This window comes from Nocardia altamirensis NBRC 108246, assembly GCF_001612685.1.
Taxonomy (GTDB): domain Bacteria; phylum Actinomycetota; class Actinomycetes; order Mycobacteriales; family Mycobacteriaceae; genus Nocardia; species Nocardia altamirensis.
Window position 1 is genome coordinate 1 of sequence record NZ_BDAY01000100.1, and the last position, 41,876, is coordinate 41,876.

A 41,876-nucleotide genomic window follows, 5' to 3' on the forward strand; every position below is an offset into this window, starting at 1 on the left:
TGTCTGGAGCGTCGTGTTCGCGGTGTCGGTAGCACCACGCGCATCTTGAGAACGAGGGTCGGCTGGGTGCCGGGATGTCATGGACGATGTGGTTCCGGCTGGAGCCCGCCCTTGGGCATCGCCCCGATGTGTAACTCTGCGACTGTTTGTTTTCATTGCGTGCTGTCACCACCACCACCACGACGTCGGTGGCGTCGGGCGATTAGCTCGGTATCGGCAGAAATCAGCAGTTCATGGCGGCGAGAATGCGGTGTAGATGCTGTACGAGCCGCGCTGGGGGCACGAACTGACACATTCGTAGCCAGGTGTAGTCCGACGGTCTGTCGAAATTCGGCACCTCAGCCGGTGTTAGACGGTAGGAGTCCGTCGATACCGCAGGTGGTGAAGGAGTTGCTCTATGGCTGGTTTGCGCTGTTCGTCCGGCGCTGACGCGTCGGTCGCTAGTCCAGACGATCGGTCCTATCGCAGGATGCGTGGCGTTGGTGGCGGTTTTCGCTATGCGTATCGCCACGTTCGGGCATTTTTCATTGGTGGCCATGCCATCACCTTGGATGGGTGGCTGCCGGGCGGCAGGGGCCAAGCTGAAGATCGTATGCCCATGCGCGGCTTGACGACTCGATGTGTAGTGAGCGTTCATGGAACCGCGTTCCGTTACCAATCGCCCGCATCGGCAGAGGTCGGTCGATGAGTCACAGGCCCGAGGGCGGTGGTGCCGAAACGCCGCGATTACGGACGTTCGCCGAAGCCGAGATTCCCGAAGCGGAGATCGAGATCCGGATCGCTGAGGGATCCGATGGTGAGGTGCTTGCTGAACTGCAAGCCAAGGCGTTGTGGGAGGTGACCAGATGGCAGCTAGCCCAGAACAACTCAGAAGATGGTCGACGACGAGCCGGATAGGTGTCGACCGCGGCTCGCACACTGACCGTGCGAGTACAGGTTTCCGCGTTGCGTTCGTCGGTCGCACCTCCACCGCTGACCTGCAGGACCCCACGCTGTCTATTCCGCGGCAGCACTCCGCCTGCGAGTTCGCGCTGCCTGATAGCGCGACCATCGTCGCGTACTTCTACGACATCGAGTCCGGCCGGAAGGAACTCGCGGCTCGCGGTCGCAGTGCGGCACATGATCAGTTCGATATACCGGTTCCTCGTGACGGGGGCATCCAGGACTTGCTTGCCGAAGCTGAGACTCCTGATCGCCGCTTCGACTACGCCATCTGCGAATCGATCGAACGTATCTCGCGCCGCACCTACTCCGGCACCAGCATCGAGCATCGCCTCGAAGAGGCTGGAGTACGTCTCCTCGCCGCCGACGAGCCGTTCAAACTCACGCGCACTAGTCACCATCGCAAGGAGAAGGTCGCGACTCAAGTGCTGACGCGGCGAGTCAAACAAGGCGTCGCCGAGTTCTACGTGCTGGAGATGCTGGAGAAGTCCTGGGACGGGTTTGCCGTTCACACCGAGGCCGGATACAACGTCGGCAAACCGTGCTACGGCTACCAGGCGCTGTTGGTCCAGCATCCCGTTCCTGCAAAGCGGGCCAAGGGCCAGAAGAAAACTCGACTCGAGCCGCATCCTGTCCACGGCCCCGTAGTGAAGAAAATGTTTCGGTGGCGAGGCAGCGAGCGCCTCACATATCAGCAGATCGCGGATCGGCTCAACGAGGATCTGACGACCAACCCGGCCCCGATTCCAGTTGATCCGGAGACCGCCACCGGGCATTGGACGCACTCCAACGTGCGAGATGTCGTGACCAACCCCAAACACACTGGCCACATGGTGTGGAACCGGCGTGGCCGAAAGTCCAACAAGAACAGGATCAACCCGGTAGCAGAGTGGGTCTGGTCGGAAGCGCCGGTCCATGAACCACTGGTCAGCATGGAAGAGTTCCTCCTCGCTCAGGAGGTGTCCAGTGAGCGCGAACGCTCCCGTGCCGCCGCAGGCCCCAACTCGCATCCAGATACGAAACGCTCCTATCTGTTCCGCTCTCGCTTGGCGTGTGACCACTGCAACCGCCGGATGTTCGGCAAAACCCGCAAGGTGTCCGCCTACTACGTGTGCGCCCCAAAGAAGGGGTACATTCCCGAAGGGCATCCCACAGCCGGGCAGTTCTTCGTCCGGGAACAAGACCTGATCGAGCATCTCAACACATTCCTCAACCGCCACGTCTTCGGTGAGTACCGGCGAACACTGCTGGAGGACAGCGACGTTGATGCGAAGGCCGCGAGCGAGCGCGAAAAGCAGTCGGTCACCCTACGTCAGGGCATCGCGGAGGCTGAGACCAAGATGAAGCGTTTGGTCCGCAGCCTGGAACTGGTCGACGATCCCGACCGCGAGCTTGTCCGCGACATCAACGACCGCCGTGCCGAGCTCCGCACGCAGCAGACCCAGTTGCAGGCTCGGCTCGCCGAGATCGAAGCCGAGGTGTTGCGCGTGTCGAGTCCTGGGTTGATTAATTCTCTGCCGATTGGGTACTTGCGCGTGGAGGAGTTGCCGCACGGGTTGGCGCGGCAGCTGTTCGATGCCCTACGGCTGGAGGTTCGCTACAACAAGACCCACAACCGGCTCAGCTACCGGATCACTCTGGTAGTCGGCACCTTGGCCCTCGTTCATCGGGTGGCGCAGGAGGCGCTGATCGCAGCTACCAATGAAGACGCCGCCACTCCCGGCAGGAGTGACGGCGCGATGGTTGGCACCATCTGTGTGGCGCCCCCGGCAGGAATCGAACCTGCGACCTAGGGATTAGAAGGCCCTTGCTCTATCCAACTGAGCTACGGAGGCAGTGGGTTCCACCATGGCCGACATTGGTCGTGCTGTCCAGCGCGCCAATTATAGCGACCGACCAGATGGCTACGGGTCAAGCACGACGGCCAACACGAGCATTGCGGCCATGATCACTTCGAGCACCAGGAAGAACCAGACTGGATAGAAGGCGGAAGGTTCTTCTATGCAGGCCGACCAGACGCGCCCGACCGCCATCCCGCCGAGGGCGGCAGCGACCGCAACGCAGACGCCGAATCGCAGGTCACCGACATCGACGGCGGCCAAAACCAGCACCACCGCGATAGCGATCCCGAAGCCGCCGTAGACGGCCCGCACCTCGGCGCGCGAGTCGGGTCTGTCGGCGAGCACCCCGAGCGAGTCGACGAGTTGGCTGGGCCGCAAGAGCCCGAAAACTCCCATGGCGGCAAAGAACAACGCCACCATGGCAATCAACACGATCGAGACGATCGACATTGCACCTCCGTGATTCGCCGCCCACAATATCGGCCCAAACCCGACGCGGCCATGCGTTAACAATCGAACTACCCTCAGTCGTATGTCGTCAGCGCAGGATCCGTCCGCTTCACCTGATCTCGAGGTCACTCGGACGGCGGCGACATACGCGGTGTTGGTGGCGCTGGCCTGCGCGATCGCTGCGGTGGTCGCGGCGCCGGTTGTCGGTCTGTCTGCGGCGCAGGCGCTGAGCCTGCTCGGCATCCCCGACCCTGGTGCGCTGACCACCTACGGCCTGCCCGCGGTGCGTGCGCTCGCCGATCTGTCGGCGGCGTTGACGGTCGGTTCGCTCCTGTTCGCGGCGTTTCTGGTGCCGCCGCAGGCGAACGGACTGCTGGATGTCGGCGGCTATCGCGCGGTGCGAAGGGCTTCGAATTTCGCGCTCATCTGGGCGGCCTGCGCGGCGTTGCTTATCCCGTTGACCGTGTCCGACACCACAGGCCAGCCGGTCAGCGCCACCTTGCGGCCCGAGGCGTTGTGGCGCGCGATCGATCAGATCGAACTGGCAGGCGCCTGGCGCACCACGGTGTTGTTCGCGCTGATCGTCGCGATCGGTGCTCGGCTCGCGCTGCGCTGGGGATGGACGCCGGTGCTGTTCGGTGCGTCCATCGTGACGATGATGCCGCTCGCGTTGACCGGGCATTCGTCCTCCGGTGGTGCGCACGATGTCGCCACGAACAGCCTGATCCTGCACCTGGTTTCGGCCGCTGTGTGGGTGGGCGGTCTGTTCGCGCTGCTGGCGCACGCGCGTCGCGGCGGCGCGCATACCGATCTCGCGGCTCGGCGATTCTCGCTGACGGCCACTGTCGCGTACATCACCATCGGCGCCAGCGGGGTGATCAACTCGTGGGTTCGGGTGCCATGGGACGAACTGTTCACCACCACCTACGGCAGGCTGGTGCTGGCGAAGGCGGGCGCCCTGGTCGTCCTCGGCCTGATCGGTTTCGTGCAACGGCGTGCGGCGTTGCCCGCGCTCGTCGCGGATCCGAAGGACCGTGCCGCGCTGATCCGGTTCGCCGGTGTCGAGGTGCTGGTGTTCGCGGCGACCATGGGTCTTGCGGTCGGCCTCGGCCGGACACCGCCCCCGCCGCCTGGCTCGGAGCCGACACTGGCCGAGGTCGAACTCGGCTACAACCTCGCCGGACCGCCGACGGTCGCGCGGCTGCTGTTCGACTGGCGCTTCGATCTGATCTTCGGCACCCTCGCCATCGTCCTCGCGGTGCTGTATCTGTTTGGTGTGCGCCGACTTCGGGCCCGAGGTGACGAATGGCCGATCGGCCGGACCTTCGCCTGGCTGTCCGGCTGTGTGGTGCTGCTGATCGCGACCTCGTCCGGTGTCGGCCGGTATTCGCCCGCGATGTTCAGCGTGCACATGGGCGCCCATATGGCGTTGTCCATGCTCGCGCCGATCCTGTTCGCGCTCGGCGGTGCGGTGACGCTGGCGTTGCGAGCCCTGCCGCCCGCAGGCCGGACCGGTGCGCCGGGGCCGCGCGAGTGGCTGCTTGCGGCAGTGCACAATCCGGTCTCGCGATTCCTGACGCATCCGATTGTGGCGTCGGCCATCTTCGTCGGCGGGTTCTACGCGCTGTACCTCGGCGGAATCTTCGACGCGTACGCGGATTCCCATGCGGCACACCTGATGATGAACCTGCACTTCCTGCTGAGCGGCTACCTGTTCTACTGGGTGGTCATCGGCATCGATCCCAAACCGCGCCAAGTGGAACCGTTGACCAGGCTCGCCATGGTGTTCGGTTCGCTGCCGTTCCACGCCTTCTTCGGCATCGCGTTGATGAGCATGACCACGGTGCTCGGCGGCTGGTTCTATCGCGGACTCGGTCTCGGCTGGAACGGGGACCTGCTCGGCGATCAACGCACCGGCGGCAGCCTGGCCTGGGCGAGCGGTGAGGTGCCGTTGGTCGTGGTGATGCTGGCGTTGCTCATCCAATGGTCGCGCAGCGATCGGCGGTTGGCGCAGCGCACCGATCGGGCCGCCGACCGTGACCATGACGCGGCCCTCGCCGCGCACAACGCGATGTTCGCCGAGCTGGCCAAACGAGACCGTGAGGTACGTAAGTGAGTGATCGGTCCGCTGGCGCATCGTCGCCGCAGGCGAAAGCCGCCGCACATGCAGGCCGTTCTTCAGGTATGAAGGGCATGGCGCCCTCGGGCGCAACATCGGTGCGGATGGTGGAGTCGAGTGTGGTCGAGGTGTTGTTGTGCTAGCTGACAGCGCGCATTCGCGTACGGCGGAACCGGGCGCGAGCGAGGCGCCGTGGTGACCGAGCGATCCATCCTGTGCTCTGAACAGATCGAGCGCGTCTACCGATCCGATGTGCGGGCGGCGCGGCGCAGGCTGGCCGGGCGGATCCGCAAGACGCCGGTCTTCCACACCTCCGTCGCCGGGCCGAACGGGCCGGTTCCGGTCACGATGAAACTCGAATACCTTCAGTACGGCGGCACTTTCAAGGTTCGCGGCAGTCTCAACGCGCTGCTGGAATCCGCCGACTGCACCGATCAGGTGGTCATCGCCTCCGGCGGCAACGCGGGCATCGCCGCCGCCTTGGCTGCCGCGCAGCTCGGAAAGTCTTGCACCGTAGTGGTTCCGGAGTCAGCGCCGCACACCAAGGTCGCCGCGATGTGGTCGCACGGCGCTGAAGTGCTCTGGCACGGAACGACTTACGCCGAAGCGCTCGATCATGCGATCGAATTGGCCAAGGAACGCAAGGCTCTTCGACTACACGCCTACGATTTGCCCGCCATCGTTGCGGGCGCGGGCGTCGTCGGCCTGGAAATCGAGGAGCAGGTGCGCGGTCGTCCGCCGGTGCTCGCCGCCGTCGGCGGGGGAGGGCTGGTTGCGGGCATTGCCGCCGCGATCGGCAGGCGCCAGCAGGTGATCGGCATCGAACCCGAAGGTATCCCCACCCTGCACGCGGCACTCAACGCGAACCGACCGGTCGAGGTCGACGTCTCCAGCATCGCTGCGGAATCGTTGGGCGCCACCAGAATCGGCGATATCGCGATGGACATCGCGCGCCGCTACGAACTTCGCTCCCTCCTGGTCACCGACGACGCCATTGCCACTGCGCGCGATTACCTCTGGCGGGAATTCCGGATCGTCGTCGAACTGGCAGGCGCTGTGGCTCTTGCCGCTATCCAAAGCGGGGTCTACCTTCCTGCTCCCGACGAGCGTCCGGTAATCATCCTCTGCGGAGCCAACACCGATCTCGCTGTCCTGTAGGGCCACCGCTGCGACAGTCACGCCGGGCAGTCGGAACTGCGCTGGTGCTTCGACGAGATCGTGGAGACCACTACCTGCTGTGCGGTCGCCCGGCGGCAAGCTGCTCCGCTGCGGGTGCGTGAATGCGGTGCTTCGGCAGCACACTCGCTCGTTCACACCGCGGTTTGTGCGGCATCGCCGTTCGATCAGTGCGAAGCGAGAGATGTCCACAATTGAGAAAGTTGTGCACATTCTGCGATGTGGGGTCCCGGACGGCGCGGAGATCGATGAGGGTGGAGGAGTCTCCTTCGGGAGATTCTCGGGGACCGGCCTCGGGGTGAAAGGTGAAGGGGCGCAGCGATGTACGAGGCCAACGCGGCTGTGGTGGGGACGGTGGTGAACCATCCGGCGAAGCGAGAGCTGCCGAATGGCGATCAGGTACTGACCTTTCGGATGGCCAGCAACTCGCGGAGGTTGGATCAGGCGAGCGGGGAATGGGTCGACAACGGGACGTTGTTTCTGACGGTGAGCTGCTGGCGGAGGTTGGCCGCAGGCGTGGAAGCGTCGTTGCGGCGCGGCGACCCGGTCATCGTGTACGGCCAGCTGCGCTCGGTCGAGTATCGGACCAAAGACGGCGTGGACCGGCGGGATCTGGAGATGCGGGCCAGTGCGGTCGGCCCTGATCTGGGCCGATGCACCGCTCAGGTGACCCGATGGTCGGAGGTGCGGAATACTCAGGACCGATTCAGTGCTGAACCTCTGGGGCCAGGGGGCGAACCCCTGACATCCGGCGGCCAGGCTCCGACACTCGGGGCTGCGGTCCAGATGCCGAATGGCGATGGGCTGGGGGAGAATGTCGCAGCCCCTCCTGCGGCACCACCCCGAAGCATCCACCCCGAGCACGCTGACGCCTGACCACCGGCGCCGCGGACTTTTGGCTGAGCGTCGCGAGGGGTATCCGCCGGTTCAACTCACCGTTTCCGACACCGATAGGCTTCCTCCTTATGGCTGAGTTCATTTACACAATGAAGAAGGTTCGCAAGGCGCATGGCGACAAAGTCGTGCTCGACGATGTCACCTTGAACTTCCTTCCCGGCGCCAAGATCGGTGTCGTCGGCCCGAACGGCGCGGGTAAATCCAGCGTGCTCAAGATCATGGCCGGACTGGACCAGCCGAACAACGGCGACGCGTTCCTCGGGACCGGCGCGACAGTGGGCATCCTGATGCAGGAGCCGGCGCTGAACGAGGAGAAGACCGTTCGCGGCAATGTCGAGGAGGGCCTCGGCGAGGTGAAGGTGAAGCTGGATCGCTTCAACGAGATCGCCGAGCTGATGGCCACCGACTACTCCGACGAGCTCATGGACGAGATGGGCAAGCTGCAGGAGTACCTGGATCACGCGGACGCGTGGGACGTCGACTCCCAGTTGGAGCAGGCGATGGACGCGCTGCGCTGCCCGCCGCCGGACGAGCCGGTCACCAACCTCTCCGGTGGTGAGCGCCGCCGCGTCGCGCTGTGCAAGCTGCTGCTGAGCAAGCCCGACCTGCTGCTGCTCGACGAGCCGACCAACCACCTCGACGCCGAGAGCGTGCTCTGGCTCGAACAGCATCTCGCCGCGTACGCGGGCGCTGTCCTCGCCGTCACCCACGACCGGTACTTCCTGGACAACGTCGCCGAGTGGATCCTCGAACTCGACCGCGGCCGCGCCTACCCGTATGAGGGCAACTACTCCACCTATCTGGAGAAGAAGGCCCAGCGGCTCGAGGTCCAGGGCAAGAAGGATCAGAAGCTGCAGAAGCGGCTCAAGGACGAACTGGCCTGGGTGCGCTCGGGTGCGAAGGCGCGCCAGGCCAAGAACAAGGCCCGCCTCGACCGGTACGAGGAGATGGCCGCCGAGGCCGACAAGCACAGGAAGTTGGATTTCGAGGAGATCCAGATTCCGGCGGGCCCGCGCCTGGGCAGCGTGGTGGTCGAGGTCGAGCACCTGGACAAGGGTTTCGGCGATCGCCAGCTGATCAAGGATCTGTCGTTCACGTTGCCGCGCAACGGCATTGTCGGCGTGATCGGTCCGAACGGTGTCGGTAAGACGACGCTGTTCAAGACGATCGTCGGGCTGGAGTCGCCGGACAGCGGCACGGTGAAGGTCGGCGAGACGGTCAAGCTGAGCTATGTCGACCAGAACCGCGCAGGCATCGACCCGAAGAAGAACGTCTGGCAGGTGGTGTCCGAAGGCCTGGACTTCATCCAGGTCGGCAATCAGGAAATGCCGTCGCGTGCGTACGTGAGTGCGTTCGGCTTCAAGGGCCCGGACCAGCAGAAGCCTGCCGGCGTGCTCTCCGGTGGAGAGCGCAACCGGTTGAACCTGGCGTTGACGCTCAAGCAGGGTGGCAACCTGATCCTGCTCGACGAGCCGACCAACGACCTCGACGTGGAAACCCTCGGCTCGCTGGAGAACGCGCTGGAGCAGTTCCCCGGTTGTGCCGTGGTCATCTCGCACGACCGCTGGTTCCTCGACCGCACCTGCACCCACATCCTCGCGTGGGAAGGCGACGACGACAACGACGCCAAATGGTTCTGGTTCGAAGGCAACTTCGAGGCGTACGAGGCCAACAAGATCGAGCGGCTCGGCCTGGAAGCGGCCCGCCCGCACCGGGTTACCCACCGTAAGTTGACGCGCGACTGATTGGGGTTGCCAACGGGGCAGGTGGTTAAACCACCTGCCCCGTCCTTTTTGTCTCGTATCCGGCACAACCACGACCGGCCCGTGCCCACGGCCCGCGCGAAGCTCGCTAGGGTGGAACCCGTGAATGCGAAGGCGCAGTTCGATCAATCGGTGGTCCCTACCGCCGACCTGGTGGCCGAGCTGATCCGAGGTTCCGCTCGGGTGCCGCTGCCGCCGCGGAAAGTCCCTGTCGCACTCACCTGACGTTCGTGAGTCCGAACGATGGCTATGCCGAGCTCATTCCACCGAGGTCGGCAATCGCGTGGCGAACGCGGCGGTTGCGGTGAACAACCCAGGATTGGAAGGGATTTCACCCCCGCGTCTTCGACGCACAGCTACTCTCGGACCGGCGTCGCTTTGTTACGGAACCGAATCCGAGGGAGTAGGCGAAAAATGACGGTCTCGTCCGAATTGTCCAGTGCGGCGTGGGCCGCGAGTTTGCCGCAGGCACTGCGCGGCGAACTCGCGACGCTCGAGGAAGCGTATTTCCGCCACGTCGACGCGGGCGATGTGGACTGCGCGATCACCGGTATCACTCAGATCTTCCGGCGGCACATGGAGTTGGCCATGCACCGGCCCGCGGGTCGGGCGCTGGTCCGGGTGTACCACCCGGACGACGGCTCCGGCCTCGGCGCGGCGGTGCAGCTGGTAACCGACGATATGCCGCTACTTGTCGAATCAATTACTTCGTCGCTGAACAAGCTCGGCGTGAGCGTCAGCGAGGTCATTCACCCGATCTTCGAGGTCGAGCGGGACGAGGAAGGCGGGCTGCAGCACGCCGCCCCGCACGAGGTCGACGGCAACGGTGCGGGCGGCATCCGCGAATCGTGGATGCACCTGCAGCTGCACCCGGCCACGAGCCCCGCGGTGCTGAGCCGCATCGAATCGGGCATGCCGAATGTGGTCGCCGACGTCCGCCAGGTCATCGGCGACACCGAGGCCATCAAAGATGTGCAGAGCAGGCTGGCCGACGACCTGGAGCTGGCCGCGAAGTCGGGCAAGGCGCCGTTCTCGGAGACCGACCTGGTCGACACCGCGAACCTGCTGCGCTGGCTGGCCGGCGGCAACTTCACCGTGCTCGGATATGCCCGCTACCGGTTGAGTACCGATCAGGGTCAGCAGAGCTCCAACCCGCTGCCGGGCACCTGCCTCGGCGTGCTGCGCCCGGACGTCGGCACCGATTTCCGGGTGCCGATCAACGCCGCCGACCGGCCGCTGCTGATGCTCACCCAGGGCCTGGTGCCCGCCACCGTGCACCGCGCGGTGTACCCGTACTTCATCGGTGTCGCCGATTTCGACGAGGCGGGCACCATCGTCGGCGAGCACCTGTTCATCGGCGTCTTCACGGTCACCGCCGTACACGAGAACGTGCTGGACATCCCGGTGATCGAGCGCAGGGTGCGCTCGGTGATCGAGGAGAGCGGCTTCGACCTGGAGTCGTTCTCCGGGCAGGCGATGCTCGAGGTCATCCAGTCCTTCCCGCGCACCGAGCTGTTCTCCTCCGACGCCGAGACCATGCGCCGGACCGCCGTCGCGGTGCTCAACGTCGGACTGCGTCGTCAGGTGCGGCTGTTCCTTCGTGCCGACGGGTACGGCCGATTCGTCGCCTGCCTTGTCTACCTGCCCCGCGACCGCTACACCACGCGGGTGCGACTGGAGATGCAGGACATCCTGGTCCGTGAGCTCGGCGGCGTCGACATCGACTACTCCGCGCGGGTCAGCGAAAGCGACCTGGCCAGTGTGTATTTCACGGTGCGGATGCCGGAGGCCGAGTTCGGCGTGCCGCGCTATGCGGCGTCGACCACCGCGAACACCTCCGAGGCCAACCGGCTGCGCATCCAGGCCCTGCTCGCCGAGGCGAGCCGGACTTGGGAAGACCGGCTCAACGACGAGGTGAGCACCTCGACGATGCTCGACCCCGCCGTGGTGGAGCGGTACGCCCAGGCGTTCCCCGACGCCTACAAGGAGGACTTCGAGGCAGGTCGCGCGCTCGCCGACATCGTCCGCCTGGAAAACCTGAGCGATGGTGGCATCGACCAATATCTGTACCGCAACGCCGATTCCGATCCCGGCTCGTGGCGGTTCTCGCTCTACGTCGGCGGCACCGGCATCTCGCTGAGCCAGGTGCTTCCCGTGCTGCAGAGCCTCGGCGTCGAGGTGGTCGACGAGCGGCCCTACCAGCTCGAGCTCGACCCGCTGCCGGGTGCCGACTCGAGTATCAGCAGGGAACGGTGGATCTACGATTTCGGCCTGCTGGCCAGGCCCGAGTTGCTGCGCAGCGCGCTCGACCGGGACCTGGACGCGGAGCTGCTCGAATCATCGAAGCGTGCCGCCGTATTGGAGGCGGAGGTGCGCGGCCTGCGCGAACGGTTCACCGAGGCGTTCGAGGCGGCCTGGTACGGCCGCGCCGAAGCGGACCAGCTCAACGAACTGGTGTTGCGTGCCCGGCTGCCGTGGCGTGCGGTGTCGATCCTGCGCACCTACGCGAAATACCTGCAGCAGGCGCGTTTTCCGTACAGCCAGGCCAACATCTCCCGGGTGCTGCTCACCTATCCGGATGTGGCACGGCTGTTCGTCGACCTGTTCGCGGCCCGCTTCGACCCGGACACCGTCTCGGCCGAGCACGCCGCCGAGCTGGAAAACCAGGTGCGGACCAGGATCGACGAGGTGGTCAGCCTGGATGCGGACCGCATCCTGCGCGCCATCCTCACCCTGATCCGGGCGACGCTGCGCACCAACTACTACATCACCGATGTCGAGGGCATGTCCCGCGACTACGTGTCGATCAAGGTGGAGCCGCGCGAGATCAGCGAATTGCCCAAGCCGCGTCCGCAGTTCGAGATCTTCGTGTACTCGCCGCGAGTCGAGGGCGTGCATCTGCGGTTCGGTCCGGTGGCCCGTGGCGGGTTGCGCTGGTCGGACCGGCTGGAGGATTTCCGCACCGAGGTGCTCGGCCTGGTGAAGGCGCAGGCGGTGAAGAACGCGGTGATCGTGCCGGTCGGTGCCAAGGGTGGTTTCGTTGTGAAGCAGCCGCCCGCCGCGACCGGTGATCCCGTAGCAGACCGGCAAGCGCTCGGCTCCGAAGGTGTTTCGTGCTACCGGACCTTCATCTCCGGCCTGCTCGATATCACCGACAACGTGGATCGCGCGACCGGCAAGGTGCTGCCGCCCGCCAGGGTGGTGCGCCGCGACGGCGACGACACCTATCTGGTGGTTGCTGCGGACAAGGGCACCGCGACGTTCTCCGACATCGCCAACGATGTGGCGCAGCGCTACGGCTTCTGGCTCGGCGACGCCTTCGCCTCCGGCGGTTCGGCGGGCTACGACCACAAGGCCATGGGCATCACCGCCAAGGGTGCGTGGGAGAGCGTCAAACGCCACTTCCGGGAAATGGACATCGATACCCAGACCGAGGACTTCACCGTCGTCGGCATCGGTGACATGAGCGGCGACGTGTTCGGCAACGGCATGCTGCTGTCCGAGCACATCCGCCTGCTCGCGGCGTTCGATCACCGGCACATCTTCTTGGACCCGAACCCGGACACCGCGGTCTCGTACGCCGAGCGCCAGCGGATGTTCGAGCTGCCGCGTTCGTCGTGGGCCGACTACGATCCCGCGCTGATCAGCGCGGGTGGTGGCGTCTGGGATCGCACGGTGAAGTCCGTGCCGATCAGCCCGCAGGCCCGAAAGGCGTTGGGGCTGGCCGACAATGTCGAGTCGCTGTCGCCGCCGGAGCTGGTCCGCGCGATCCTGCTCGCGCCTGCCGAACTGCTGTGGAACGGCGGTATCGGCACCTACATCAAGGCGTCCACCGAGAGCAACGCCGACGTCGGCGACAAGTCCAACGACCCGGTCCGGGTCAACGGAAACCAGGTGCGGGCCAAGGTGATCGGCGAAGGCGGCAACCTCGGCGCGACGGCGCTCGGGCGCATCGAGTTCTGCCGCAGCGGCGGCAAGATGAACACCGACGCGTTGGACAACTCGGCGGGCGTCGACTGCTCCGACCACGAGGTCAACATCAAGGTGCTGCTCGACGGTGTGGTGAGCAGTGGCCAGCTGCCCGAGCTGGAACGCAACCCGCTGCTCGCCTCGATGACCGACGAGGTCGCGTACATGGTGCTGGAAGACAATGTGGCGCAGAACTTCCTGATGGGTATGTCGCGCACCGACGCACCGCAGATGCTGAACGTGCACATGCGGCTCATCGACGATCTCGAGCAGCGGCGCGGGCTCGACCGGGAACTGGAGGCGTTGCCCTCGGATCCGGAGCTGAAGCGTCTACTCGAGGACGGCGCAGGCCTCACCTCGCCGGAGCTGGCGAATCTGATGGCGCACGTGAAGCTTTCGCTGAAGGCGGACCTGCTCGAGACCGACATGCCGGACAGCCCGTACTTCGTGACCCGGCTGCCGAACTATTTCCCGACTCCGTTGCGAGAGCGGTTCGGTGCGGCGATCAAGCGGCACCGGCTGCGCAGGGAGATCCTGACCACGATGATCGTCAACGAGATGGTCGACTACGGCGGCATCACCTACGCGCACCGGTTGAGCGAGGAGACCGGCGCGACGGCCACCGACTCGGTGCGTGCGTTCGCCGCGGCGACCGAGATCTTCGGCCTGCACGAGATGTGGGCGCGGATCCGGGCGGCCGACGCCACCACCGGCGTGCGTGACCTGCTGGAGCTGGAAACCAAGCGGACACTGGACCGGGCCTCGCGCTGGTTCCTGAGCAACCGGCCGCAGCCCATCGCGGTCGGCGCCGAGATCAACCGGTACTGCCGCGACGTGCAGGAACTGGCGCCGAAGGTGCCGGGCTGGCTGCGCGGGCACCACGTCTCGACGCTCACCGACCAGTCGGCCGAGCTCATCGCGCGCGGTGCGCCGACCGACCTGGCCACCGAGGTGTTCGGGCTGCTCAACCTGTTCCCGCTGCTCGACATCGTTGACATCGCCGACATCACCGATCGGGACGGCGACGAGGTCGGCGCGCTGTACTACGCGCTGAACGAGCACCTCAAGATCGACTGGCTGCTCCAGGCGGTCAGCCACCTCGAGCGCGGCGACCGCTGGCACTCGCTGGCGCGGCTCGCGTTGCGTGACGACATGTACTCGTCGCTGCGGTCGCTGACCCTCGACGTGCTCTCCGCCGGTGACCCGGAAGAGAGCGCGGACGAGAAGATTGCATACTGGGAGTCGAAGAACCAGTCCCGGCTGGGCCGCGCCCGAGCGGCACTGTCGGAGTTGTTCGAGTCCGGAACCCACGATCTCGCCACATTGTCGGTTGCAGCGCGGCAAGTGCGAAGCATGGTGAGCGGGGTGGGCGCGCAATCGGAGGTACCACGTTGACGAGCTCGTTGAACGGTCATGGGAAGGGCGGCAATCTCGTGCTGCCCAAGCGTTTTCACACCAAGGTCGATGTCAGGTGGTCGGACATGGATGCTTTCCAGCATGTCAACCACGCCCGCATGGTGACCTTGCTGGAGGAAGCGCGCATCCCGTGGCTGTTCGAGGAGGACCGTCCGACCGCGGAACTGCGGACGGGCTGCGTCCTCGCCGACCTGCGGGTGCGTTATCGCGGCCAGCTGCGCCACGAGGACACACCGCTCGATATCGCCATGTGGATCGAGCAGCTGCGGGCGGTCGACTTCACCATCGGCTACGAGGTGCGCGCCGCCGGTGCGGCGCCCGACTCGGCGCCCGCGGTGCTCGCCTCCACCCAGATCGCCGCGTTCGACATGAACGCCCAGCGGCTGCGCAGGCTCAGCGATGCCGAGCGCGGCTATCTGGCCGAGTGGATGAACGACTGATCCGCAACGGTGGTTATCGGGTGAGAACGGCAGCGCAGCTGTGATGGCGGAGCAACGCGTATTGCACCTGTCCGATCCGGCGGAGCGAGAGAATCTCGCGACGTTCCTGACTCGGGCGGTGCGGTTGGACCCCGCGGTGGTGGTGCGTATCCGCCGCCGCGGGGAACGGCAGGTGTCGGCCTGGGTGGCAACGGGTTTCGAGGCGCTCGCGGTGCGCACCGTGGTCGCCGATCTCGGCGTCGACGATGTGACCGTCGGCGCCGACCTGGTGCTGGCCGGTCTCGAATCGGGGCAACCCATCGACCTCGGCTACTCGATGGATTCCGCCTGGCGTGGGGCGCTGCCCCCGCCGGACGGGTTCGCGCACATCGATGACGTGCCTGCCCGCACCCTGGTCGAACTCGCCGAGCAGGGTGCGCAATTGGCGAAGGAACACGGCAGCAGTCACGGCCCACCCGCGTCGCTGCTCGACCAGACGGTGCTGACCGTCTCCGCCGCGGACGTCGAGGTGCAGGTGCCGATGCGGGTTGTTTTCGCCCTCACCGCAATGGATTTCATTCCGCACTCGGGGGACAAGGCCGATTCGCGGCGCATCCCGCCCGCCGAGATCGTCCGGGTCCGCGCCAGCAAGACTTGGCTGCGCATCGACGCCCGCTACGGTTCGGTCGCCCGTCGCCTCGGCGGCGGAATCTCGCTGTCCCCGAGCTGATCCGCCGCCCCCCGAGGAGCCGGGGTGCTCACAGAGTCTCCATGCCTTTCACAGAGGCTGCAGGCTGTGTGAAAGGCGTGAACGATCTGTGGGACTGGTTGGCCTCGGCGAGTCAGTGGATGCCGAGGAGGCGGAGCAGGGCGGTTGTTGCGGCGGCGGCGACGATCACCACGAGGATGGGCTGCTTGCGCCAGGCCAGCACGCCCGCGACGAGAACGCCTGCGGGTAGGGCGAATCCGAAGCCACCCGAGCTGCTTGGTAATGCGGTGACGGCCACCAGGGCAGCGAGCAGGACGACGGCGCCGATCTCCAGCACGCGAACTGCGCGCGCCGGGAAGCGAATGCGTTCGCGGAGTGCGGGACCGGCCCAGCGAAACGCATACGTGCCAACGGCAAGTGCGATCATCCCTGCTGCCAGCATCATTCGGCACCCGCTCGCACCGCACCGCGGGAAAGTCCCGCCACCGCAACGCTTTCCGGCAGCGCGTGCACAGCGGGGCCAAGACGCGCGTCTGCGCGGTCCGCCACATTACGCCCCTGCGGCACGGGCGCGCCGACTTCCAGACGTGCGTCCGGCGTGGACGCGGTGCTTGTTTGCGGTACTGGCACAACGGTTCCCAGCGATGTCGCCGCGCGGTCTGCCAATGGGACGGACATCGTGGTTCCCTGCGGCATATCCGCGTCTTCTGCCGCCTTGTCTTCACTCGCCCCTCGCCCGACGACCAGTAGCCCCAAAAGTGCAGCCAGCACAGGCATTCCGGCGGGGAGGAACGGTGCAGTGGCGATTGCGATAGCCGCACCGACGAGAACCGCGCGCAGCGTTGCCCGGTCGCTCAGCGCTGGAATGACCAACGAGAGCAGCACCGCAGGGAACACCGCGTCGAGCCCGATCACCGAGGTGTCCGGCACCAGGGTGCCGACCAGTGCCCCGATGGCGGCGCCGCCCGGCCAGGCGATCAATACGCCGAATCCGGTGGCCCAGTAGGCGGCTCGCTTACGGGCGGTGTCGGATTGGGCGAGCGACATCGCCACCGACTCGTCGTTCATCAGGTGCACGCCGAGCCAGCGCCGCCACCCGGTGCCGACCATGTCCGGCACCGAGAGTCCGTAGGGCAGATGCCTGGCGTTGACCACGAGCCCGGCCAGCACGGCCGCGATCGGACTCCCGCCCGCGGCGATGATCCCGATGAACAGGAACTCCGCGCCACCAGCGAGGACAACGACGCCGAGCACCATGGGCAGCCACATGGGCAGGCCCGAGCTGACGGCGGTCGCCCCGTAGGACACCCCGATCAGCGCGACGGCAAGGCAGACCGCAACGATGCCGGAGGCGGTGTCCCGCCCGAGTGTTCGCCATATCGAACGCATGACGTTTATAGTGAACATTGTTGGTCGGTTCGTCAATATGGTTCGCTGGGTGCGGTCTACATCACTCGAGGGGAGCAGGCATGACGCGCGACGACTCGACCGGAGCGGCACCGCAGGCGGTGATCGCCGCCTCGCTGCGCCGCGAACGCACCCGCGCCGGGCTGTCGCTCACCGAGGTCGCGAGCCGCGCAGGCGTCGCGAAATCCACACTCTCCCAACTGGAATCGGGCACCGGAAATCCGAGCTTGGAGACGCTGTGGGCCCTGTGCGTCGCGCTGGACATGCCGCTGTCCCGGCTGCTCGACCCGCCACGCCCGAGCGTGCAGGTGATCCGTGCGGGCGACGGGCCGGTGGTGGTGGCCGAGCACGCGAACTATCGCGCGACGCTGCTGGCCGCGAGCCCGCTGCATGCCAGAAGGGACATCTTCCGAATCACCGCAGAGCCAGGCCATGCGCGCAAATCCGACCCGCACATCCCCGGCTCGGTGGAGCACGTCCTGCTCGCCACCGGCCGCGCACTGACCGGACTCTCCGACGCGCCAGTCGAACTCGGCCCCGGCGACTACCTCGCCTATCCGTCCGACCTACCGCACGTCTTCGAAGCACTCGAACCAGGAACCACCGCCACACTCATCGTCGAATACACCTGAGCGCGTTCATGATCAGGGGGCACTGGTGGCGGCGTTCCGCGAGTGGCTCCCGCCCCCTGATCATGAAGCTCACGGTCTGAGCTCAGGGCGAATCGCGGTGTCAGGCAGCGCCTTCGCCGAGGTACTGCAACCACAAGGGATCCAGATCGGCGGTGGTGGACAGCAGTCGCCAGTGCGGACCCTTGGGGGAGACCAGCGGCGAGCGCAGCGTCCACCCGAGTTCGCTCAGCAACTTGTCGGCCTTGCGGTGATTACACGGCGCACAACTGGCGACGCAGTTCTCCCAGGAGTGTTCGCCCCCGCGGCTACGCGGGATGACATGGTCGATGGTTTCCGCCTTGCCACCGCAGTAGCCGCAGCGATAGCGGTCGCGATGCATGAGGGCGGCGCGGGTCATCGGGACGCGGGCCCGATACGGGACATGGACGTAGCTGCGCAGGCGGATCACCGAGGGAATGGTGACGGCGGCTTCGGCGGAATGGACAACCGGGCCATCGGCGTCGTGGTGAACAGTGTCGGCCTTGTCGCAGATGAGCAGGACGATCGCGCGGCGCGCGGACAGGGCGGTGAGCGGCTCGTAGGTGGCGTTCAGCAGCAGCACCCGGCGCTTCAACCAGCTCGGAGTCTCGCTGGGCGGCGGTGCAGAGCGGTGCGCATGGTCTGGATGACCGTGATGCGCGCCCGGATAATGATCGGACAAGATATGCAGCGGAGTAGCCCCCGACCCACGATTGTGGACGTCGGCGGGCTGGAGTTGTCGATGTGCGCGCGCCTCGTGTGACCTGGCGCTGTGCCGCTGCTTCATCTGGACCTCAATTTCATGATTGGCAGGATCATGCTGTTAGCTCGGCAGAGATTGCCACCCAGTTGACCATGGAACGACGGCTATTGCACGGTGATTTTCAACAATGTCCGGTTAACTGTGGCTGAAGAGCCGCCAGGTCGCGATTTACGGTCCTCGGATACCGTGCTGGGGGCGGGGTTTGCGGGGTGCGGGCAGAATAAGGTTGCGGTATCCCAGCGAATCGAGAGGGTCTATGACTTCGGGCGAGCAGACAGCAGCGGCGGCGGCAGGACAGCAAGGCGAGCAGACCGCTGCGTCGTTCTACGACGCGGTCGGTGGCGCCGACACGTTCCGGCGGATCGTCGCGTCGTTCTACCGCGAGGTGGCCACCGACGAGGTGCTGCGCCCGCTCTACCCGGAGGAAGACCTCGGCCCGGCCGAACGCAGGCTGCGCATGTTCCTCGAGCAGTACTGGGGCGGACCGCGCACCTACTCCGACGAACGTGGCCATCCGCGGCTGCGGATGCGGCACAACCCGTTCACCATCGGTCCGCTGGAACGCGACGCCTGGCTGCGCTGCATGCACATCGCTGTTGCCGAGATCGAGCCCGAGGTGCTCGATGACGAACATCGCAAGGCGCTGCTCGATTATCTGGAGATGGCGGCGAATTCGCTGATGAACGCGCCCTGGTAGGGGCGTTTGGGTCGAGAGCCGCGCCGGGCCGAGGGTTTTCGGGCGCATTGACGGAAGCTGGCGATTTGCCCGAAGTCGAGAATGCTGCTCCTCGTTAGGGTTTTTGCCGCAAGTCTTTGGCACTATTACTGGTGTGACTGATGCACCAGCCGTACGGGCGCCGGTGGATCGCACCACGCAACCATGGTGGCGATCGGCCGTGTTCTACCAGGTTTATCCGAGATCCTTCGCGGATTCCGGCGGCGACGGGGTCGGTGACCTCGGCGGAGTCCGCGACAAGCTCGGCTATCTCGAGCTGCTCGGCGTCGACGCACTGTGGATCTGCCCGGTGATGCGTTCACCGATGGCCGACGGTGGCTACGACGTCGCTGATCCTCGCGATATCGACCCGCTGTTCGGCGGGCTCGTCGCGATGGACGAACTCATCGCCGAGGCGCATTTCCGCCATCTCAAGATCACGATGGACCTGGTGCCGAACCACACCAGCAGCGAACATCCCTGGTTCCTCGCCGCACGCGACGCAGGCCCCGGCAGCCCGGAGCGCGCCCGCTACTACTTCCGCGACGGACGCGGACCCGACGGCGCCGAGCCCCCGAACAACTGGCCGAGCATCTTCGGCGGCCCGGCCTGGACCAGGGTCACCGAACCCGATGGCACCCCCGGCCAGTGGTATCTGCACATTTTCGCGCCGGAGCAGCCCGACCTGAACTGGGAAAACCCCGAGGTCGCCGCGGATTTCGAGAAGACACTGCGGTTCTGGCTCGATCGTGGCGTCGACGGATTCCGGATCGACGTCGCGCACGGCATGGCGAAGCCGGAAGGCCTGCCCGACATGGCGGAGGTCAAGTCCGCGCTGCTGGTCAACGACGACGACGATCTGCGGTTCAACCAGCCGGGCGTGCACGAGATCCACCGCCGCATCCGCAAGGTGCTCGACGACTACCCGGAAGCGATCACGGTCGGCGAGGTGTGGGTCAACGACAACGTCCGGTTCAGCGAGTACGTCCGCCCCGACGAACTCCACCTCGCCTTCAACTTCCGGCTGGCCGAGACCGAGTTCGACGCCGACGCCATCCGTGACGCGATCGACAATTCGCTGGCCGCGGTCGGACCGGTGTCCGCGACGCCGACCTGGACGCTGTCCAATCACGACATCAAGCGCGAGGTCACCCGCTACGGCGACGGTGCGGCCGGGGTGGCGCGGGCCCGCGCGATGCTGCTGCTCGAGCTCGGCCTGCCCGGCTCGGTGTTCATCTACAACGGCGCCGAGCTCGGCCTGCCGAACGTGGACGACCTGCCCGACGAAGTGCTGCAGGACCCGGCCTGGGAGCGGTCGGGGCACACCGAACGCGGACGCGACGGTTGTCGCGTGCCGATCCCGTGGGAGGGCGCCAAGCCGCCGTTCGGGTTCACCACCGGGCAGCCCTGGCTACCGATGCCCGCCGACTGGGCGGGCTTGACGGTGGAGACCCAGCTAGAGGAGCTCGGCTCCACCCTTTCGCTGTATCGGATGGCCATCGAATTGCGCCGCATCCGACCGGAATTCGCGGGCGACTTCATCGAGTGGTACGGCAGCCCGCCCGGCTGTCTCGCCTTCCGCAGGAAAGGCGGACTGGTCTGTGTGCTGAACGCGTCGGCGACGCCGACCCAGCTGCCACCCGGTGATGTGCTGCTGGCGAGCGCGCCACTGGAGGGCGGTCAGCTGCCGCCGAACACGGCCGCCTGGCTGGTCTGAAACCTGCGGCGGGGAGCGGAGGTGGCCCGCGTAGGGCCGGCGATCGCCGCCACTTCGACCCCGACACGAGGCATGCACTCGAACCAGACGGCGAACTACTACACAGCATCGTCTACCGTTGGACCGTGAGCATTCTCGAGACAGTGCTGATCTTCCTCGGCATCCCGCTGGTGATTTACGGCGCGATCGCCGGATTGTCGTATCTCGGTAAGCCATACGCTGGTGACAAGCCGGCCCACTTCGACCTAGGTCAGCAGTGGACTCAGGCTCCGGTGCTGTGGAGTGCGACCGACGAGGTGACCTCGACCGGTCATCACGAGGCTGCGTCGCATGGACACCATGCGGCGATCGAAGCCAACCAGGCGGAGCTGATCGGAGGCCGGGCAAGTGGCAAGTTCTAATTGGCCTGCGGTGGTCGAGGCCGACCTGCCGCACGGGTACGTCGTCACCACCAGCGGGCGCGTCTCCGGCGTGCACGAGGCGGGCGACGTGTTCAAGGAAGCCCCGTTCAGCGATGACGAGCGGCTGGCGATGGACAACGTGCTCACCGAGGCGACCCGCGCGACCAAGGTGCGGTTCAACGTCTACATCGGCGATCTCGGTGCCGATCCGGCCGCGGGCGCGGACGCGATCTTCCCGTCGACGCCGGAGGCGGCCCGCTCGGTGCTGATCGCCGTCTCGCCCAACGACAAGGCGATCGAGGTCCGCTCCGGCCACGACGTCGCCGACCGTGCGAACGACCGCGTCTGCCAGCTCGGCGTCACCGCCGCGCTCAGCTCGTTCCGGCAGGGGCAGCTGATCGACGGACTGGTTTCGGCGGTCCGCGTGATGGCCGCCGCCATCGGTCGCTGAGTTTCGTCCGCCGCCAGGCGGAGTCACGAGCATGCTTCCGGCGCGCTCACCTTCGGGTGAGCGCGCCGGTGGCGTTTCTGGGGGTTCGAGCACGCAGACGCGGATTTTTCGATTATCGCTAGCACCAAAAGTTGGGGTTGGCGACTTTCGGGCGTTGCCCGCACGGTTGGGGGCATGAAGATTCTCGTCACCGGAGCAACTGGAAACATCGGACGCAAGGTCGTCGACCACCTCCTCGCGGGTGGTGCCGAGGATGTCCGCGCACTCACCAACAATCCGGCGCGGGCCGCGTTGCCCGCCGAAGTCGAAGTCGCGGAAGGCTATTTGGGGCGGGTGTCGTCGCTGCCCGCCGCGTTCGACGGCGTGGACCGGATGTATCTCGCGCCGCTGCTCGACACCATCGACGAGGTGGTCGCGCTGGCCAAGGCGGCCGGTGTCCGGCAGATCGTCGACCTGTCCGGGGAAGCGCACTGGACGCCGATCGCGCAGGCGGTGGAGAACTCCGGCGTCGAGTGGACCCATCTGTCGGCGGGGGAGTTCACCGAGAACGCCAGCGTCTGGACCGACCAGATCAAGGAGTCCGACGAGATTCGTGATCCGTACCCGGAACTCGCGAACGCACCGACGAACATGGACGACATCGCCAGGGTCGCGGCCAAGGTCCTGCTCTCCGACGGACACGTCGGGAAGAACTATGAGCTCACCGGTCCGGAGCTGGTCACGAGGGCCGACAAGATCCGGCTCATCGGCGCGGCGCTCGGCCGCGACCTCAACGTGGTGAAAGTGTCACGCGAGGAAGGGATTCGAGTGTTCAGCCGCGGGATGGACGAGTCCGCCGAATGGTATGTGGACGCGCTGGCGGGCATGGTGGATTACGCCCCCGAGCCGACCACCACCGTCGCCGACGTCACCGGGGTGCCCGCAATACCCTTCGCCCAGTGGGCGATTGCCAACGCCGACCTGTTCCGCTGAACACGGCTTGGTGGATGCGCCGCTGAAACGACAAGCACCGAGCCGGTGGGCCGGCTCGGTGCTTGTCTGAGCTACCAGTCAGCGGGATCCCGCCGACTGCTCTGCCTACGAGACGTCGAAGGCGCGAGCGCGCAGTGCCCGCTCCACTCCCGCCTTGCCCTCGACGACCAAGCGGCGCAAGGCCGGTGGGTGGTCACCCGCGAGGAACTTGTCGGCGACGGCGACGGCATCCTCGGTGACCGCCCACGCCGGGGAGAGCCCGACGACCACGGTCTGCGCGACCTCGCTGGAGCGCCGCTCCCACACGCCGGGGACCTCGGCGAAGTACCGGTCGACGTAGGGGGCGAGCAGTTCGCTCTGTCCGGCAGGCGCGAAGCCCGTGACGATCGAGCGGGCGGTGATGTTGGGGATGGAGTCGTCGTCCATCACCTTCGTCCAGGCCTGCTCCTTCGCCGCGGCGTTGGGACGCGCGGTCGCGGCCGTCTGTGCGTGCCGCTTGCCCGCCGCGGTCGGGTCCTTGGCGAGTACTGCGTCGATGAACGGGGTTTCGAGGCCGTCGGCGTCGATCCGGCCGGCCGCGGCCAGCGCGATCACGAGCCGCCAGCGCAGGTCGGTGTCGATCACCAGTCCGGCGAGACCGGCCTCGGCCGGGTCGCCGTCGAGCAGCGCGTACAGCACGTCGACGATGGCGGGGGACAGCTTGGCGGCGGTGAGCGCGTTGACGAACGCCAGCTGGTGATCCGAGCCCGCCTCGGCGGCGCGGGCGAGCTCGAGCACCCGCTCGGTGTAGGCGGCCCAGCCGGTGCTCTGCGCCCACGCCGGGTCGGCGTAGCTCTTGAGCGCGAGGTTGGCCTGCATCAGGAGCCGTTGCACCACACCGATTTCCGACTCGGCGCCGATGCCGCGCTGGACGAGGGCGAGGTAGTCGCGGGCCCGGAACTCGGCCTGCCTGGTCATTTCCCATGCCGCCGACCAGGCGAGGGTGCGTGGCAGCGATTCGGCGATGTCGCCGATCCGGTTGATCAGCACGTCGAGCGAGTCCGCGTCGAGCCGCACCGAGCAGTAGGTCAGGTCGTCGTCGTTGATCAGCACGAACTGCCCGCTCGGCACGCCGACCAGATCCGGAACCTCGGTGCGCTCGGTCGCGTCCAGATCGAGCTCGACGCGCTTGGTGCGCACCAGCTTTCCGTCCTGGTCGTCGTAGACGCCGATCGCGAGCCGGTGCACGCGACGCTCGCCCGCGCCGGGCTCGGCGCCGCTCTGCAGGACGGCGAACGAGGTGAACTTGCCCTCGACGTCGACCTGGAAGTCGGGGCGCAGCGTGTTGAGGCCGGTGGTCTTGAGCCACTGCGCGCCCCACTCGGAAAGGTCACGGCCGGAGGACTTCTCGAGCGCGGCGAGCAGGTCGTCGAAGGTCGCGTTGGCGTAGGCGTGGTCGGCGAAGTAGGCGCGCAACCCGGCAAGGAACGGGTCCAAGCCCACGTAGGCGACAAGCTGCTTGAGCACGCTCGCGCCCTTGGCGTAGGTGATGCCGTCGAAGTTGACCTCGACCGCGGCCAGGTCGGGAATGTCCGCGGCGATCGGGTGGGTGGAGGGCAGCTGGTCCTGCACGTACGCCCAGGACTTCTCCACGTTCGCGAAAGTGGTCCATGCGCCGGTGTATTCGGTGGCCTCGGACTGGCAGAGCACCGAGGCGAAGGTCGCGAACGACTCGTTCAGCCACAGGTCGTCCCACCACTTCATGGTGACCAGGTCGCCGAACCACATGTGCGCCATCTCGTGCAGCACGGTCTCGGCGCGGCGCTCGTAGGACGCGCGGGTGACCTTGGAGCGGAAGACGTAGTCCTCCAGGTAGGTCACCGCGCCTGCGTTCTCCATCGCGCCCGCGTTGAACTCCGGCACGAACAGCTGGTCGTACTTGCCGAACGCGTACGGCACGCCGAAGTTCTTGTGGTAGAAGCCGAATCCCTGCTTGGTCTCGGTGAACAGGCGCTCCTGGTCCATGTGCTCGGCCAGCGAGGCGCGGCAGTAGATGCCGAGCGGGATGCTGCCGTGTTCGTCGGTGTAGACGTCGGTCCACTGCGCGTACGGGCCTGCGACGAGCGCGACCAGGTAGGTGCTCATCTTCGGGGTGGTGCGGAAGATGTGCTTACCCGGTTCCGCCGCAAGGGTTTCCACCACGGCGCCGTTGGAGATGACCTGCCAGTCGGTGGGCGCGGTGACGGTGACGTCGAAGGTGGCCTTCAGGTCCGGCTGGTCGAAGCAGGCGAACATCCGCTTGGCATCGGCGGTTTCGAACTGCGAGTACAGGTAGACGGCCTGGTCGGTGGGGTCGACGAAGCGGTGCAGGCCCTCGCCGGTGTGCGAGTACTCGCAGTCGGCCTCGACGACAAGCTCGTTGGTTTCGGCAAGCCCGGTCAACGCGATGCCGGTCGACTCGTCGTAGCCGGAGACGTCGATCGCGGTGCCGTTGAGCACTGCCGAGCGGACGCCGCGGGCCACGATGTCGATGAAGGTGTCCGCGCCCGCGGTCGCGGTGAAGGTGACCGTGCTGCGGGAGAAGAACGTCTGCTCGCCCGGTTTGCCCGCGCCGTCGGTCAGATCCAGGTCGATGCGGTAATTCTCGACCGACACTGTCGACGCGCGCTGGACCGCTTGGTCGCGAGTCAGGTTCGGGGCAGACATGAGGCTCCTTCGGGTTCGAAGAACTAAGCTCGGGCGTTCCCCACGATGCCACCTCGGTAAGGTGGCCCGCGCGGGAGTTTTTCCTTAGAACCCTATCGACTCGAACCGGATGGAGCTGTGGAGTGAAGCATGTGCACGCGGGCAAGGTGCGTGACCTTTACGAGGACGGCGAAACACTGCTGCTCGTCGCGTCCGACCGGGTCTCGGTGTACGACGTGGTGCTTCCGACGCCGATCCCGGACAAGGGCGCTCTGCTGACTCAGCTGTCGAACTGGTGGTTCGACTTCTTCACCGATGTGCCCAACCATGTGGTCTCGGCCACCGATGTGCCCGCCGAGTTCGCGGGCCGCGCGATCCGGGTCAAGCCGTTGAAGATGGTGCAGGTCGAGTGCATCGCCCGCGGCTACCTGGTCGGCTCGGGGCTGAAGGAGTACCAGCAGCTCGGCTCGGTGTCCGGGGTTGCGCTGCCGCCCGGTCTGCGCGAGGGCGACAAGCTGCCCGAGCCGATCTTCACGCCGACCACCAAAGCGTCCGAGGGGCACGACGAGTCCATCACCTTCGAGGACGTGGTGAACCAGGAGGGCCGCGAGGTCGCCGAGCAGCTGCGCGACCTGACCTTGCACGTCTACGCCCGTGGTGCCGCGCACGCCGCCGAGCGCGGCGTCATCGTCGCCGACACCAAGATCGAGTTGGGCTGGGACGGCGACGTTCTCACCCTCGGTGACGAGGTCCTCACTTCCGATTCGTCCCGTTTCTGGCCCGCCGCCGAATGGGAACCCGGTCGCCCCCAACGCTCCTTCGACAAGCAGTTCGTCCGCGAATGGGCCACCTCCACCGGCTGGAACAAGGAGTACCCCGGCCCGGAGATCCCCGCCGACATCGTCGAGGCGACTCGCCAAAAGTACGAAGAGGCCTACGAACTCATCACCGGCCGCGCCTGGGCCGGCGTGCCGCAGTAGGGGAGAGTGCTGCCCGCCGCCTCGGCGGCGGGCACCCGATGGCCCTCGACGAGGACCGAAAGAGTGAAACTTTGTCGGGGTGACAGGATTTGAACCTGCGACCCTCCGCTCCCAAAGCGGATGCGCTACCAAGCTGCGCTACACCCCGTGTCCCTCGCGGTGGCGGTGGCCGCCGTCGAGGCTGAATTCTGTGTGGAGCCGGTGACGGGAATCGAACCCGCGCTATCTGCTTGGAAGGCAGAAGTTCTACCATTGAACTACACCGGCAGGCATACGACATCGATGGGATCGCCACGATGTCGTGTGCGTTCAGACTGTACCGAACCCTGCTTCAGAAATGCCAATCAGCCCCCGCTCGGCTCGGCCGCGTTAGCACGGCTGTTGGCGTCGGGGCAACGCACCGCCTACGGTCTTGCACGTCATCGGCCCTGTCGGGGCGACGGCGGGTGAACCAGAACTAAATGAAATTAAAAGGGTTCTCTTCCTGGAAACTCGGGCGTGTCGGCACGGAAGCGGGGAGCATATGGGACGCGTGACGACTCCTGTCGGGGGGAGCCGTGGCCCACGGGGTGGCCACCAGTCGCGCCCGAGCGGTCGCGGAGAGGATGCCTGTGTCGACAACGCAACTCGCCGCCGTAACAGGAATTTGTCCTGTTCTTCCGACCACCGGGTGTGCTGCGGGACGAGAAATCCGTCACCAGTTCCCGATCGGGCCGAAGCCTCGCGCATCCTCGGCAAATCACACGGCTACTGCGATGCGATGCCATGGTCCGCGGTCCGCTGGACCAAGCGGGCGGCCCCACGGCGTCGACGTGTCGCTGGTGGTCGCGGGGACCCGCTCGGCGCGCATCCATAGCGCGTCGTCAGCGCGTCAGCGCGCGACTTCTCAGCGAACAAAATTCCTATGTAACGCCAGTGCGATTCCAGCGATCACATACCCGATCGCCATTCGCGAGGGATCGAGAACACGTTGTAAAACAGCGTTTTTCGATGCCGGGTGGCTTGCTAGGATCCTTTTTGCCGGACGGGGGTATCTGGAAAGGGGGCGGTGAGCGTGCGCCGAGCCAGGTGGACAGAACCGCGTAGCAGTGCGAACGATCGGGGTGACGACGGCACCTGTGCCAGCACAGGGCTTCTGGGTACCGACGTCACCGGCGCCGGGTGAGTTCGATGTCGGTCGATATCGAGCCCCCCGTCGCCGCGATGGCCCGCGCCTGGGCCCGGGCGGTGTGCGCCGAGCCGGGTTCCGGCGCGTCGCCACAACAGCTGGAACCGGTACTGATCGAGATCGTCGAGCGCCTACTCACGCTAGCCAGGTCCGAGCCCTTCCCGGTGCCGGAGGCACGCGGACTCGGGGCTCGGCTCGCCGAGGCGCCGTTCGACCGGATCCGGATGCTCGCGCAAGCCACTCGCTGGCTGCTCGGCTTCCCCTCCGGTGCGCCCGGTTCGCTGGTCGCCACCCGCTGGCCGTTCGTCGCCAGCCAAGCCATCGACAGCTATGCGCAGGCGCTGCAGGAGCGCGCGCTGGCACAGCAGGAGCAGAACCTTTCGGCCAAGGTGTCGTTGCGCGTGCAGGAGATCGCCGCGCTGCAGCATCGGCTGCGGCACGAGGCCACCCACGACGCGCTCACCGACCTCGCCAACCGGACGCTGCTGCAGGACCGGGTGCGGTTGATGTCGACCGACCCGAACCGCGGCGTCGGCCTGCTGCTGATCGACCTGGACCGGTTCAAGCAGATCAACGACGGCTACGGGCATGCGATCGGCGACGAGGTGCTCGTCGAGCTGGCCAACCGGCTGCGCGAGGTGTGCCCGCCCGACACGGTCATCTGTCGTTACGGCGGTGACGAATTCGTGCTTGCCGTCAACCCGCCGCACAACACGGTCGGCGACCTCGCCCACAGCATCGTTTCCGCACTGCGCGACCCGGTCTGGTCGACGGCGGGCCCGGTGCCGGTCTCCGCGAGCGTCGGCACCGCCTACTGCCCACCCGGCAGCTCCTGCGACTTCAGCGACCTGCTTCGCCGCGCCGACCGCGCAATGTACTCGGCGAAGACAGCGGGCGGCCGACGCTTCGCCCTCGCCGACGAACCGGAGATCGACACGGCCGTCGCAGGCTGAGGAAGCGTCGACAGACACCGCGCTGAGCGGCTCAGCGACGAGTCACGTTGAGCGACGGCACGAGTCGGGCCGACGGTTAGCCGTCGGCAGGCGGTGTTCCAGTGCAGCTGACGGTGCCGCTGCATGCCGAGCGCCCACGGGCGATGTTTCTGATCGAGGGGGTACTGGTGCAGGTGGCTTCTCGGGCGATGCCTGCACCAGTACCCCCTCGATCGTGAGGCCGGGCTTAGGTGGGGCTGCGGGGCTAGTCGGGTTGGCAGGTGGGGCACCAGAAGAGGTTTCGGGCGTCCATGACTGCGTGGGTGATAGGGGTGCCGCAGACGCGGCATGGTTCGCCTTGGCGGCGGTAGACGTAGGTGCGGGGGCGGTCGGGGGCGTATGAGGGTGCGCCGTGATCGTCCTCGGGGCGGACCACGACCATCTTGCCGACGCGCACACCGACTTTCATCAGTGCGACGAGATCCGCCCACATGGCGTCCCATTCGTCGGCGGACAGTCCGGTGCCGAGGCGGTACGGCGAAACCTGGTGCCGGAACAGCACTTCCGCCCGGTACACGTTGCCGACGCCCGCGAGCACCGACTGATCCATCAGCAGCGCGCCGATCGGCCTGCGTGAGCGGTGCAGGCGCTGCCAGGCGCGGTCGCGGTCGGCGCCGCGGCGCAGCGGGTCGGGACCGAGCCGGTCGGTCAGCGCGGAAACCTCTGGCGCGACCAGCACTTCACAGGCGGTCGGCCCGCGCAGGTCGGTGCCGAAGCCGGGTTGCCCGTCCGGCGCACCGAGGATGCGCATCCTGACCTGGCCGACGGGTTCGCCCATCGGCAGCTCGGACTCGGTGAACTTGCCGTAGAGGCCGAGGTGCACGTGCACGACCAGACCCGAGTCGTAGTGGTGCAGTAGATGTTTGCCCCATGCTTCGGCGCGCGTCAGCAACTGTCCGTCGACGCGCGCCGCACCGGCGGCGAACTTGCCCTGCGGGCTCGACACGCGCACCACACCGCCCGCGAGGCGCTGCTGATGCAGCCTCGCGAGCCGGTGCAGCGTATGACCTTCTGGCACGGACGGATACGCGCGATCAGTACGCGGGAACCGCCGGAGCCTCGCCGGACTTCTCGTAGTCGGCCAGGATGTCGATGCGCCGCTGGTGCCGCGCCTCCTCCGACCACGGGGTCGAGACGAACGCGTCGACGATGGCGAGCGCCTCCTCGGTGGAGTGCATGCGGCCGCCGATGCCTGCCAGCTGCGCGTTGTTGTGCTGACGCGCCAGCTTGGCGGTCTCCACGCTCCAGGTCAGCGCGCAGCGGGCGCCGGGCACCTTGTTCGCGGCGATCTGTTCACCGTTGCCGCTGCCGCCGAAGACCAGCCCGAGGCTGCCGGGGTCGGCGACGGTGCGGCGGGCGGCCTCGATGCAGAAGGCCGGGTAGTCGTCGAGCGCGTCGTATTCGAGCGCGCCGCAGTCGACCACTTCGTGGCCCGCCTTTTCCAGATGATCCTTGACGTGGTTCTTGAGTTCGAAACCGGCATGGTCGGCACCGAGGTATACGCGCATGGCAGGCATTCTGTCAGGCCGGTTCCTGGCCAGGCACGAAGGGGCATACGACCCCATTAACGCCGGGGACCGCTTCCGCGAATCGAGAAGTACGCCTGGCACGTCCGGGACCATCAGGATCCCGACGCATCGCCGTGGCGCCGCTCCCCTCACCCGCATCTGAATAGAGTTCATCTCATGCAGCCGCACGAACCCCAACCGCCCCATCAGTCGGGCCCGCACGCCGATCCGACTGCCCAGGGAGGGTGGGCGCAGCCGCAGGACGCGTCTGCCGCGTCCTTCCCGCCGCCCTACCCGCAGGCGCCCTATGGCGCCTATCCTGGCGCGCCCGTCCCGCCTGTGGTGCCGCCGCAGCAGCAGCCGCGCGGGCTTTCGCCTTTCGGGATGCCCGCCAGGCACAACTGGGAGATCCCGATGCTCGTCGTCGTGGTCATGTTGACCAGCGTCGCGTATCTGATCGCGGTGCTGCTCTTGGCTTTCGGCAGCTTCGATCAGTATGTGTTGTTGCTGGTGTCCGCGCCGGTGGTGCTCTGGTTCGGCCGTGGCATCACCTATTCGACGCAGCGGGTCAACGGCGTGAAGATGTCGCCGACGCAGTTTCCGGAGGGCTACCAGATGGTGGTGGAGGCGGCCGCCCGGTTCGGCATGACCACGGTGCCTGACGCGTATGTGGTGCTCGGCAACGGCCAGATCAACGCGTTCGCCAGCGGGCACGGCTTCCGCCGTTACGTGGCGGTCTACAGCGATCTGTTCGAGATCGGCGGCGCCGCACGCGAACCCGATGCGCTGGCGTTCATCATCGGCCACGAGGTCGGTCACATCGCGGCGGGTCACACCTCGTACTGGCGGCAGCTCGGCATGTTCCTGGTGCCGTTCCTGCCGATCATCGGCAGCTCGCTGATTCGCGCGCAGGAGTACACCGCCGACAATCACGGCTTCTGCAATCGGCATGTCGGCGCACCTGCCGCGATGGGCACGCTGGCCGCGGGCAAGTACATGAACACGCTCGTCGGCTTCGACGAGATGGCCGACCGCGCGGCAGAGGAGAAGGGCTTCTTCGTCTGGGTGGTCAACGCCATGTCGTCGCACCCGGTGCTGACCTGGCGGATGTGGGCGCTGCGGGACCGCAGCGCGCACGGCAGGCTGTGGCTGCGTCCCAGCCCGCCCGCCGGACCTGGCGTGCCAGCGCCGGGCGGCTATCCGAGCTCGGCCGGGCAGACGCCCGCACTGCCGCCCAAACCCGTTCAGTTCTGAGCTGGCCGCATGCCGCGGGTTCGCCCCGCGGCATGCCTGCGCGCGCTCAGTCGAATTCCGGTTCCTCGGTGCGGGTCCGCTTGAGCTCGAAGAAGTGCGGGTAGTCGGCCAGCGTGACCGAGGCGTCCCACAGCTTGCCCGCCTGCTCGCCGCGCGGGATGCGGGACAGCACCGGGCCGAAGAACGCGGTGCCGTTGATGTGGATCGTCGGCGTGCCGACGTCGGTGCCGACCTTGTCCATGCCCTCGTGGTGGCTCTTGCGCAGCGCCTCGTCGTAGTCGGTGCTTTCGGCGGCCGCGGCCAGCTCGGCGGGCAGGCCGACCTCGGCGAGCGAATCGGCGATCACCGCGACGAGGGATTCCGTGCGCGAGTCGCGCTTGTACTCGTCGCGGCGGTTGTGGATACGGGTGCCCATCGCGGTGTAGAGCGGCGACAGCACCTTCTCGCCGTGCTGTTGCGCGGCGGCGATGGCGACCCGCACCGGACCCCAGCCGCTGGCCAGCAGGTCCTTGTACCCCGGGTGCAGGTCTGCCTTGTCCTCGTTCAGCACAGCCAGGCTCATCACGTGGAAGCGAACCTCGATGTCGCGGACCTGCTCGACTTCGAGGATCCAGCGGGAGGTGATCCAACACCAGGGGCACAGTGGGTCGAACCAGAAATCGGCGACATCTTTGGCGGAACCGGCATCACTCACGGTAGGTCCTCTCGAAAGACATGATCAGTGGGCGGCGCGCACTTTTCGCCGCTCTACCGAGCAACCACGCGAACGGCCGATTCGTTCCCGTCCGGTGGACGCGTTTTCGGGAGATGCCGCCGCCGCCCCCAGTAGGGTTGGCCACCAGGAGTCCGGTTACCTCTCGAACAAGGAGTCCGCCATGAGCTCGGATCAACATTTCGTTATCGTCGGCGGCGGACTTGCCGCGGCGAAGCTAGCGGAAGCATTGCGCGCCAACGACTTTCCTGGAACGGTGACGCTGGTCGGCAAGGAGGAGTGGCTGCCTTACGAGCGCCCACCCTTGTCCAAGGAACATCTGGCAGGCAAGAAGCAGCTCCCCGAATTCACCGTCGAACCGCGCCAGTGGTACCGGGACCATCACATCGAGGTACAGGTCGGCACGACCGTCGAGGGACTCGACCGGGCCGCGAAGACGATCTCGCTGCCCGACGGATCCACGATCTCCTACGACAAGCTGGCGCTTGCCACCGGTTCGACGCCGCGCACGCTGTCGATACCCGGCGCCGATGCGCCGAACGTGTACACGCTGCGGACCATCGAGGATTCCGACACCCTGGTGGAGCTGTTCGGCAGCGCGGCGCAGCGGATCGTGATCATCGGGGCAGGCTGGATCGGCATGGAGGTCGCCTCGGCGGCGCGGAATGCGGGCGTCGAGGTGACCATCGTCGAAACCGCGAAGCATCCGCTGCTCGGCGCGCTCGGGCCGGAGATGGGTGACGTGTTCGCCGACCTGCACCGCGCGCACGGTGTCGATCTGCGGCTCGGCGCTCAGGTCACCGAGATCACCACGAAGGAAGGGATCGGGACCGCGCTGGCCACCGGCGTGAAGCTCGGCGACGGCACCGTCGTCGAGGCGCAGGCGGTGCTGGTCGCGGTCGGCGCCAGCCCGAACATCGGGCTGGCCGCTGACGCCGGGCTCGCCGTCGACGGCGGCGTGCTCGTCGACGAGCACCTACGGACGAGCGATCCGGACATCGTCGCCGTCGGTGACATTGCGGAACAACAGCATCCGGTGCTCGGTCGCCGAATTCGGGTGGAGCACTGGGCGAACGCGCTCAACCAGCCTGCTGTCGCGGCCGCGACCATGCTCGGGAAGAACGCGAGTTACGACCGGCTGCCCTACTTCTTCACCGACCAGTACGACCTGGGCATGGAGTACACCGGCTACGCGGCGCCCGGCGAGTACGACCGAGTGGTGACGCGTGGTGATGTGGCGGGCCGCGAGTTCGTCGCGTTCTGGCTCGACGCGGACAACCGGGTGCTTGCGGGTATGAACGTGAATGTGTGGGACGTGACCGACCGGATCAAGGAGCTGATCCTGGCAGGAGAGCCCGTCGACCCGGATCGCTTGGCCGACACGTCGATTCCGCTGTGACGCGGTTCACCGGGCACGATGTGTCGAAACCGCGCGCTCGGTTCCGACCTCATCGCGAGCGCGCCACCCTGGCGCACCGATCGGCGGTAGCCGGAGAGAAGTTCCGATGAAGTACATGCTGCTCAAGACCTACACCACCACCCCTGCGTTCTGCGACACTCCGATTGCGGAATGGTCCCCCGAAGAAATCCAGGCGCACATAGACTTTCAACGCGCCCTCGGCGAGCAATTGGCCAAGTCGGGCGAGCTGGTCGACGCGCAAGGGCTCGCCGGTCCCGAGGAAGCCCGCATCGTCAGCTCCGACGGCCGCTCGGCGCCGGTGGTGACGGATGGACCATTCCCCGAGACGAAGGAATTTCTGGCCGGGTACTGGATCGTCGACGTGGAAAGCCCGGAACGGGCCTACGAGATCGCCGGGCAGGCCTCGGCGGCACCGGGGCCGGGTGGCAAGCCGATAGGCGAATACATCGAAGTGCGGTTGGTGCAATGCGCCCCAGCCACTGACCAGTGAGCAACCGGCGAGTGGTGCCCGACGACACACCGCTCCCGGCGAGGGCCGAGGACCTGTTGCGCGAGTTGGCGCCGCAGGTCCTCGGTGCGTTGGTCCGTCGTTTCGGTGATTTCGACACCGCCGAGGACGCTGTGCAGGAGGCGTTGCTCGCTGCGGCGACCCAGTGGCCGGTCGAAGGGCTGCCGGACAATCCGCGTGGTTGGCTCATGCAGGTGGCGCAGCGCCGGATGGCGGACGCGGTGCGCGCCGAGGTCGCGCGGCGGCGCAGGGAGACAACGGCATTCGATCGCGACGTGCCTGATGCGATGCCGGTCGACCAGGACGACACGCTCGCCATGTTCTTTCTCTGCTGCCATCCCGCGTTGTCTTCGGCCAGCGCGATCGCGTTGACCTTGCGCGCGGTCGGTGGGCTCGGCACGGCGGAGATCGCGCACGCCTTCTTGCTGCCGGAAACGACCATGGCGCAGCGGATCACGCGGGCGAAGAAGAAGCTGGCGACACTGGACCGGCCGTTCGCGGGGATCGACGAGCTCTCGCGAAGCGAGCGACTCGGCACCGTCCTGCACGTGCTCTATCTGATCTTCACCGAGGGCAGCACGAGCACCGCCGGTCCTGATCTGCATCGTGTCGATCTGTCCACCGAGGCAATTCGTTTGGCCCGCGCCGTGCATCGGCTGCTACCTGACCACACCGAGGTCACCGGCCTGCTCGCGCTCATGCTGCTCACCGATGCCCGCCGTGCCGCCCGCACCGGTGCGCACGGTGAACTGATTCCGCTCGCCGAGCAGAACCGCGCGCGGTGGGACCGCACGCAGATCACCGAGGGTGTCCGGTTGACGACCAGCACTCTCGCCCAAGGACTTTCCGGCCCCTACCAGATCCAGGCGGCCATCGCCGTCCTGCACGCTCAGGCGGTCCGAGCCGAAGACACCGACTGGTCCAAGATCCTCGATCTCTACCTGCTTCTCGAAAAATTCGCCGACAACCCGATCGTCACCCTCAACCGGGCGGTGGCCACCGCCATGGTGCACGGGCCCGCCGCTGGCCTCGCGCTCGCCGCCACCCTGGACGACCAACTCTCGACCAACCACCGCCTGGACGCCGTGCGCGGCCATCTCCATGAAATGGCAGGCGATTTCCCCGCCGCCATCGCCCACTACACCGCCGCTGCGGCCCGCACCCCGAGCTCGCCGGAAAACCACTACCTCACCCTCCGCGCCGCCCGCCTCCGTCACTCCTAGACTGCGTGGGGTGACGGACAAGTACAGCGCGGGCGTGTTGCTGTTCCGCCGGACCGCAGGCCGGCCCGAGGTGCTCCTGGGCCACATGGGCGGACCGTTCTGGGCCAAGAAGGACGACGGCGCGTGGTCGATACCGAAGGGCGAATACGAACCGGACCTCGAAGACGCCCAAGCCGCGGCCAGCCGCGAATTCCATGAGGAACTGGGCCTTTTCGTCCCGCCCGGCGACTGGATTCCCCTCGGCGACGTCCGCTACGGCAGCGGCAAAGGCAAGAAGAACCTCACCGTCTGGGCTCTCGAAGGCGACCTCGATCCCACCGCCATTGTCCCGGGCACCTTCGAGATGGAATGGCCCCCGCGCTCCGGCAAGACCGCCAGCTTTCCCGAAATAGACCGTGCCGCCTGGTTCGACCTTCCCACTGCCACCGCCAAACTCAGCACCGGCCAACGCCCCTACCTGGACCGCCTGTCCGAACACCTGGCCCAGCAAACCTGACGGCGTGGGACTAGTGGATTCATTGCGCGCAGCGGCTCAGCGGCCCGAGACGACGTCCGCGGTTGCGCGAAGCTATACCGTACAATCGTACTAAGAACGCTCGTACTGTTTGGCGAGGAGGGTCAGATGTGGGATCCGAAGAAGTATCTCGACTTTGCTGATCATCGGGCTCGGCCGTTCTTCGAGTTGGTGGGGCGGATCGACGCGGAAAAGCCGCGCACCGTAGTGGATTTGGGGTGTGGGCCGGGGACGCTGACCGGGGTGCTCGGAGAGCGGTGGCCGGAGGCTCGGATCGATGCGCTCGATTCCTCGCCGGAGATGGTGCGCGAGGCGCGCGAGCGTGGGGTCGCCGCACGGGTGCTCGATGTGCACGACTGGCAGCCGGATGCGGAGACCGATGTGGTGGTCTGTAACGCTGTGCTGCAATGGGTTCCGGACCATCTGACCTTGCTGGGGGAGTGGATGGCCGCGCTGCCGCGCGGTGCCTGGTTCGCGTTGCAGGTGCCGGGGAATTTCGATGCGCCGTCGCATCGGGCGATCCGGGCGTTGGCTACCGAGCCGCGGTGGCAGGGCGCGTTGGCGGAGATCGCGCTGCGGTCCGCCGATGCGGTGCCTGACCCGCGTGCTTATGTCGCGGTGATGATCGCCGAAGGTACCAGTGTCGATGTGTGGGAGACGACTTATCTGCAGCGGCTGACCGGGCCGGATCCGGTGCTGGAGTGGGTGACCGGCACCGCGCTGACGCCGATTCGAGGCGCACTCGACAACACGGACTGGCAGGAGTTTCGCACCGAGCTGGCGCCGCGGCTGCGCAACGCCTATCCGCAAATGGCTGACGGCAGTACGTGGTTCCCGTTCCGTCGCATTTTCGCGGTCGCCCACAAGTCCTGATTCATGGCGTGACCAGCAAGCTTGCCACGATACTTCGGGCACGGCCTGCGGCGGACTTCTCGCCGATGCGCAGTGCGGTATTGGTGGCCGACAGCACGGCGTCGATCTGGAATGCGGCGAATTCGGCGTCAACGGAGCCGATTTCGCCCTCGGTCACCGCGTGCCGCAGCTCGCGTTCGAGCATGGTCAACCAGGCCCCCTTGGCGTCGAACAACGCGTCGTGCACCGGACCGGACCTGCTGTCCTGCTCCGCTGCGCACGCGACCCAGAAGCATCCGCCGGTCAACACCGGCGTCTCGACGTAGGCCAGCCAGTTGTCGACCAGCGCGCGCAGCCTGGCCACGCCGTGCGGCTGCGGCCTGGCCGGCTGGACCACGTGGTCGACGAACAGTTCGCGCGCGAAGTCGACGGTGGCCAGCTGCAGCGCTTCCTTCGTCTTGAACAGCGTCTGGATGCCCGCCTTGCTGAGGCCGGTTTCGGTGGCGAGCCTGCCGAAGCTGACCCCCTCGAGCCCGTCCAGCGAGGCGATATCGGCCGCCTGCCGCAGCACCGTCTGGCGCGTCTTCGCCCCGCGGAGCAGCCGCTTGTCGGTGGTGTCGGCGGGCCGGTGCCGGGGGAGCATGGCAGATTCGGGGCCGCTTTCCATACGGTCGATCGTACTCAGGCGGCATTCGGTTCATTCGTCGAGGAAACGCAGCAGTTCCGCGGTCACGAATTGGGGATTCTCCTCGACGAGCCAATGCCCGGCGTGCGGCACGTCCACTCCGCGCACGATGTTGGTCATGCGCGGTGCCGCAGTGGCACGGATCGCGTCGAGCTGCCCCTGGGCGGACATGAGCAGGGTCGGGATCCCGACCGACGGTGCTGTCACGGTGTCGCGGACGTCCTTGTCGAGCGCGCGATAGAGCTCGAAACCGCCGGACAGTGCCTCGGGTTTGCCGTAAGTCCTTGCGTACTCGGTGATCTCGGCGTCGGTGAACGGTGACCGATCCGAGGTGCCGCCGAATGCTGTTCCGCCGAAGGAGACCTGAGGGTAGAACAGTGCCAGGTACTCGCGGACGTCGTCGCGAACCACCGCCTCCGGCACCCGCCGCTGCGAGTGGAAAGCGATGTGCCAGCTCAGCGATCGGTAGGTCGGCGCATCGATCGCCGGCCCTGGCAGTGGTAGGTCGAGGTAGCCGAGACGCGCAGTGTCGGAGGGGAATTGGGCCGCGTACTGGAACGCGACGGCAGCACCGAAGTCGTGCCCGATCACGCGGGCGTCGCGCACCCCGAGCCGATCGGCGATCAGCGTGTGCACGTACCGCGCCAGGGTCGCTTTGTCGTAGCCGGTCGGCGAGCCGGTGCTGTCACCGAGTCCGGGGAGGTCGATGGCATAGACGGTGTGCTGCTCGGCGAGCGCGGGCATGATCGGCCACCAGCCGTACCAGGTCTGCGGCCAGCCGTGAATCAGCACCACTGGCGAGCCGCTGCCGCCGGTCACGTAGTGCATTCGGACGCCGTCGACGTCAGCGAACTCGTGCCGGAAGTTCTTCGTGAACTGCGGATCGTCTTGGGTGGCAACGGCATAGGACGGCGGTTCGCCGGTCGCAGGCGTCGAGCACGCAGCGGTGCCGATCGTGAGTGTGAGAGCAAGCAGGACGGTCGCCAGTGTCCGCACGGAACGGCGGGCGATGGTTGGCATCGTGGTCTCCTTCGGGTCGAGGCGTTTTCAGCATCACCAGCCCAACCGCGATCTGGCACGAAAACTTGCGGTTCTGGCAAGATGGCCGGATGGACCCCGGAACCGAAGACGTGCTCGATGCCGTGGGACCGCGGCTCCGTGCGCTGCGTCGCGACCGCGGCATCACCCTCGCCGACCTCGCCGCGACGACCGGTGTCTCGGAGAGCACCCTGTCCCGCCTCGAGAGCGGACAGCGCCGGGCCACCCTGGAACTGCTACTCCCGCTTGCCCGCACCTACGACGTCCCGTTGGACGACCTAGTCGGCGCCCCACGCACCGGCGACCCCCGAATCCACCTGAAGCCGATCCACCGATTCGGCATGACCTTCATTCCGCTGTCCCGCCGCCCTGGCGGGGTGCAGGCATTCAAGATGCTGATTCCTGCGCAACCGGAACCTGTCGAGCCGGCGCTGAAGACGCACGAGGGCTTCGAATGGCTGTACGTCCTCAACGGTCACCTGCGACTGGTCGTCGGCGCGCGCGACCTCACGCTGCCACCCGGCGAGGCCGCCGAATTCGACACGTCCCTGCCGCACTGGCTCGGCAGCGCCGACGGCGGCGCCGTCGAACTCCTGATCCTGTTCGGCACGCACGGGATGCGTGCCCACGTGCGCGCCGAGCCCAACGTCTGATCAGGCAATATCCGGTGTGCTTCGCCGATCGTGTGTTTGGATCGCGACAGGCACGGCGTAGCCGGTTCGAGCGAAGGCGAGGTAGCGCATGTCCTACGAGGTAGACCCCCGCGTCGACGTCTATATCGACGCACTGCCCGAGTGGCAGCAGGCGATCTGTCAGGAGGTGCGGGAGTTGGTGCACGCCGCAGACCCCGAGGTCGTCGAGACGATCAAGCGGACGGTGCAGCCGTATTTCGTGCTCGAGGGGAACATCTGCGCGCTGCTCGCGGCGAAGACGCACGTCAATGTGTTTCTCTACGACGGGGCCATCGTGCCCGATCCCGAGGGGATCATCACCGCGGGGCACGAGAACAAGACGGCGCGCACCGTCGCTGTTCGCGAGGGCGAAAGTGTTCCTGCGCCAGCGCTTCTCGCGATGTTCAAGCAGATCATCGCGAACAATCGGGCTGGTGGGTGGCGCAAGCTGAAAGGCAAGGGCTGAGTCAGCCTGCGGCGACGTCGAACTCCGTATCCTGTTCGGCGATGACGGCCTCGAACCCCGGCCGGAGAGCGTCAGCGGCGGCGAAATGCAGTTCGGCGATGCGCTCCGGTTCCGCGACCTGGATTTCCGGGTGGGTGTCCCAATAATGCAGGAGCGGATGGTGTTCCGGCGTGGTCAACGCGGCGAGTGCCGTGACGATATCGTCGGCTTCGGCCAGCGGCACGCCGTATCGGGCGGCCAGCGGGATCGCGGTACGCGATTTCCCCACTCCCGAGGCACCGCAGATCAGGGTCACAGTCCACGGGGGCGCGTCCATCTCCATGCCGCGGATCTTGCCCGGCCGACGGGCCCGCCCGCCACAAATTTTCCGGCGCTTCGTAGTCAGCCCGCCGCGACGTCGAGGGAGTCCGTCGAGACGGGGTCGAGGTCGGCGGCGCCGACGGCGGCGCGCCGGGACAGGGCGGCGAGCACCGGCAGGCGGGCATCGCCCAGCGACATGGCGTGATTGCCAAGGTGATTGGTGACGAAGGCGACGGCGAGGCCGAGGCTCGGGATCGCGATACCGCCGGAGCCGCCGATGCCGAAGTGGCCGAGCGCGCGCCTGGTCAGGGTGGTGCCGACGATGCCGCGGTGGTAGCCGAGCGCGAAATGCGGTGGCGCGCCGAGGACGTAGTCGAAGCGGCTGCCCGGCGGCATCTGGGCGATCAGGTCGGTGGTGTCCGTGCGCAGGAGTCTGCGGTGCCCGACCATGCCGTCGTTGGCGATCGCGCCGTACATCCTGGCGACTGCCCGTGCCGTGAAAACACCGTTCCAGCTGGGCATTATCGCGTCGTAAGGCTGTTGACCGAGAGTCATGTCGGCCCAGCCGTCGTAGACCGCGCTGCGCGCCGAGTGCACCGAGCGCAGCGAGGCGAAGGGGGCGATCATCCGATCGAACGGCACCTTGGCCACGCCGAGTCGCGGCGACAACGCCGCCAGGCGATGGCGTTGGCGTTGCGGAACACCGAACCAGAAGTCGTTCTCGCCCAAGGGTTCTTCGAGTTCGGTGCGCACCACGTCGGTGAATCCGCGTCCGGTCACGCGCTGTGTCATTTCGGCGACGAGCGTGCCGAAGGTGAGCCCGTGATAGCCGGAGGCGCGCAGCCGCAACGGATCCGGTGCGGCGGCGGCGAGGGCGGCGGCCAACGCGTCGTGGTCGAGCAGGTCCGCCGGGTTGTCGAGCAGTCCGCGGACGCGTTGCAGTCCGGCGCGATGGTTCAGCACCTCGCGAACCGTGATGTCCTGCTTGCCGTTTGCCGCGAACTCCGGCCAGTACGTCGCCACCGGCGCGTCGAGCTCGAGCAGGCCACGCTCGAGCAGCCGGTGCGCGATCGTCGCCGCGACACCCTTGCCGGTCGAGTACGACAACGCCATGGTGTCGGCGTGCCAGCGCCGGTCGTGGTCGGCCCAGCCCGCCCAGATGTCGAGCACCGGAGCACCGTTGAGGTACACCGCGAGCGCACCGCCGCCCTGCCGCTTGCGCCGGAACATCGCGAAGAACTTCGCGGCTACGGCGGTGAAGCGGTCGTCGACGATCATGTGCCCGGTGTTCGGCGTGCTGTCTGAGCTCGCTGAGGGCATGGGCAGACTCCTTTGTCCGGTTCGCCAGCCAGGCCGATAACACTTGCAAGCAGCCTGCTAACACTCGACGGTAACGTGTGTCAGTTGTCGAGTGCAATGCTTCTGGCGTGGTGCACAGCCGCCGCTGTGCACCTTTGCCTACCCTGTCTGGGTCAGTTGTAGCGATGTGATGTCAGTCACAGCCGCGGATCCACCGGCTCGGATTCCAGTGCGAGCACCGCGAATACCGCCTCGTGCACCCGCCACAACGGTTCGCCCGTGGCAAGCCGATCCAGGGCCTCGAGGCCGAGGGCGTACTCGCGCAACGCCATCGAGCGCTTGCGGCCGAGCCCACGCGTGCGCAGCCTGCGCAGATTGGTCTCGCGCAGGTACTCGGGACCGTAGATGATCCGGAGGTACTCGGGGCCACGGCATTTCACGCCCGGCTGGACCAGCCGCCCCGAACCCTCCTTGCCGCCGCGGACCACCGACTGGCGCGGCTTCACGACCATGCCCTCGCCGCCCGCCTCGGTGAGCTCGGTCCACCATGCGGTGGCGCTGGCCTCGCTCGCCGGATCGCTCAGATCCACGAACACCCGACCGGTCGGCGCGAACAACTCGGCGTCGGCCGCCGCCAACCGGTCGATCCGGGTGAGGTGCCAATCATGGTCCCGCACCGCGTAATTCGAGCCCTCGGCGGCGAGGATCTGGAACGGCGCGAGCCGCAGCCCGGACAAGCCGTCGACCGGCCAGCAGTAGCGGCCGTACGCGGTGGTGAAGGCGGCGGCGTCCGCCGCCCGCGCACCGGTGCGGTCCGCCAGCTCCGCCACGTCGAGCCCGCGCGC

At 66.9% G+C, this 41,876-nt stretch carries 38 protein-coding genes, 3 tRNA genes and 1 pseudogene; 26 read left to right on the forward strand and 16 right to left on the reverse strand.

What is annotated here, in order from left to right; all coding sequences use genetic code 11:
- Positions 1–684: 684 nt before the first annotated feature.
- Both NA11_RS45285 and NA11_RS44370 read left to right on the forward strand, forming a co-directional pair.
- Complete coding sequence (locus NA11_RS45285; protein ID WP_141718079.1) at positions 685–897, forward strand: hypothetical protein; 213 nt, start codon at positions 685–687, stop codon at positions 895–897.
- Positions 846–2,735, forward strand: a complete 1,890-nt coding sequence (locus NA11_RS44370) for a recombinase family protein (protein ID WP_084655434.1) — start codon at positions 846–848, stop codon at positions 2,733–2,735. Before NA11_RS45285 ends, NA11_RS44370 begins: the two co-directional genes overlap by 52 nt.
- Here NA11_RS44370 and NA11_RS38135 read toward each other — a convergent pair.
- Together NA11_RS38135 and NA11_RS38140 are read right to left on the reverse strand one after the other, a co-directional pair.
- Positions 2,701–2,777: transfer RNA gene (locus NA11_RS38135), tRNA-Arg, on the reverse strand. The two genes, NA11_RS44370 and NA11_RS38135, sit on opposite strands and share 35 nt — an antisense overlap.
- A gap of 69 nt (positions 2,778–2,846) precedes the next feature.
- A complete protein-coding gene (locus NA11_RS38140; RefSeq protein ID WP_069166963.1) occupies positions 2,847–3,233 on the reverse strand; it encodes a DUF4345 family protein in 387 nt (128 codons plus the stop codon).
- 82 nt (positions 3,234–3,315) lie between these two features.
- Here NA11_RS38140 and NA11_RS38145 point away from each other — a divergent pair, with 82 nt between their 5' ends.
- The 8 genes from NA11_RS38145 to NA11_RS38175 all read left to right on the forward strand — a co-directional run bounded on the left by NA11_RS38145 (position 3,316) and on the right by NA11_RS38175 (position 15,722).
- Positions 3,316–5,349, forward strand: coding sequence for a bifunctional copper resistance protein CopD/cytochrome c oxidase assembly protein (locus tag NA11_RS38145; RefSeq protein WP_069166964.1), 2,034 nt, complete (start codon positions 3,316–3,318; stop codon positions 5,347–5,349).
- Between the two features lie 198 nt (positions 5,350–5,547).
- Complete coding sequence (locus NA11_RS38150) at positions 5,548–6,510, forward strand: serine/threonine dehydratase (protein WP_084655438.1); 963 nt, start codon at positions 5,548–5,550, stop codon at positions 6,508–6,510.
- 339 nt (positions 6,511–6,849) lie between these two features.
- Positions 6,850–7,404, forward strand: a complete 555-nt coding sequence (ssb, locus tag NA11_RS38155) for a single-stranded DNA-binding protein (protein WP_084655435.1) — start codon at positions 6,850–6,852, stop codon at positions 7,402–7,404.
- 89 nt (positions 7,405–7,493) lie between these two features.
- Positions 7,494–9,170: an energy-dependent translational throttle protein EttA gene (gene ettA / locus NA11_RS38160; RefSeq protein ID WP_069166965.1), complete on the forward strand. Its 1,677-nt coding sequence runs from the start codon at positions 7,494–7,496 to the stop codon at positions 9,168–9,170.
- Positions 9,171–9,290: 120 nt separating this feature from the next.
- Positions 9,291–9,413, forward strand: coding sequence for a hypothetical protein (locus NA11_RS47115; RefSeq protein ID WP_281197161.1), 123 nt, complete (start codon positions 9,291–9,293; stop codon positions 9,411–9,413).
- Between the two features lie 189 nt (positions 9,414–9,602).
- Positions 9,603–14,552, forward strand: a complete 4,950-nt coding sequence (locus tag NA11_RS38165) for an NAD-glutamate dehydrogenase (protein WP_069166966.1) — start codon at positions 9,603–9,605, stop codon at positions 14,550–14,552.
- Complete coding sequence (locus tag NA11_RS38170) at positions 14,549–15,013, forward strand: acyl-CoA thioesterase (protein ID WP_069166967.1); 465 nt, start codon at positions 14,549–14,551, stop codon at positions 15,011–15,013. The genes NA11_RS38165 and NA11_RS38170 overlap by 4 nt, the downstream gene beginning before the upstream one ends.
- 43 nt (positions 15,014–15,056) lie before the next feature.
- Positions 15,057–15,722 carry a DUF8185 domain-containing protein gene (locus tag NA11_RS38175; protein ID WP_069166968.1) on the forward strand — a complete coding sequence of 222 codons (666 nt, stop codon included), beginning with the start codon at positions 15,057–15,059 and terminating at the stop codon, positions 15,720–15,722.
- Positions 15,723–15,834: 112 nt separating this feature from the next.
- Here the strand turns inward: NA11_RS38175 and NA11_RS38180 are convergent, their stop codons facing one another.
- On the reverse strand, positions 15,835–16,146 hold the full coding sequence (locus tag NA11_RS38180) for an AzlD domain-containing protein (protein WP_069166969.1): 312 nt from the start codon (positions 16,144–16,146) through the stop codon (positions 15,835–15,837).
- Positions 16,143–17,090, reverse strand: a complete 948-nt coding sequence (locus tag NA11_RS38185) for an AzlC family ABC transporter permease (protein ID WP_439957141.1) — start codon at positions 17,088–17,090, stop codon at positions 16,143–16,145. Before NA11_RS38185 ends, NA11_RS38180 begins: the two co-directional genes overlap by 4 nt.
- An 80-nt stretch (positions 17,091–17,170) precedes the next feature.
- On the opposite strand from NA11_RS38185, the gene NA11_RS38190 reads away from it, so the two are divergent.
- Complete coding sequence (locus NA11_RS38190) at positions 17,171–17,740, forward strand: helix-turn-helix domain-containing protein (RefSeq protein ID WP_069166970.1); 570 nt, start codon at positions 17,171–17,173, stop codon at positions 17,738–17,740.
- 100 nt (positions 17,741–17,840) lie between these two features.
- Here NA11_RS38190 and NA11_RS38195 read toward each other — a convergent pair whose 3' ends face one another.
- Entirely contained in the window at positions 17,841–18,545 is a 705-nt protein-coding gene (locus NA11_RS38195) for an HNH endonuclease (protein WP_174567791.1), read from the reverse strand.
- A gap of 232 nt (positions 18,546–18,777) precedes the next feature.
- On the opposite strand from NA11_RS38195, the gene NA11_RS38200 reads away from it, so the two are divergent.
- The 5 genes from NA11_RS38200 (at position 18,778) to NA11_RS38220 (ending at position 22,777) form a co-directional block, all read left to right on the forward strand.
- A complete protein-coding gene (locus tag NA11_RS38200) occupies positions 18,778–19,218 on the forward strand; it encodes a globin (RefSeq protein WP_069166972.1) in 441 nt (146 codons plus the stop codon).
- Between the two features lie 133 nt (positions 19,219–19,351).
- Positions 19,352–20,953 (forward strand): glycoside hydrolase family 13 protein, encoded by a 1,602-nt coding sequence (locus NA11_RS38205; RefSeq protein WP_084655436.1) that lies wholly within the window; start codon positions 19,352–19,354, stop codon positions 20,951–20,953.
- Between the two features lie 125 nt (positions 20,954–21,078).
- A complete protein-coding gene (gene ctaJ, locus NA11_RS38210) occupies positions 21,079–21,354 on the forward strand; it encodes an aa3-type cytochrome oxidase subunit CtaJ (RefSeq protein WP_069166974.1) in 276 nt (91 codons plus the stop codon).
- Positions 21,341–21,805 (forward strand): DUF5130 domain-containing protein, encoded by a 465-nt coding sequence (locus NA11_RS38215; protein WP_069166975.1) that lies wholly within the window; start codon positions 21,341–21,343, stop codon positions 21,803–21,805. Before ctaJ ends, NA11_RS38215 begins: the two co-directional genes overlap by 14 nt.
- Before the next feature lie 174 nt (positions 21,806–21,979).
- The gene (locus tag NA11_RS38220; RefSeq protein WP_069166976.1) at positions 21,980–22,777 is read left to right on the forward strand and encodes an NAD(P)H-binding protein; all 798 of its coding nucleotides are present in this window, start codon (positions 21,980–21,982) and stop codon (positions 22,775–22,777) included.
- Positions 22,778–22,882: 105 nt separating this feature from the next.
- On the opposite strand, the gene pepN is transcribed toward NA11_RS38220, so the two are convergent.
- Positions 22,883–25,462, reverse strand: coding sequence for an aminopeptidase N (gene pepN / locus NA11_RS38225; protein WP_069166977.1), 2,580 nt, complete (start codon positions 25,460–25,462; stop codon positions 22,883–22,885).
- A 122-nt stretch (positions 25,463–25,584) separates the two neighbouring features.
- On the opposite strand from pepN, the gene NA11_RS38230 reads away from it, so the two are divergent.
- The gene (locus NA11_RS38230; RefSeq protein WP_069166978.1) at positions 25,585–26,421 is read left to right on the forward strand and encodes a phosphoribosylaminoimidazolesuccinocarboxamide synthase; all 837 of its coding nucleotides are present in this window, start codon (positions 25,585–25,587) and stop codon (positions 26,419–26,421) included.
- 74 nt (positions 26,422–26,495) lie between these two features.
- Here the strand turns inward: NA11_RS38230 and NA11_RS38235 are convergent.
- Positions 26,496–26,569 (reverse strand) — tRNA-Pro (locus NA11_RS38235).
- 45 nt (positions 26,570–26,614) lie between these two features.
- A tRNA-Gly gene (locus NA11_RS38240) sits at positions 26,615–26,688 on the reverse strand.
- A gap of 903 nt (positions 26,689–27,591) precedes the next feature.
- Between NA11_RS38240 and NA11_RS38245 the strand changes: the two genes are divergently transcribed.
- A complete protein-coding gene (locus NA11_RS38245; protein ID WP_069166979.1) occupies positions 27,592–28,542 on the forward strand; it encodes a GGDEF domain-containing protein in 951 nt (316 codons plus the stop codon).
- 244 nt (positions 28,543–28,786) lie between these two features.
- Here the strand turns inward: NA11_RS38245 and NA11_RS38250 are convergent, their stop codons facing one another.
- Entirely contained in the window at positions 28,787–29,599 is an 813-nt protein-coding gene (locus tag NA11_RS38250) for an Fpg/Nei family DNA glycosylase (RefSeq protein ID WP_069166980.1), read from the reverse strand.
- A 16-nt stretch (positions 29,600–29,615) separates the two neighbouring features.
- Complete coding sequence (locus NA11_RS38255) at positions 29,616–30,089, reverse strand: ribose-5-phosphate isomerase (RefSeq protein ID WP_069166981.1); 474 nt, start codon at positions 30,087–30,089, stop codon at positions 29,616–29,618.
- A gap of 177 nt (positions 30,090–30,266) precedes the next feature.
- Between NA11_RS38255 and NA11_RS38260 the strand changes: the two genes are divergently transcribed.
- Positions 30,267–31,343, forward strand: a complete 1,077-nt coding sequence (locus tag NA11_RS38260; protein ID WP_069166982.1) for a M48 family metallopeptidase — start codon at positions 30,267–30,269, stop codon at positions 31,341–31,343.
- 46 nt (positions 31,344–31,389) lie between these two features.
- Here the strand turns inward: NA11_RS38260 and NA11_RS38265 are convergent, their stop codons facing one another.
- On the reverse strand, positions 31,390–32,037 hold the full coding sequence (locus NA11_RS38265) for a mycothiol-dependent nitroreductase Rv2466c family protein (RefSeq protein ID WP_069166983.1): 648 nt from the start codon (positions 32,035–32,037) through the stop codon (positions 31,390–31,392).
- Between the two features lie 181 nt (positions 32,038–32,218).
- Between NA11_RS38265 and NA11_RS38270 the strand changes: the two genes are divergently transcribed.
- From NA11_RS38270 to NA11_RS38290, 5 genes are all read left to right on the forward strand, one after another.
- Positions 32,219–33,454 carry an NAD(P)/FAD-dependent oxidoreductase gene (locus tag NA11_RS38270; RefSeq protein WP_069166984.1) on the forward strand — a complete coding sequence of 412 codons (1,236 nt, stop codon included), beginning with the start codon at positions 32,219–32,221 and terminating at the stop codon, positions 33,452–33,454.
- 106 nt (positions 33,455–33,560) lie between these two features.
- Positions 33,561–33,965: a YciI family protein gene (locus tag NA11_RS38275; RefSeq protein ID WP_069166985.1), complete on the forward strand. Its 405-nt coding sequence runs from the start codon at positions 33,561–33,563 to the stop codon at positions 33,963–33,965.
- Positions 33,962–35,206: an RNA polymerase sigma factor gene (locus NA11_RS38280; protein ID WP_069166986.1), complete on the forward strand. Its 1,245-nt coding sequence runs from the start codon at positions 33,962–33,964 to the stop codon at positions 35,204–35,206. The genes NA11_RS38275 and NA11_RS38280 overlap by 4 nt, the downstream gene beginning before the upstream one ends.
- Positions 35,207–35,216: 10 nt before the next feature.
- A complete protein-coding gene (locus NA11_RS38285) occupies positions 35,217–35,702 on the forward strand; it encodes an NUDIX hydrolase (protein ID WP_069166987.1) in 486 nt (161 codons plus the stop codon).
- Positions 35,703–35,828: 126 nt separating this feature from the next.
- Positions 35,829–36,593: a trans-aconitate 2-methyltransferase gene (locus NA11_RS38290; protein WP_069166988.1), complete on the forward strand. Its 765-nt coding sequence runs from the start codon at positions 35,829–35,831 to the stop codon at positions 36,591–36,593.
- Between the two features lies 1 nt (position 36,594).
- Here NA11_RS38290 and NA11_RS38295 read toward each other — a convergent pair whose 3' ends face one another.
- Entirely contained in the window at positions 36,595–37,239 is a 645-nt protein-coding gene (locus NA11_RS38295) for a TetR/AcrR family transcriptional regulator (RefSeq protein ID WP_069166989.1), read from the reverse strand.
- A 30-nt stretch (positions 37,240–37,269) separates the two neighbouring features.
- A complete protein-coding gene (locus tag NA11_RS38300; protein ID WP_069166990.1) occupies positions 37,270–38,277 on the reverse strand; it encodes an alpha/beta fold hydrolase in 1,008 nt (335 codons plus the stop codon).
- A gap of 89 nt (positions 38,278–38,366) precedes the next feature.
- Between NA11_RS38300 and NA11_RS38305 the strand changes: the two genes are divergently transcribed.
- Entirely contained in the window at positions 38,367–38,948 is a 582-nt protein-coding gene (locus tag NA11_RS38305) for a helix-turn-helix domain-containing protein (protein WP_069166991.1), read from the forward strand.
- A gap of 88 nt (positions 38,949–39,036) precedes the next feature.
- Positions 39,037–39,432, forward strand: a complete 396-nt coding sequence (locus NA11_RS38310; RefSeq protein WP_069166992.1) for a DUF1801 domain-containing protein — start codon at positions 39,037–39,039, stop codon at positions 39,430–39,432.
- 1 nt (position 39,433) lies between these two features.
- Here the strand turns inward: NA11_RS38310 and NA11_RS38315 are convergent, their stop codons facing one another.
- From NA11_RS38315 to NA11_RS38325, 3 genes and pseudogenes are all read right to left on the reverse strand, one after another.
- Positions 39,434–39,754: a hypothetical protein gene (locus tag NA11_RS38315; protein ID WP_069166993.1), complete on the reverse strand. Its 321-nt coding sequence runs from the start codon at positions 39,752–39,754 to the stop codon at positions 39,434–39,436.
- 59 nt (positions 39,755–39,813) lie between these two features.
- Positions 39,814–41,052, reverse strand: a complete 1,239-nt coding sequence (locus NA11_RS38320; RefSeq protein ID WP_069166994.1) for a serine hydrolase domain-containing protein — start codon at positions 41,050–41,052, stop codon at positions 39,814–39,816.
- Between the two features lie 176 nt (positions 41,053–41,228).
- Positions 41,229–41,876: pseudogene (locus NA11_RS38325) on the reverse strand (polynucleotide kinase-phosphatase); the annotation flags it as partial.

Coding starts and splice junctions, on each gene's coding strand:
- NA11_RS45285 (WP_141718079.1), top strand. CDS start 685: ATGAGTCACAGGCCCGAGGGCGGTGGTGCCGAAACGCCGCGATTACGG.
- NA11_RS44370 (WP_084655434.1), top strand. CDS start 846: ATGGCAGCTAGCCCAGAACAACTCAGAAGATGGTCGACGACGAGCCGG.
- NA11_RS38140 (WP_069166963.1), bottom strand. CDS start 3,233: ATGTCGATCGTCTCGATCGTGTTGATTGCCATGGTGGCGTTGTTCTTT.
- NA11_RS38145 (WP_069166964.1), top strand. CDS start 3,316: ATGTCGTCAGCGCAGGATCCGTCCGCTTCACCTGATCTCGAGGTCACT.
- ssb (WP_084655435.1), top strand. CDS start 6,850: ATGTACGAGGCCAACGCGGCTGTGGTGGGGACGGTGGTGAACCATCCG.
- ettA (WP_069166965.1), top strand. CDS start 7,494: ATGGCTGAGTTCATTTACACAATGAAGAAGGTTCGCAAGGCGCATGGC.
- NA11_RS38165 (WP_069166966.1), top strand. CDS start 9,603: ATGACGGTCTCGTCCGAATTGTCCAGTGCGGCGTGGGCCGCGAGTTTG.
- NA11_RS38175 (WP_069166968.1), top strand. CDS start 15,057: ATGGCGGAGCAACGCGTATTGCACCTGTCCGATCCGGCGGAGCGAGAG.
- NA11_RS38180 (WP_069166969.1), bottom strand. CDS start 16,146: ATGATGCTGGCAGCAGGGATGATCGCACTTGCCGTTGGCACGTATGCG.
- NA11_RS38185 (WP_439957141.1), bottom strand. CDS start 17,090: ATGCGTTCGATATGGCGAACACTCGGGCGGGACACCGCCTCCGGCATC.
- NA11_RS38190 (WP_069166970.1), top strand. CDS start 17,171: ATGACGCGCGACGACTCGACCGGAGCGGCACCGCAGGCGGTGATCGCC.
- NA11_RS38195 (WP_174567791.1), bottom strand. CDS start 18,545: ATGAAGCAGCGGCACAGCGCCAGGTCACACGAGGCGCGCGCACATCGA.
- NA11_RS38200 (WP_069166972.1), top strand. CDS start 18,778: ATGACTTCGGGCGAGCAGACAGCAGCGGCGGCGGCAGGACAGCAAGGC.
- NA11_RS38220 (WP_069166976.1), top strand. CDS start 21,980: ATGAAGATTCTCGTCACCGGAGCAACTGGAAACATCGGACGCAAGGTC.
- pepN (WP_069166977.1), bottom strand. CDS start 25,462: ATGTCTGCCCCGAACCTGACTCGCGACCAAGCGGTCCAGCGCGCGTCG.
- NA11_RS38245 (WP_069166979.1), top strand. CDS start 27,592: ATGTCGGTCGATATCGAGCCCCCCGTCGCCGCGATGGCCCGCGCCTGG.
- NA11_RS38255 (WP_069166981.1), bottom strand. CDS start 30,089: ATGCGCGTATACCTCGGTGCCGACCATGCCGGTTTCGAACTCAAGAAC.
- NA11_RS38260 (WP_069166982.1), top strand. CDS start 30,267: ATGCAGCCGCACGAACCCCAACCGCCCCATCAGTCGGGCCCGCACGCC.
- NA11_RS38270 (WP_069166984.1), top strand. CDS start 32,219: ATGAGCTCGGATCAACATTTCGTTATCGTCGGCGGCGGACTTGCCGCG.
- NA11_RS38275 (WP_069166985.1), top strand. CDS start 33,561: ATGAAGTACATGCTGCTCAAGACCTACACCACCACCCCTGCGTTCTGC.
- NA11_RS38290 (WP_069166988.1), top strand. CDS start 35,829: ATGTGGGATCCGAAGAAGTATCTCGACTTTGCTGATCATCGGGCTCGG.
- NA11_RS38295 (WP_069166989.1), bottom strand. CDS start 37,239: ATGGAAAGCGGCCCCGAATCTGCCATGCTCCCCCGGCACCGGCCCGCC.
- NA11_RS38300 (WP_069166990.1), bottom strand. CDS start 38,277: ATGCCAACCATCGCCCGCCGTTCCGTGCGGACACTGGCGACCGTCCTG.
- NA11_RS38305 (WP_069166991.1), top strand. CDS start 38,367: ATGGACCCCGGAACCGAAGACGTGCTCGATGCCGTGGGACCGCGGCTC.
- NA11_RS38310 (WP_069166992.1), top strand. CDS start 39,037: ATGTCCTACGAGGTAGACCCCCGCGTCGACGTCTATATCGACGCACTG.
- NA11_RS38315 (WP_069166993.1), bottom strand. CDS start 39,754: ATGGAGATGGACGCGCCCCCGTGGACTGTGACCCTGATCTGCGGTGCC.
- NA11_RS38320 (WP_069166994.1), bottom strand. CDS start 41,052: ATGCCCTCAGCGAGCTCAGACAGCACGCCGAACACCGGGCACATGATC.